Below are 54,480 nucleotides of genomic sequence, written 5' to 3'. Positions count from 1 at the left end.
ATTTTGGACGTTGGCGACTAGTTCATCAGAACGAGACAAAAATCGGCGGAGCAAAGGCGAGGAATTTGAATCGTTGTATCCTAAGGCGAGATCAATTGTCGGAGGCACACCCTCAAGTGCTCTAGCAACGACATTTGGCGTCAGCATATTTTGCGCATAAAGCGGAATAAGCGTTATTCCACCTGTAGACACGACGAGCGACATTGCTGATGGTAGGCCTTCGCCTTCGTACTCTGCCTTGAGTGTGATCCCAACGTTCGACGCGTAATCTTGGATCACGGATTGCAATACGGGAGAAATTCTAGCGGAACTGACGTAAGTTTCGCGGGCAAGGTCCTGCGGCCGGATCTTTTTGCGCGACGTCAAGCGATGGTCCGCCGGCAGCACGGCGATCAATGGCTCCTTTGCTAAAAACTTGAAGGACACACCAACACTCTGCGTCTCGGGGCGAAGGAAAGCGACGTCCAGCTTGCCTCGCATCAGTGCCAGAGCAAGGTCCGGGGAAGACTGACTGGACAATATGATTTCAACCTCCGGCGCTTCCTCACGAATTATGCGCAATGCATGGGGTAGCCACACGACCTCTTGCCCTGCGAGAAAACCGATAATGAACGACTGCTTTTCCGGCCGTTCTGCCCGCCGGGCCCCTTCCGCAGCCGCCTCGACTTGCAATAACGCCAGCCGCGCGTGATCGAGAAAAACTTTGCCGGCGGCGGTGAGCGTCACGCCGCGCGACTGCCGTTCCAACAATTTTACACCGACTTCCGTTTCCAGATCGCGAATTTGCCTGCTGAGTGAGGGCTGGGAAGTGTGAAGCCGCCGCTCTGCTGCGGTCAGCAAGCTTCCCTCCTCCGCAACAGCAACAAAATAGCGCAAATGCCTGAGTTCCATTGGGCCCTCGCTATACCTTTAAGGCATAGCTCGAACGTAGAAGGTATTTGTCTTTGATAAAAGGGGAATTTAACTATCGTCGCAATTTATGGATATAATCGAACCCGCCTCACCGAAGTACTTCTCAACCAACTCTGTCCAATCGGAGAGGAAACGCTAAATGTCGAAAGAGCCTATTGCAGTAGCTCGTCGATGAATGGCTCTAATTGATTGATTATTATCTTCAAATTAATGTTTAACCACGCAGATGGAGCGACGCGATGCCTACAATTACAACCACGGATGGCGTAAACATCTTCTACAAGGACTGGGGCTCAGGCCAGCCGATCGTTTTCAGCCACGGCTGGCCGCTGTCGGCGGACGACTGGGACGCCCAGATGACCTTCTTCCTTCACCACGGCTACCGGGTAATCGCCCACGATCGGCGCGGCCACGGCCGGTCCGAGCAGCCCGGCACCGGCAACGACATGGACCACTGGGTTGCCGACCTCGCGGCCCTGACCGAGCACCTCAACCTGCGGGACGCGATTCACATCGGCCACTCCACAGGTGGCGGTGAGGTGGCTCGCTATGTCGCCCGCCACCCAGAGCGCGTCGCGAAGGCAGTACTGGTCGCTTCCCTGACCCCGAACATGTACCGGAGCGAGGACAACCCATCCGGTCAGCCGTCGGAGTGGTTCGAAGCGATCCGCGCGGGCGTGCTGGGCAACCGGTCGCAGTTCTTCCGGTTCGTCCCTGAAAACCCGTTCTACGGCTACAATCTCGACGGGGCCGAGCCTTCGGAGGCGATCATTGCGAACTGGTGGCGCCAGGGCATGGCCGGTGGTGCCCTGGCTCACTACGCGACCGTCGACTCTTGGCTGGAAGATTATACCGAAGACCTCAAGAAGATCACCGTGCCAGTGCTGGTGATGCATGGTGAGGCCGATCAAGTCGTCCCCTTTACAAGTTCCGTGCCGCGTGCGGTCGACCTGCTCAAAAACGGGTCGCTGAAGACCTATCCGGGCTACCCCCATGGCATGCTGACCACACATGCAGATGTCCTCAACCCCGACCTGCTCTCGTTCATCAGGTCTTGACGACATCGACCGGACCGCGGCCGTCACCCAACGTCGGCCGGACGATCTGTCACCCGGAGTGCCGGGTGGCACCTGTCGCCATCGACATGCCGGCATCGCTGGTCTCATCGACCAATCGCTCGGTTCACTGCATAGGCATATGATCTGTCACTGCCTGAGGTAACGGAACGGTTCTGCGGTTGGTGGACAGTTTCCGGTATTTTGACGGTGTTAGGTTGTGGTGGCGGAGAAACACCCGGTTGAAATTTGACAGATTGCGATAGCCCACCTCGAAGCAGATGTCCGTTATCGGCATAGAGGTATCGGTCAATAGCTGGCCCGCCTTCCAGATACGAAGCTTGTTGACGTGGTCGGTGAAGCTGTGGCCGCTGTTTTTTTTGAAGAATCGCGAGAAGGCGCTGTCGCTCATGCCGACCATGCGAGCCATATCAGGCAACCGGATATCCTCCGACAGGTTGGCGAACAGATATGCGAAGACCTGTTGCAGGGCTTCGAGCGAACCATAGCTCAGGTCCGGCACGTAAGCCTCCGAAGACAGTGTATCGAACTCGTCGGTGTCCCGCAGCAGCGAGAGCAATGACAGGAAGGTCGAAAGCCGCAATGAACCGGACTGGAACTCCATGTCGAGTATCAGCGCCTCAGCCTGTTCCCGCGCTCGGCCCCTGAAGGAGAGCCCCCGCTTTGCGCGGGCGAAAAAGTCACGCAGCCCCGCCAGTTCCGGCAGGAAGGCCGAAGCCTGCTCCAGCTTGGCCGGCAGAAACTGGATGACGATGTCACGTCCTGGAATGCGCTCATCCGGCCCGAGCGGCGTCACCCAGTCGTGCGGCAGGTTACTTCCGATGACGGAAATATGGCCCGGGGTGAACGCGCCGACATGATCGCCTGCAAGTAGGACGCCGCTGGCGTTGGGAATATAGTGGATTTCCACCTCCGGGTGGAAATTCCAGACGTTGCGTTCCCACGGATAGTCGTCGCGGCGCCAGAGGAACGACTCGTCCGCGCCGGTCAAGACATATTCAAATCTCGCGACCGTCGGCGAAATAACTGACATTGCGCACATCCTCCCGTGCCTCCCAGCATGTCCCATACGCCGACAATCAATATTAGATTGTGCAATGCACACAAGAAAGCATGAATAAATTCGGTATTTCGCGCATGAGAGTATCAGTATTGCGCAACGGCCGCGCTTGTGTCTACCCGTTCTTTCTACAACTATTGTGGTCCGTTGGGCGTCTTGGAGGAGAGTTTAGACGCACGACCGGACCGACTTTGCGATCCAAATGGAGGAGAACAATGAACAGTTTCGTCAAAGCCGTGGGCGTCGGCTTCATTTCGCTTGGCCTTTGGAGCTCGACCGCTCTTGCTCAGGATTCCTGGTGGAAGACTGCCGCCCAGCCCTATCAGGGCGCAACCATCCGGGGCATCTCGGAATCGACCCCAGCATCGAAATATGTCGAGCAGGTGCTCGGTCCGAAGTTCACCGAAGAGACCGGCATCAAGGTCGAATTCGAGGCGACATCCTGGGACCAGATGTACGACAAGGCGATCAAGGACATGGAGGCCAATACCGGCATCTATGACTTCGTCTATATCGAGCAGGACATCGTATATACGTATCTGGCCCGGAACTTCCTGGTCGATATCACCAAGTCGCTCGCCGATAATGCGAAGATCGCTTCGCCGGACTTCAAGCCGGAGAATTTCACCACTTTCCTGAACTATTTCAAGGATCCGAAGTCGGGCAATGTCATGGGTGTTCCCATGGAAGCATTCATCAAGCCTTATCTCTACCGCAAGGATCTTTTCGATGATCCGGCGATCCAGAAAGCCTACAAGGATTCCACCGGTGCGGATCTGAAGCCCGCGACGACGCATGAAGAGTATACCCAGATCGCCAAGTTCTTCACCGAATACGGCGCAGACAAGGAGCTCTGGGGAACCACCGTACAGGCCTCGTCGAGCCACCCCGCCGCCTTCTACGAATTCTTCGAGTCGGTCGCGCCGACCTTTGGCGTGTACAACTGGGGCATCGATGGCACGACCTTCGCGGCCACCGAAGCGAATGGCGGCCAGATGAACTCCGCCGCCGCGAAAAAGGCGCTCAACTACTGGATCGGCCTGCTGAAATACGCGCCGCCGGAATCGACGTCGTCCACTTGGGACGAGGTTGCCGGGACATTTGCCGCCGGCCGCGCAGCCCAAGGTCTCGTCTACGGTGAAAACGCTGCCTGGATCGCTACCGACGAAAGCAAGTCGACCGTCGTCGGGAAGGTGGGAGTGGCATTGCCTCCGGTCGAGGCGGGTGTCATGGAGGCAGCCGAATCAGGCAAGGGATATATCGGCTATTACGATGGTGGCGCGTTCGGCATCCCCCATTCGTCCAAGAACAAGGACGCGTCGCTGCTATTCCTGCAGTATATCGGTCAGGCTTCAGTGCAGACCGACTGGGCGCTGGCCGGCTCCCGCATCGTCATGAACTCGACCTACGACGATCCCAAGATCGTCGATCAGGACAAGAAGATGAACGGCTACTACACGCTGATGCGTGAGGATGGAAAGCTGTTCGCCGGAGCGCCGCCGTTCCCGTTCCACGCGCAAGTTCTGCAGGTAGTCGCGCCGTTCATCTACAAAGCGATCGTCGGTGAGATCAAGCCGGACGATGCGTTGGACCAAGCCGCCACCGCAGCCGAAGCTGAACTCGTGAAGCTCGGCTACCGCAAGTAAAAGACCGCACCTCCCAAGCGGTTGGCGGCCGCCTTCAGCAAGGTGGCCGCCCCTTTCCTGACTGCGGTTTTCGGGCCTGCCCGCGACGCTGGTAGTCAGGCGAATTAGTTCAAGGACGATCTGACGGAGCGCAGGATGAGACAATCCAACATCGGATGGCTGTTTCTAACACCAGCCACGCTAATCCTGTTCGTCGTCGGGTTCGTCCCCTTTATCTACATTCTCTATGTCGGCTTCTTCGACTGGAACACCAACGCAGTCGACCCAACCCTGCGCTGGGCCGGCCTTCAGAACTATCGCAGCCTCGTTTTTGACACGACATTCCTGAACTCGCTTGCGCGCACGCTGGTCTTCGCATTCTTCGTCGTTGTGAGCGAACTGTTGTTAGGCTACGTCCTGGCCCGCGCGCTGATGGCGGACCGCCTGTGGGGCCGGCAGTTCTTTCGCACGATCCACACACTGCCGATCGTTGTCGCGCCCATTGCAGTCGGCGCTACCTGGCGGCTGCTTTGCGTTCCCGGCTTCGGCATCGTGCCCTATTACCTGAAACTGTGGTTCGGCATCGACTACAACATCTCGACCAATGCCTATCACGCCTTCGTCACGGCGATCATCATGGACCTGTGGCATTGGACGCCGTTCGTTACGCTGTCGCTCATGGCGGGACTGACCGCCTTGCCGAAAGAACCGCTCGAACAGGCGCAGATCGACGGCGGCAACAAGCTGCAGATTTTCTGGTACGTGATCGTTCCGATGTTGAAGCCGGTGCTGCTGACAACCGTCTTCATCCGGCTGATGGACGCATTGCGCTCGGTCGACGAAATCTGGATGCTGACCAAGGGTGGCCCGGCTGAGGCGACCCGGTTCATCGGCCTTCATATCTGGATCAACGTCTTTCCGAAGACCGATTACGGCTACGGTGCGGCCATGTCGCTGCTGACGCTATACGTCACGATCGTTCTGAGCTGGCTGCTGTTCGTTGCCATGACCGGCCGCAAGGGAGGCGCACAATGAGACGTTCCGGTATAGCGTCCCTCGTCCTTTGGATCTGTCTGACCATTCTGACACTGCTTCCGGTCTGGTGGATGCTGGTCGTTTCCATGCGCCCCCGCGTGAAGCTTTATTCGAAGTCGTTCCTCATCGACGATCTTTACTGGAACAATTTCCTGGCGGTGCTGAACAGCTCGACCTTCCTGCAGTATCTCTGGAATTCGCTGATCGTGGCGACATCGAACGCAGCGCTGGTGTGCGCGCTCGGCCTGCTCGCGGCGTTCGGGCTGTCGCGTTATAAAATCGGCGGCGGTGACAACGTGTTTTTCTGGCTGATCACCAACCGCATGGCGCCGCCAGCCGTGTTTCTGCTGCCGCTCTTCCTGCTGTTTACCAAGTGGTTCGTGTTCGGCGATTTCATGCTGTTCGACACGAAGATTGGCCTAATCCTGCTCTATTGCGTCTTCAACCTGCCCTTCGCCGTCTGGCTCTTGAAAGGCATGCTCGACGGGATCCCGCTGGAGCTTGACGAAGCGGCGCGGGTCGATGGTGCGACAACCGGCCAGGTGCTGTCCAACGTCATCCTGCCGCTGGCGCGGCCGGGGTTGGCCGTCACCTTCATCCTGACCTGGATTTTCGCCTGGAACGAGTACCTATTCGCAGCGACCCTAACGTCGTCGGCTCACGCCAGGACCGTGACGACAGCGCTTGCAGAATATGTCTCGGTGACCGGAACGAACTGGGGCGAGATGGCAGCGATGGCGTTCCTGACCACGCTCCCGGCCCTCATCGTGCTCGGCTTCGTCCAGAAGCACATCGTGACCGGCCTCACGTTCGGCGCATTGAAAGGGTGAGATGATGGCTGGCGTTCAACCCCAGAAAACCCAACGCGACGGATTCCTGCCTATCCGAACCAACGGCTTCGACAGGGGCTTCATCTCGGTCGTGATCCTAATCCTGGTGCATCTTCTCTGGATGCGCTTCCTGGAGGGCGTATTGCCCCTATGGGTGGCGACGGTGCTCTGCCTGGCGCTCGCCGTGTTCATTATCCGAAAGGGCTGAAGACATGAGATCACTCGTCCTCGAACGCAAAGACGAACTGCGCATTCGCGACCTGGACCCGAAGGAGGCGCTCGGTCCAACCGACGTGCGCATCGCCATCAAGACCGTCGGCGTCTGCGGATCGGACGTTCACTATTACACCCACGGCGCGATCGGCCCGTTCGTTGTGCGCGAGCCAATGATCCTCGGCCACGAAGCCGCCGGCATCATCGAAGAGGTCGGCAGCGCGGTGCAGAACCTGAAAGTGGGCGACCGTGTTTGCATGGAGCCCGGCATTCCCGACCCTCAAAGTCGCGCGTCGCGGCTGGGTCTCTACAATCTCGATCCCGCGGTGCGCTTCTGGGCGACGCCGCCGGTGCATGGCGTACTGAGACCGAGCGTGGTCCACCCGGCGGCCTTCACCTTTAAGCTTCCGGACAACGTTTCGTACGCCGCTGGCGCTATGGTCGAGCCGCTGGCTGTAGGCTTTCAAGCAGTTTCCAAAGCGAGGCTGACGCCCGGTGCGATCGCGCTGGTCACGGGCGCCGGGCCGATCGGCATGGTGACCGCGATCGCGGCGCTGTCGGCTGGTTGCGCCAGAGTTATCGTTACCGATGTTGTCGACGAAAAGCTTGCCGTGGCGCGCAAGCTCGGCCCTGCCATCATGACCGTCAACGTACGCTCGCAGGACCTGAAGAGTGTCATAGCCCGCGAAACCGACGGCTGGGGCGTCGATGTCGTCTTCGAATGTTCCGGCGCGGCCGACGTGATCGCCGACACGGCGCACCATGGTTGTCCCGGCGGCGCCATCGTCCTTGTCGGCATGCCCCTGAAGCCGGTCCCGCTCGATGTCGTCATCGCCCAGACCAAGGAGCTGCGCATCGAACACGTGTTCCGCTACGCACATGTCTACCCGCGCATCGTCGCGCTGTTGGGATCGAACCAGATCAATGTCGACGCACTGATCACCGATACCTACGCTTTCGAGGATTCTGTCGAGGCGTTCGATTACGCCGTGCGACCGAAGCCGTCCTCCGTGAAGATCCAGATCGAGCTTGGGAGGTAGCATGTACCTGCGGAAGTTGGATCTCAGTGGCGGATGCAGGACACACCTCGTGGTGAAGCTGCCCGTGGACCCGTCCCGAATGATCGGCGGCCATGCCGCCACAACTGACTAAGGATTGACACATGGCGACGATCGAGCTCGACCAGGTCGACAAGCATTACGGCTCCTATCACGCACTGCGCAACATCTCGTTCGACATAGCCGACGGTGAGTTCGTCGTGCTGGTCGGTCCCTCCGGTTGCGGCAAATCCACGCTGCTGCGGTCGCTTGCCGGCCTTGAGGAGATCACCGGCGGCACGATCAAGCTTGGCGGACATCGCGTCGACAACATCGCCGCCAAGGACCGTGACGTGGCGATGGTGTTCCAGAACTACGCGCTCTATCCGCACATGACCGTTCGGGAAAACATGGCCTTCGCACTGAAACTGCGCGGCGAGAATCTTGCGGATCGCAATACCAAGGTCGACAAGGCTGCCGAGATGTTGCGACTTACGCCCTATCTCGACCGATATCCGAAGGCGCTTTCCGGAGGCCAGCGGCAGCGCGTTGCCATGGGGCGTGCGATGGTTCGCCGCCCAAAGGCGTTCTTTTTCGACGAGCCGCTGTCAAACCTGGACGCCGCGTTGCGCGTAGATATGCGTTCGGAAATCAAAACTCTTCACCAGCGCCTCGGCGCGACTTCCGTGTATGTCACGCATGACCAGATTGAAGCCATGACAATGGCGGACCGCATTGTCGTGCTTCGCGACGGCAAGGTGGAACAGATCGGTGCGCCACTAGAGCTTTACGACAGGCCGGCAAATATCTTCGTCGCCGGCTTCATCGGATCGCCGGCGATGAACATGCTGCCGGCCACAATCGATCTCTCCTTGAACTCAGCGCGGCTCGCTGACGGGTCGACCCTTCCCCTTCCACAAGGCACGCGGGCGAGTAACGACCAGGAGGTTATATACGGCGTACGTCCAGACCAGTGGATACTGTCGAATGGCGATGCGGGCGTACCGGCAACTGTCGAGTTGATCGAGCCCACGGGGGCCGAAATTCTGCTGGCAGTCCAATTGGCGGGCAAGCGGGTCTTGTGCGCCTTTCGCGAGCGCCACGCGCTGAAGCCGGGCGACAGGATACGGCTCGACGTCGATCCTGCCGCGGCTCATGTGTTCGACAGGCAAACCGAGCAAAGACTACCGTTCTGAGCAACAGGCATCGGAAGGATCAACCATGTCGGACTTTACAGGAAAAACGGTCATCATAACCGGTGCTGGCAAGGGTATCGGTCGCGCCTGCGTTGAACTGCTCACCCACCGTGGCGCTCGAATCGTAGCCTTGTCGCGTACGCAGGCCGATCTGGATGATCTTGCGGTAAAGTTCGGCGCGACGGTAATATCAGTCGATCTCGCCGACAATGCAGCAGCACGCGCCGCCATGAAGAAGGCGGGATTGGCAGACGCGCTGATCAATTGCGCGGGAACCAACGTGCTTGAAAGCGTCATCGATATGACGGAGGAGGGCTATGAGCAGGTCCTCGGCATCAACCTGCGGGCCGCGCTGATTTGTGCGCAGGAGTTCGCGCGGGCTCGCATTTCAAACGGCGGCGGCGGTACGATCGTGAATGTGACCTCGATCGCCGGACATCGTGGTTTCGTGGATCACGTGGCTTACGCCGCTTCGAAGGCGGGACTGGAAGGCGCGACACGTGTGATGGCCAAGGAACTCGGCGCCTATGGAATCCGGGTCAATGCAGTGGCGCCTACGGTTACCATGACGGAGCTTGCCGCCAAGGCGTGGTCCGAGCCTTCCAAACGTAACCCGATGATTGTTCGCCACCCGATGGCGCGCTTTGCAGAGGTCGACGATGTCGCGCGCTCGATCGCACTGCTTATTTCAGAGGACGCAGCCATGATCAGTGGCGCAGTCCTGCCAGTCGATGGCGGCTTCCTTGCTGTCTGAAAATCAAAAGGCGAGACAAGACGATGACTAAATCACTCGAAGGAAAGATCGCTGCGGTAACCGGCGCAGCTTCCGGTATTGGCCTGGCGACGACCCGTGCCCTGGTCGATGCCGGCGCCAAGGTCGTGATGGTCGACTACAACAGACAGGCGCTGGAAACCTACGCTGCCGAGTTCGGCGACGCTGTAGTCATGCAGGTCACCGATCTTCTGGACGCCGCAAGTTGTGCGGCCATGGTGCCGGAAATCCTGGCAAAGGTCGATCACCTCGACATCATGCACTGCAATGCAGGATCCTACATCGGCGGGGATCTTATCGATACCGATACCGCGGCAATCGATCGGATGCTGAATCTGAACGTGAACGCCGTCATGAAGAACGTCCGCGATATCGCTCCGCATATGATCGAGCGCGGGACCGGGGACATTTTGGTCACTTGCTCCGTAGCCGGCCATGCGCCGATCCAGTGGGAGCCGGTCTATTCCAGCTCCAAATGGGCGATTACCAGTTTCGTCCAGATCATGCGCCGGCAGTTGAAAAACCACGGGATCAGGGTCAGCCAGGTCTCGCCCGGCCCGGTCGTTTCCGCTCTGCTTGCCGATTGGCCCGCGGAAAACCTTGAGAAGGCAAAAGCCAATGGGAGTCTGATCGAGCCCTCAGAGGTCTCCGATGCCATCATCTTCATGCTGACCCGCCCGCGAAACGTTACAATCCGGGACATGATTGTCTTGCCGACAAATTTCGACATCTAGGTATAGCCGCAGTGTTTTCCTCCGCTGGCGTCGTGTTGCTCTCGACCACCTCAGTGATCTCCACCCGGCTCTTCAGGGCGTGTCTCGTCAACAGCGTGAACAATCCAGCGAATAGGACTCTTGTGACCTAATCAGAACGTCGGTCGCATGGCCGCCGGAATTGGCCGGGACACCTCGAATCTAAAAGCCGGCGGTCTCGCGCACCTCGATCGCCCCCATCCGAGCGAGCGGGTCCCGCACCGCGATCGCCATTACCTCGGCAAGGTTCTTCGCTTCGATGAGCAGGAAGCCACCCAGATGCTCCTTGGTCTCTGCGAAGGGCCCGTCGGTCCAACTTGCCTTGCCGGCCCGAACGCGCAATGTCTTTGCGGTCTTTGGGTCGGCAAGAGCATTGGAGGCGAGATAGTGGCCTGATCGTTGGAGTTCTTCATTGGAAGCCAAGGACTGCCGGTCGATCTCGGCCCATTCCTCCTTGCTGGCGGCATCAGCAAGTGTTTGATCGATGTAGAAGAGACAAAGGTAGCGCATCCGTTTCCTCCATGGTGCTGCCGATACTAGTCGCATTTGGATACCGCGAATCGAGAAAGAGCAAAAAATGCTGCCAGTTACGCTTTCCGGTGAGAGCGGCTTGCTGCTCTGCGAGACCAGTGCCTCATCGTGCCTTTTGTTCGCTTCGCTGTCAGACATCGTGGACGGTTTCTGGTTCCAGCACTCTGATCATCTGGGTGGAGAGGTCATTCTCCGATCTTTCAAGTGGAGACTCTGGGGGCGCCAAGCCGATGTCACGGAGCAGGCGAGAGTTAAACCGCGAGAGTTCGCTCACGCTTCGGCGGTACCTTCGCTGATGTTTCAGCAGCATCCAAACGGCTTGCAAAGTGCGCACGGCACTGAAGCGCGGCGACTGTAGTTCGACTTGCTCGGAATACATAGTGGCAGCCATACTTGTCTCTCCTTTGACGGGCTCACGGCGCTCCGTCTTAATCGAACAGGATCGGCTGAAATCGACACGCTGGATTCAGGACCTTCGTCCGAGCGGGTGACAAGACGGTGCGCGGACATGGACGTGTTTGATGAGACACGATCTTGAGGGAATAGCGCCGGCCGACCCGCAGGACTTTGTGATGGCGATTTTCATCATGAAGGCAGCGGGCGTACCCACGGTGGTTCTGTCGAAACTTCACACCAAACGATGTTCCGGCAAATTTTCGGGTGGCGGAGGGACGGCTAGAACGGGCAAGAACAGCCGCCGCATTCTATGGGCCCTTTCTGTGTCGGCGGTATTACAGGTGGAGAGTCCTCGGAACGCGGCAGGCCCGTGTCATTTTCACGCAGGCCGCCCTGGATCGGGGACCTTGCGGAAGCGGCCCGCTGCACCGATATCCGCCGCGACGCTTCATCAGGCATTATCGGTGCCGAAGCCATCCGGCGATCTTGCCCCGGCAACGGGGCGGTTGCCAAAGGCGGCGCAAAGGTCTAACGGCTGCGCCGGCAAGAAGGCGCCTACAAGAAAAGCCTCGTTAAGAAGAAGAAAGAGACATGATGTCCAACTCGTTTGTGAAAATGCCTGCCGAAAACACGAAGCGATATTTCGTGCTCGGCGAACGGATCGAGCGGCGGCTTCGGCTCCGCGGAACCTGGTTCAACATCTTCGACGTCACCGTGCCATCCGGCAGCCGGACGCCGAAACACGCGCATGCAAGCCCGGAAGTCTTCCGCATTCTCGAGGGCCGTTTGACGATCTGGCGGCTGACCGACAGTGGTCCCGAGGAGATCGAGGCCGGTGCTGGCGACATCGTCACGATCCCGCCTTTCACGGTGCACGGCTATGCCAACCGCGGGACCGTTCCGGCAGTCTTTTCGGCCGTCGTCGATCGCGAGATGGCAGAGTTCATCGAAACGGAAGGCACGAGCGAGCCGCTGAAAGCCCCCTCGCCTGAGACCATCGCCCGGATGACGGCCGCTGCCAATGCTTATGGGATCACCATTCTGGCGGCCTGACGTTTTGCGAGCGTGATGCCTGAACGTTCTTGCGTCTTCGGCATCACGCATGAATGCGAATCCCCCGGAAATTCTCCGCCGGAAGGCATGCTTGCCGCCGTTTTTCGAAACTGTCACATCAAGGCGCTATAAGGAATTCGCCCAGCGCCTCTTGCACCGGACCTGTTTCACCGCCAAAATTGCGCCATGCCTGATAGCGACCCATCCAGTACAAGCTCCGCCCGTTCAAACCGGAAAGCCGCCGCAGAAGATGGCGGCGCCTGTCGTAGACGGTATGACGACGTCTGCCTGACCTCGCATCCAGCCGAGCTCACAGAAAGCTTTGCCGATGGGTGATGCGCATATATAGCGTCTCTGCGAAAGCTCCGCCGCCTCGCCTTATGCGGCATCAAAACCTCAACGAATAGGGTCCCTGTGTTTCTGGAAATTGGAATTGTGGCGCTTCTCACCATCCTGAATGGTGTGCTCGCCATGTCTGAGCTCGCCGTGGTGTCTTCTCGAACGGCCCGCCTGAAGGTCCTCTCCGACAATGGGAGCAAAGGTGCAGCTCAAGCCATCAAACTTGCCGAAAACCCCGGTCGCTTTCTTTCCACGGTTCAGATCGGCATCACGCTCGTCGGTGTTCTCTCCGGCGCTTTTTCCGGGGCCACGCTTGGCGGCCGCCTGACGGCATGGCTGGAGGCGCAGGGAATGTCATCGACGGCCGCTGACGCCATTGGCGTCGGCTCCGTCGTCGTGGCGATCACCTATCTTTCCTTGATCGTCGGCGAACTTGTGCCAAAGCAGATCGCATTGCGAGAACCGGAAGCGGTTGCGGCGAGGGTCGCGCCCGCCATGGCGCTGCTTTCACGAATTGCGCTGCCGCTCGTCTGGCTTCTGAACGCGTCGGGAAATCTGATGCTCAAGCTGCTCGGCCAGACAGGAAAAGCCGGCGACAACGTCTCTGACGAGGAGATCAAGACCGTTCTGGCCGAGGCGCAGTCGGCGGGCGTCATCGAAAGCGAAGAGTCGGCAATGATATCAGGCGTCATGCGGCTGGCGGACCGCACCGCCCGGGCGCTGATGACGCCGCGGCGGGACGTCGAAATTATCGATATCGACGACAGTCTCGATGAAATCCGGGCGCAGTTGCACCGGACGAAGCGGTCTCGACTGCCGGTCCGCAAAGGCAGTTCGGATGAGGTGATCGGCATCCTGCCGGTCAAGGATTTTTACGATTCGATATCGGAACACGGCAGCGCCGATATCAAGGCTCTGACGCAGGACGTCCCGGTCGTATCAGACCTTGCAACCGCGACCAGCGTGATCGAGGCGATCAGGAAATCGCCTGTTCATATGGTGCTGGTGTTTGACGAATACGGCCATTTCGAAGGGATTGTTTCGTCAGGCGACATTCTGGAAGCGATCATGGGCGCGCTGCAGGAGGGACCGGTCGATGAGCAGGCCATCGCGCGTCGAGACGATGGTTCCTATCTCGTCTCCGGCTGGGCGCCGATAGACGAATTCGCCGAGTTCCTGAACCTCAAGCTCGAGGACGATCTCGAATATCAGACCGTGGCTGGCCTGGTGTTGGAGGAGCTGAAACATCTGCCGGAATTGGGGGAGAGCTTCACGAGAGATGGATGGCGCTTCGAGGTCATTGATCTCGATGGCAGGCGCGTGGACAAGATCCTTGTCTCTGAAGTTCGCGACTGAGCTCTACGGGCGCAACATCGAAACGATCCGCATCCGCCACAGGCAAGACGTGGCCCGACATCAGGAGGTATCGCCATGGCATGGTCCGCCAGCCAATATGTGAAGTTCGAGGACGAGCGCACGCGGCCGGCGCGCGATCTTCTGGCGCAGGTACCGCTGCAAAGCCTTCGCCGCGCTGTCGACCTCGGCTGCGGCCCGGGCAATTCGACAGAGCTCATCATCGAGCGTTATGGGGCTGCCGGCGTCTCCGGCCTCGACAGCGACATCAACATGCTGGAGGCGGCCCGCAAGCGGCTGCCGGGCACAGCCTTCGTCGAGGCGGATCTTGGCAGCTGGCAGCCGACGGAGCCCGCCGATCTGCTCTTTGCCAATGCCGTCTTCCAATGGCTGCCCGATCATCTCGACATTTTCGAGCGGCTGATGGACGGGCTTTCCGAAGGCGGCGTTCTTGCCGTGCAGATGCCCGACAATCTCGGCGAACCCTCGCATCTGGCGATGGAAGAGACTGCCCATGCCGGCCCTTGGAAGGCCGCCTTCGAGGCGAAGAGCGTGCGCCGTCAGCCGCTGGCACCGCCGTCCACCTATTATTCCAGGCTGATTGCCAAGGCGGCGCGCGTGGATATCTGGCACACCATCTACAATCACCCGATGGCCGATGCGGGGGCGATCGTCGAATGGGTCAAGGGAACCGGACTGATGCCCTATCTCGCCCATGCCGGCGAGAGACATCGCGAGGCTTTTCTCGCCGATTATCTGGAACGGGTGGAAAAGGCCTATCCGAAGCTGTCGGACGGGCGGGTGCTGCTGCGGTTCCCACGGATTTTCATCGTAGCGGTGAAGAAATGACCGACTGCGAACGACGTGCTTTATTTGACGGCGGCCAGTCCGCCAGCCAACAGCCCATCCAGTTGGGCGATCTCCGCTGCGGTGAGGTTGATCCCTTCGGCTTCCGATTTGATGCGCGCGGCGAAGCGGCGCTGCGACGGAAGCCGCGCGCCTTGCCCGACGATCGTTTCGAAGAGCGCTTCGGCGCGCGCGAACGGATCGCCGGGGCGGCCCTTGGCGAAGGCTTCGGGTGACATCGCAATGATCAGTTCGCCATGGAAGGGCGCCAAGGTCGTCGTGCCGAGGTAGTCTAAGACCTCGGGACTGGTGAGATCGCCGATCATGATGCCGGCGAGCAGCTCTATCATGGTGGCGATGGCGGACCCCTTATGGCCGCCAAAAGGCATCATTGCGCCTTCAAGCGCGGCCGCCGGGTCAGTGGTCGGATTGCCGTCAGCGTCGATCGCCCAACCCTCCGGCAGTTGCTTGCCGGCGCGCCGGTGCAGTTCGATCTCACCGCGCGCCGCCACCGACGTGGCAAAATCGAACACGTAGGGCGGCTGGTCTTTGCGAGGCCAGCCGAAGGCAAGTGGATTGGTGCCGAGCAGAGGCTTGCTGCCTCCGGATGGGGCAACCGTCGCATAGCTCGGACACATCACCAATGCCGCTAGGCCGTGCGCGGTCAGCGCCTCGACCTCGGGCCACAGGGCCGAGAAGTGCGAGCAATCGTTGATGACCATCGCGGCGATGCCAAGCCGCTTGGCGCGTTCCGCCAGGGCGGGTACGCCCAGTTCAAACGCCGCGCTGGCGAAACCGCCCCGCGCATCGACCCTGACGATGGCGCTGCCGTCATCCGGTGCAACGACGGGAGCGGCATCAGGCATCACCTTGCCCGCCTTTACCGTGCGCAGCGCACCCTCGATGCGGTATATTCCGTGCGACTTGCAGGCATCGCGTTCTCCGGCCACGATGACATGCGCCAAAGCCGCCGCCTGCACCTTGTTCAATCCTGCGCGCTCGAAGATGGCAACAACTCGATTTTGCAGGGCTTCGATGCTCATGGTAACGGCTTCAGTCACGCAATTCTCCATCCAAGATCAAGTTCCGCTTTCGCCCGCCCTGCTTTTGGCCGCCAGTGACACGCTGGCAAGTCCTCCACTGCCTTGCAGCCCAGCTGCGCCATCGTTGCCGTCAGTTCGGCTTTCAGTACGTTCATCAAATGATCGCCGCCGCGACGCCCGATGGCGGCGCAAGCAAACAGGAACGGCCGGCCGATCAGGACAAAATCGGCGCCGAGCGCCAGCATCCGGGCGATATCGACGCCGGAGCGCACGCCTCCGTCTGCGAGCAGCAAGGCCTTGGGGCCAAGTCGTGCGCGGATTTCACGGATGACCTCCGCCGCCGACGGCGAGGCGTCGAGTTGGCGTCCCCCATGATTGGAGAGGATCAGACCATCGCCGCCCAAGGACATATATTCCTCCGCTTCGTCGGCGCGAAGCACACCCTTGACCAGGATCTTGCCTGGCCATGCGTCTCGGATTTTCTTGAAGCGCTCGCGCGTGACGTGACCCGTCATCACCCTGCCGACAAATTCGGCCGCTGCGGCAAGGCTCGCGCCCTTCGGGTAGTAGGGCGAGAGATTGGCAAAGTCGGGAGCGCCGTTTTGCAGAATGCCCATCGCCCATGACGGACGCATCGCCACCTGCATGATCGTCGAAAGGTCATAGACCGGCGGGATGCTCAAACCATTGCGGATGTTGCGCTCGCGCCGCGTGGACGCTGGAATGTCGACAGTCACGACAAGAACGTCGTAGCCCGCTCTGCGCGCCCGCTCCACCATGTCCTCTTCCATGGCGGGATCATTGGGTGGATAGAGCTGGAACCAAGTGTGATCACCGCCTGCAGGGCGGATCGTCTCAAGCGAGGTGTTGGCGAAAGTGCTGAGGATATAGGGAAGGTTATGCTGCCTGGCAGCCTGTGCCAGCGGCAGCTCCGACCCGGGCCACAGAAGGCCGGCCAGCCCAAGCGGGGCGACGGCAAATGGCGCGTCGAAACGATGACCGAACAGGCTTGCGCCGATATCGGGCTCGTCAGCGTCGGCCAGGTAGCCCGGCATAAGCACCACCTCTTCCATGGCCGCCAGATTGCGCCGAACGGAAGCTTCGCGCCCGAGTCCGCCGGCGAGATAGTCCCAAGCGAAACGCGGCATGCGTCTTTGGGCGGCTTTTTCCATGTCGGCGACGCAGGGAAACCGTCGTTCTAGCGCTAGGTCCATCTCGGGTGCTTCGATGTTGAGGAGGTAGGGACGGCTGACGCCCTCCGTTCCGTGGGGGACTGGTTGCTTCGATCAGGGTTCGTTTGACGTCATCGCGCCAAGCAGTTTCGGCAGGTCGCCGAAGCGCGCGACGAGGCTGAAGACGATCGCTGCGGTCGCCACGAACAGGATCGTCACCGCCGCCATGGTCGGCGTGTAGCCGTATCGCAGCGAATTGAAGATCTTGATCGGCAGCGTTTCCAACGTGAAACCGACCGTCATGTAGGCAACGATGTATTCGTTGAGCGACAGCACAAAGGCAAAAGCGTAGCCCGACACGATGTACGGCGAAATTAGCGGCAGAACGACGGTTCGGAACACAGTACGGTCGTCGCCTCCCAAGGTCGAGGCGGCCTCCACCAGCGAGCGGTCGATCGCCGAAAAGCCGAGCGAAATGGTCACCAGCGGCAGCGTGACGAAGAAAATGGCGTGGCCGATCACCGCCGTCCAGGGTTGCCCGTAGAATCCGGTCGTGGCCCAGAAAGTCAGCAGTCCGAGCGCCGTGATAACCGGCGGCAAGGTAAAGGGCGCCACGCCAAGCAACTGGAACATATTGGCCCAGGGAGCGTGGCGGCGCCAGAGGAACCAGGCGAGCGGCAAGGCGATCAGCACCGCAAGCGCCGCCGACGACAGCGCCAGCACAAGCGACGCGATCAGCGCGTTGCGCCATTCCATATCGAGAAATATCTGGCCATACCAGCCGAGCGAGAAGCCTTGCGGCGGGAAGGTCAGGCTCTGCTTGGCATTGACCGAAACGCCGGCGACAATGATCAGCGGCAAAGCGAGAAACAGTCCGACGACCCCGAAAAGAACGTTGCGGAGAATGGTCATTTAGTCGCTCCTCCTCGGCGGCCAACGAGCAGGGTGAGCGCTACAAGGGCCAGTGTGACCAACACCAGGAAAACCGCCATCGCAGCCGCGAAGGGCATGTTCGACTGATAGATAGCCTGGTCGGTAATGTGCACGGAAAGCGTCCAGTGCTGCGGGCGGCCGAGCAGTTGCGGCAACAGATAGGACCCGAGCGCGAAGATGAAGACCATGATCAGCGTGGCGAGAATCGTGTCGCGCAACGCAGGCACGACGACGGTGAAGAAGGCCTTGACCGGCGAAGCGCCAAGCGTACGCGCGGCCTCCGAAAGCGTCGGATCAAGCCGCACCAGCGCGGGGTAGAGCACCAGGACCGTGTAGGGAAAGGCCTGATAGACCATGCCTGTGACGACGGCTCCGATGCTTGGCGTCAGGGCGACTGCCTGCTGCATGAGGCCGAGCCATACAAACAGGTTGGTGATGCCGGCCGTGCGCGAAAACAGCGTCGACCAGGCGAAACCGATGATTACCTCAGACAAAGACAGGATCGAAAGGAGTGCGACCAGCCAGGCCACCTGAGTGCTCCGCTTCATGCGGATCAGCAGGTATGTGAAAGGCAGGGCCAGAACGACACAGGTCGCGGCCACCGCGATCGCAAGCAGCAGCGAGAAGCTGAGCACTCCCCCGAAGAAGGCTGAGAGGAAGCGGATATAATTGTCGAAGACGAAATCAGGCGTGTAGAAGCCGCCCTGCTGGCGTTTGAAGAAGCTGACGGAAATCATCGTGCCGAAAGGCACGACGAAGAAGACGATCAGCATGATCGCCGGGAAAGCAAGCGGGGCATAGTCGCCGAGCGTCTGCGGGGGTTCGCGTCTCATTGCTCGAGCACCACGCAATCCTTGTCGGTCAGCGCAATGCCCACCCTCTGGCCCACCGCCACGTCAGGGCGCTCGCGCGGCGTCGAGACCGCAATGAACTGCTGACCGCCGACATTGACAAAGGTTTCGACGACGCCGCCGAGATCGCGCACGAAGGTGACCTCGCCCGTCAATGCGCCGGCCTCGGGCGGCCCCAGGCGCACGTCTTCCGGCCGGATCGAAAGCGTGGCGCGCTCGATACCTGCCGACAGCGACAGGGCTGCGACCGGCTGCCCCAATATGATGACTGCGCCGCCCTCCCGCCTGGCTTCGACCAGATTTGTCTGGCCAATGAAATCCGCGACGAAGCTGTCTGCCGGCCTGCGATAAATCTCCGTCGGCGACGCCGCCTGCCGTATCTGACCGCCGTTCATGACCACGACCGTATCGGCCATGGTCATCGCCTCGCGCTGGTCGTGCGTGACGGCGATCGTGGTGATGCCGAGCCGCTGATGAAGCTGGCGAAGCTCCACCTGCATGGCTTCGCGCAGCTTGGCATCAAGCGCCGACAGCGGCTCGTCGAGCAGAAACAGTTTCGGCGAAATCGCCAGTGCCCTTGCGATTGCGACGCGCTGCCTCTGGCCGCCGGAAAGTTTCGACACGGAGCGGTCAGCGTAGCCCGGCAAATAAATCATCGCCAGCAGCTCTTCGACGCGCTTCGCCTGCTCGTCCTTGGGACGGCCGCGAATGCGCAGTGGATAGGCGATATTCTCGCCTACCGTCAGGTGCGGGAACAGCGCCAGCGACTGGAACACCATGCCAAGCTCGCGCTGGTGCGTCGGCGTCCTGGTGATGTCTTTCCCGTTGAGCGTGATGCGGCCCGAGGTCGGCAGATCGAGACCTGCGATCATGCGCAACAAGGTCGTCTTGCCGCAGCCGGAGGGGCCGAGCAGACAGACGAATGCCCCGTGCGGCACCGTCAGGTCGACATTGTCGACGGCGCGAATGACGCTGAAGTCCTTGACGATATTCTGAAGCGTGAGTCCCGACATATGCCTCTTCCCGACCGAAAGGCAGGCCCCTGAACGGGGCCCGCGAAAGCACGATGAGCGTCAGCTGGCGATCATTTCCGTCCACTTCTCGTTCAGCCAGTCGGCCTTGGACAGGTACATGTCGTAGTGTGGAATGATCGGTTCGATGTCGGAGGAAACCGCCGCAAATTCCTTCTCGTTCAGATCGGTCGTTTCGCGCTTGACCGTTGGCGACGTGCCCACCTTGCGTGACAGCACGGCCTGGATCGTAGGCTGACACATATAGTCGATGAAGATATGCGCCTCTTCCGTCTTCTTCGACGCCTTCGACAGCGCCCACGAACCCGCGTCCTGAATGCCGCCCTCCTTCGGGAAGGTCGAGCGAACGGGCTGGCCGTCCGCGGCGGCGAGGCCGGTCACGTCGTGATAATACTGTCCCATTGGGATTTCACCCGACTTCAGCGCCTGTTCGAACTGCGCCTCGTCGCGATACCACAGTCGTACATTCGGCTTCAGCTCGGCCAGCTTGGCGAAGACCTTGAGGATGCTCTCCTCAGTGTCGAGGGCCTGGGCGCCGCCGAAATAGGTCTTTGCCGTCACGTCGAGCAGGAAGGAGTTGGACACGAGCGCCAGCAGACCGAGCTTGTCGGCATTGGCAGGGTCCCACAGCGCTGTCCAGCTGGTCGGCGCTTCCTTGTAAACATCTGTGTTGGTGACCAGGGTGATGAACCATGAGACCGCGCCGATGCCGGCGACGCGGCCATCCGGGTATTTGTTGATGAAGCGCTCAAGCAGGTTGCTGGAATTCTTGATCTTGGCGAGATCGAGCGGAGCCCAGAGCTCTGTGGCCTGGCCCTTGCGCATCGACACCTGCGACATCATCGAAACGTCAGCCGGCGCCTGGCCCGCCTGGGCTGCCTGCTGCATCTGCACCAGCCAGGCCTCGCCGGTCGGCTCTGCGACGGATTCGACCGCGATGCCGGTCGCCTTGGTGAACTCCGGAAAGATGTTCTTGTCAAACGAGTCCTTGAAGTAGCCGCCATAAACACCGACCTTCAGCGACTTGTCCTGGGCGCGCAGCACATTGGGCATCGCCAACATGGCAACACCAGCACCTATTCCGACGCCGAGCACGGTGCGGCGGTTCATTGTCAATTTCGTCATCGTCTTTCTCCTAACCGATGCGGCACGCCGCTTCCCTCTTTCAATGTATTCGAGGCCTTTGCGGCCTTCTTGTCGTTCCTGGCCTTGAGCTGCGGCCAGGCCCGTCAGGCGGTACGGCGGATTGCCGGGCTGAACGCCATCAGGCTCAATATTTCGAACAGCATCTGCGCGCCGGCATGGGCTGTGTTGGTGGTAGCGTCATACTGGGGCGCAACCTCGACGACATCGCCGCCGACCAGGTTCACGCCTTTGAAGCCGCGGATGAGCTCCAGGACCTCGCGGGTGCTGAAGCCGCCAATCTCCGGCGTGCCGGTGCCCGGCGCGAAGGAAGGATCGAGGCTGTCGATGTCGAAGGAAAGATAGGTCGGCCCGTCACCGATGATGGCCTTCGCCTTCTCGATGATTGCAGGGATGCCCATTGCCGAGATCTCCTCGGCATGGATCACCGTCATGCCCGAGGCATAAGAAAACTCCCAGAGATATTCAGCCGAGCCGCGAATGCCGATCTGAATCACGCGCGTCGGGTCGAGCACGCCGTCGAGCACGGCGTTGCGGAACGGTCCGCCGTGGTGGAACTTGGTCAGGTCGTAAGCACCGCCGGTGTCGCAATGGGCGTCGATATGGATCATACCGACTGGCCGCTCCTTGCCGACAGCCCTCAGAATCGGATGGGTGATCGAGTGGTCGCCGCCTACCGAGAGCGGCAGCACCCCTGCGGCAACGATCTGCGCGACGCGTTTTTCGATATCCTCATGTGACAATTCCAGCCGGTAGCGGCTCTGAAACGCTACGTCGCCAATGTCTGCCACGCGCAGTTCCTGAACCGGCGCGCAGCCGAGCACATGGTTGTAAGGACCGATGCGCTCAATGGCTCGCAACGCGCGCGGTCCAAAGCGCGAGCCCGGGCGGTTCGTCACGCCAAGATCCATGGGCACGCCGAGGATCGCCACCTGCAGATCACCGAAATCCGGATTCTCGTTGTCGACCTGCATCAGCGGGGCGGAGAGGAATGTCGGGATTCCCGAATAGGGCGCGAGCCGGGTGCCGCTCTTGTTAAAAATCTTCTCCGCTACCTTGCGGAACTCCGGATGGTGCAATTCACCGCCGTGGCTGTCGCCATATCTGGTTCGGAGTTCGGAAAGCTTGGTTTCATTCCAGGACATGACGGCCTTCTTGAGGATGACGATGCTGCGATCAGGATGGCAAATCGGTCCTCGGCTGCAGCTCTGCCGCAGAGGCCGATGGCTTCTTCAGTGATTGAACGGCAAGCTCGCTGGAAAATCAATTGATATTAATCTACAGTTTCATGCGATTTTTTCTCACAGGTCGTTGTCTCATGTCCAGCCGTCTGCCGCCCCTCAACCCGCTGCGCGCGTTTGAGGCCACTGCTCGCCATGGATCGGTTTCCGCCGCAGGCCGCGAGTTGAATGTCACCCACGGCGCGATCAGCCATCAGATACGCACCTTGGAGGAATCGCTCGGCGTGCGCCTGTTTGAGCGCGGCGGCAAATGGTTGAAGCTGACCAGCCAGGGCGCGTTGCTGATGCCGGTCGTCTCCAACGCATTTTCGGAGATCGCAGCAGCGAAAGCCGCGATGACCCGGCCGGCGACCGGCGGCACGCTGCGGATAACCTGTGTTGCGGCGGTGCTGTCGCTCTGGCTGATGCCACGGCTGCAGGAGTTCACCGATCAATACCCCGATATCCAACTCGACCTGCGCGCCTCGAATGACCCGAAAAATCTGAGTTCCCCGAATGTCGACCTGTGCATTCTCTACGGCGGCGGCAACTGGCCCAATTGTTGGTCGCGCCTCTGGAGCCGGATGGAGCTCTTCCCCGTCGCCAGCCCGGCCCTCATGAACAGGCGGCCGTTGCGTTCCCTGCGCGATCTGCGCGACCACATGCTCCTGCATGCCGATCGCGGCAATGAGTGGAACACCTGGCTCACCGCAGCCGGCGTTGCGATGCCGGCGCGCCAGCACATGATGAGCGACGCGCGCCTGTCGATCGAGGCCGCCATGTACGGCCATGGCATTGCGCTCGGCGACAACATCACCACCGCGCACATGATTGCACGGGGCGAGCTGGTCGCGCCATTCGATCTTACGGTTCCGGCCAATGACGCGGTCTATGTGGCCTGCCGATCCGAGGCTCAGGCGACGCCAATCGTCCGCGTCTTCATCGACTGGTTTTATGCTTCGCTAGTCCGCAACTGAGCATGGGTTGAGGCTGCTTGGCTGAGCGCCAACCTTGACATCGCCACGCCCGCTGCAACTCACCGGCTCTCGGCACTCCCGCCGCCCCAGTGTGTCAAATGGGCGTTACATCTCGCCACTTATGTTGCCGCGAAACCGGCAGGCAGTATAGTCGGCGGCAAAATCGGAGACGACACACAATGCACGCTGCCCCTACCCCGCCGGTCACCCTTGTCATCTTCGGCGCCACGGGCGACCTGACGCGCCGCCTCCTGGTGCCGGCGATCATCAACCTGACGCGCCAGGGCCTCGTTGGTGAGGACCTCAGCATTCTCGGCATCGGCATCGAAGCGGGCGACGACGAATTCCTGCGCGGGCGGCTCGATGCCTTCCTCAATCATCTGAACGGCGACGAGCAGACGGTCAAGGACCAAGCCTGGGAGAGCCTGCGCCGACGGATTTCCTACATGCCCGGAGATTTTACCAAGGACGATATTTTCCTCGAGATCGGCAAGCGGCTCGGGCCGAACGCCAATGCCGCCTTCTATCTCGCGGTGCCGCCATCCTTCTTCGGCATGATCGTCGAGAAGCTCGCCGCCCATGGGCTGACCGATGAAAGCGAGGGCGTCTTCCGCCGCATCGCCATCGAAAAGCCGTTCGGGACCGATCTCGCCTCGGCGCGGGCGCTCAATGCGCAGATTCTTGCCCAGGTCGCGGAAAGCCAAGTCTACCGGCTCGATCACTTCCTCGGCAAGGAGACGGTGCAGAACCTGATGACGGCGCGTTTCGCCAACATGATCATCGAGTCTCTTTGGAACAGTCGCTATATCGACCACGTGCAGATCACCGCCGCCGAGATCGTCGATGTCGGCGGCCGCGGCAAATTCTACGATGCTACAGGCGCGCTGCGCGACATGGTGCCGAACCATCTCTTCCAGCTGCTGGCGATGATCGCCATGGAGCCTCCGAACAGCTTCGATGCCGAAGCGATCCGCAATGAGAAGAGCAAGGTGCTGAAGGCCCTGCGCATCTATACGCCCGAGGAGGCAAAGACGCATGGCGTGCGCGGCGCCTATACGGCAGGCCAGCTGAACGGCGTTGACCTTCCGGCCTATCGCGATACCAAGGACGTTTCACCCGACAGCCGGACCGAGACCTATGTGGCGCTGAAGCTCTATGCCGATACCTGGCGCTGGGCGGGCGTGCCCTTCTATTTGAGAACCGGCAAGGCGCTCACGGCGCGCGACACCGAGATCGTCATCACCTTCCAGCCGGTGCCTTTCGCGCAGTTTCGCGAGACCGAGGTCAATCGCCGCCTGCCGCCGAACCGTCTGGTGATCCAGGTGCAGCCGGACGAAGGCATGAGTATGGAGATCTCGATCAAGTCACCGGGGCTTTCGGTCGATACGGTGCCGGTATCGCTCGACTTCCGTTATGCCGACAAATTCGACATCGGCAAGACGACGGGTTATGAATCGCTGCTCTACGACCTCTTCATCGGCGACCAGACGCTGTTCCAGCGCGCCGACGGCATCGAGGCCGGCTGGGCGGCGGTGCAGCCCTTCCTGGACATCTGGGCTGGGGATACGAGCACGCCCGAAGCTTACGCGCCGGGCAGCATGGGTCCCACCTGTGCCGACGAGCTCATCGAGCGCGACGGACGCAAATGGCACGAACTCGGGGTCATCCTGCACCGCGACAGCCAGAACGGCAAATAGGGTCTGCGTGGATCATTGACCTTCACGGCATGCCGGGCTGACGGAGGCGCCGCTGTTGCCGCCCTGCGTGGCAAGCGCGCCGCGGGCCTTGCGCGGCGGGCAGCGCGCCCAGTCGACGCGGCCGCTCGGAACGGCGTTGTCGACGCTGCCTGTTTCGATCGAGTCGAGCGGGATGACCAGCCCGGCTTGCGGCTCCGCGCCCGGCGCCGTGCCGAGCGGCGGCGTGCCATCGAAGCGGCCGCTAGCATCCATGCCCATGTTCGATTGGGCAAGAACCGGACCGGAAAGGCTGAGGAGAGCGATCGTCGTTGCTGCAATGAACCTGCGCATGATGCTGTTCCTTCTGATGTCAACGATGCGGCAGAAACAGCAATTCTACTCCCTTGTTCCCTCTGGAGCGAGTACGGGCGATCAAAGTTTGGCGAGCAGATTCGAAACGTCACTAAGGCTCAATCACGCCATCGCGAGAGAACCGTCTCGAGGCCCGTCGGATAGAGATCGAGTCCGGCGTCACGCAGCATGTCGCGGCCGAACCAGCGCGCCGTCGCCGCCGTTTCGTCCAGTTCGCAATAGCGGATCTCGTCGCGCTCGTAGAGGCCTTGATCGGCCAGTTCGACATCGGCGGCGAAGATGATTTCGTGGCCGATCGAACCATGGTGTTCGAAGATATTTTCGAGAACATGCCAGGGGCCGACGATGCGGATTTCCGTGCCGAGCTCCTCCCGGATTTCGCGGTGCAGGGCCTGTTCGCGCGTCTCGCCGAATTCGATCGAGCCGCCGAGCGGCCGGACACCTTTGATGCGGCCACTGTCATCTTCCACTTCCGCGGCGAGCAAGCGGTTCTCTCGCCAGGCAAGGCCGATCACCTTCACCCTGATCTGCTGCGGCGGGCGCCAGACGGTCATGCAGTTCGTCCATCTTGAGAGCTTCAGGGAGCGACAAAAGTAAAGCCCCGCAGCGGCGCCGCGGGACTCTTGCCGTTCTGTCGTCGTTCAGACGAACTGGCTGAGGCCGGGGACGGACGCGACGACTTCGTCGACGACCTCTTCGCCGGCATATTGCTTGGCGATCGCAATGGTCTCCTTGGCGAGCGAGGTGATCTCGCCCATGCCGAGGCCCTCGCCCATAAGCTGCTGGCCGAGCCCCATGATGCCGCCGCCGCCGAGCGAGCTCATCAGCCCGCCGAGCAGACCGCCGCCGCCGGCACCCGCGCCATTGAACTGGGCGACGAGATCGGCGCCGCCGGGGATGGCCTCGATCATCCGGGCGACCGGGCCGTCAGCGGCCTCGCGCTGCAGGAAGCCGAGCATCATGCCGAGCGCCTTCTCCGCCTGCTCCGGGGAAATGCCCACCCGATCGGCGATTTCAGTCACAATTCCATTCATCGTCAGCCTCCTCATATTTTTTGACGTTAACGTCAACGTTAATCGAGATTCAAATGCAACTCAAGCCAGCGGTTTCGCTTTCGATGCAAACAGTTGTCCGCATTCACCTGCCTGCTTATAACAGGGAAACAATGGTTCGATGAAGGCGGCGGAAGCCGGACCTTCTCAACAAACGGCGGCAGGGCCGAAGGGAGATTGCGATGATCGAGGACGGGAAGATTTTCATCGGCGCGAGCCGCAATCCCGACGACAGCATCAACAAGCCGGAATATCTCGACCTGAAGTTCGGAAACCGCCATGGTCTCGTCACCGGCGCCACCGGCACCGGCAAGACAGTGACGCTGCAGGTGCTGGCCGAAGGTTTTTCGCGGGCCGGCGTTCCGGTCTTTGCGGCCGATATCAAGGGCGATCTTTCCGGCATCGCCGCCAAAGGCGAGCCCAAGGATTTTCTCACCAAGCGCGCCGAGCAGATCGGTTTCACCGATTACGAATTCGACCAGTTTCCGGTGATCTTCTGGGATCTGTTCGGGCAGAAGGGCCACCGGGTGCGCACCACCGTCGCCGAGATGGGGCCGCTGCTGCTCGCCCGGCTGATGGACGCTTCCGAGCCGCAGGAAGGCGTTATCAACATCGCCTTCAAGATCGCCGATGAGGCCGGCCTGCCGCTGCTCGATCTGAAGGATTTCACCTCGCTTTTGAACTATATGGGCGAGAATGCCACCGAGCTTTCCAGCCAGTTCGGCCTGATCTCCAAGGCCTCGGTCGGCTCGATCCAGCGGGCGCTGCTCGTGCTCGAACAGCAAGGCGCCGAGCATTTCTTCGGCGAGCCGGCGCTGAAGATTTCCGACATCATGCGCACCCACACCAATGGCTACGGCCAGATCTCCGTGCTTGCCGCCGACAAGCTGATGATGAACCCGCGGCTCTATGCCACCTTCCTGCTGTGGCTGCTGTCCGAGCTGTTCGAGGAACTGCCGGAAGTCGGCGACCCCGACAAGCCGAAGCTCGTCTTCTTCTTCGACGAGGCTCATCTGCTCTTCAACGACGCGCCGAAGGTTCTGATCGAACGCGTCGAGCAGGTGGTGCGGCTGATCCGCTCCAAGGGCGTCGGCGTCTATTTCGTCACGCAGAACCCGCTCGACGTGCCGGAAACGGTGCTCGCCCAGCTCGGCAATCGCGCCCAGCATGCGCTGCGCGCCTATTCGCCGCGCGAACAGAAGGCGGTGAAGACGGCCGCCGATACGTTCCGCCCGAACCCGGCCTTCGACTGCGCCACCGTCATCACCAATCTCGGTACCGGCGAGGCGCTGGTCTCGACGCTGGAGGCCAAGGGCGCGCCGTCGATCGTCGAGCGCACGCTGATCCGCCCGCCGTCGGGCCGCGTCGGCGCGCTGACCGATGGCGAGCGCCAGCAGGTGATGGACAGGAGTCCCGTCCTCGGCGTCTATGACGAAGACGTCGATCGCGAATCCGCCTTCGAAATGCTGGCGGCGCGGGCAAAAAAGGCGGCGGAAGCAGAGGCCGCCAAGCGGGCGCAGGAAGAAGCGGCCGAACAGCCGGGCACGACCTCCGGCTGGAACCTGCCGGGCTTCGGCAGCGATGACGACAACCGCCAGGGCCGCGGCCAATCGCGCGGTCGATCCGGCTACCAGCGGGAAACGGTGGTGGAAGCGGCGATGAAGAGCGTCGCCCGCACGGTTGCCACCCAGGTCGGCCGGGCACTGGTGCGCGGGATTTTGGGGAGCTTGAAGCGGTAGGCATTTGCCGCGGTAGCGCGCTTGAGCCCCTCATCCGCCTGCCGGCACCTTCTCCCCGCTCGCGGGGCGAAGGGACCAGGCCGCGACCTCTCGGTCCCTCACGAAGCTCTCGCGTGGCACGTCCCCTCGCCCCGTTTACGGGGAGAGGGCTAGGGTGAGGGGCAGCTATCAGGTCTGCTTGAAAGAATGCAGAATCGCCACTTTGCCTTGAACCCAACGCCTTCCTCCCCTAAATTCCCCTCATCGACCATTTCAACAGGATGTGTGCCGCAATGGATTTCAACCCGATCGCAATGCCAGTTCGCCTTGCCAACGGGGAAATCCATAACCATGCCTGCATCCATTACTCTCTCGCAAATTTCCTGGGCGACGCCTGACGGGCGGCCGCTTTTTTCCGATCTCGATCTCAGTTTCGGCAGGGACCGCAGCGGTCTTGTCGGACGCAACGGCGTCGGCAAGACGACGCTGCTGAAGCTCATCTCCGGTCAGATCCGGCCGCATTCGGGATCGATATCGATCAACGGCAGCCTCGGCGTGCTGCGCCAGAGCGTTCAGGTTGCGGCTGACGAAACCATTGCCGATCTCTTCGGCGTGGCCGGGGCGCTCGCACTTCTGCGTCGTTCCCAAGCCGGCGCAGCAACGGCCGACGAGGTTGCCTCAGCGGACTGGGCGCTGGAGGCACGCATCGCAACCGCGCTCAACCGAACCGGGCTCGACGCGGAGCCGGAGACGCCGCTTGCCGCACTCTCCGGCGGGCAACGCACACGCGCGGCGCTTGCCGCGCTCATCTTCAGCGAGCCGGATTTCCTGCTGCTCGACGAACCCACCAATAATCTCGATCGCGACGGCCGCGCGGCGGTGATCGCGTTGATTTCAGGCTGGCGGGCCGGCGCCGTAGTCGTCAGCCATGACCGGGAACTGCTCGAAAGCGTCGACCAGATCGTCGAACTGACCTCGCTCGGCGCGACGCGCTACGGCGGCAACTGGAGCCATTACCGCGAGCGCAAGGCCCTCGAGCTTGCCGCCGCAGAGCATGATCTTGCCGATGCCGAAAAGCGCGTGACGGAAGTTGCCAGGAAGGCGCAGGCGAATGTGGAGCGTCAGGCACGCAGGGACAGCGCCGGGCGGAAGATGGCCGCCAAGGGCGGCATCCCGCGCATCATGCTCGGCGGCATGAAGGAGCGAAGCGAAACCACCGGCGGCGACAATGCGCGTCTTGCCGAAAGACGGCGCACCCGGGCGCTCGAAGACGCAAAGGCGGCGCGCGAGAAGATCGAGATCCTGCAGCCATTGTCGGTGAGCCTGCCGGCGACGGGGCTGCCGGCCAGCAAGATCGTGCTGAAGATCGACGGCGTGACGGCAGGCTATCAGCCGGATGAACCCGTCATCGAGAATCTGTCATTCGACGTGACGGGACCGGAACGTATTGCCATCACCGGACCGAACGGTTCGGGCAAGACAACGCTGCTCGCGCTCATCACAGGCGAGCTCAAGCCCCGGGCAGGCACCGTCTCAATAATGACCGGTTTCGCCATGCTCGATCAGAAGGTGAGCCTTCTCGATCCGTCAGCCTCGATCCGCGACAATTTCCGCCGGATCAACCCGCAAGCCGATGAAAACACCTGCCGGGCGGCGCTGGCCCGCTTCATGTTCAGGGCCGATGCGGCGCTGCAGACGGTCTCGGCGCTCAGCGGCGGCCAATTGCTGCGCGCTGGACTTGCCTGCACACTCGGCGCCGCACCACCGCCGCTGCTGATCCTCGACGAGCCGACCAACCATCTCGACATCGACTCGATATCAGCGGTCGAGGCGGGTCTCATCGCCTATGACGGGGCGCTGATCGTCGTCAGTCACGACGAGACATTTCTCCAGAACATCGGCATAATCCGGCGGCTGGAATTGCCGGGCGATGCGGTTGGGTGATTGCGAGGTAACAGCAGCGCCCGCCGCCGGCACCGCTCCATTCCCCACCCGCTTATGAAAGCGCGGCATCCTCCAACGTCCCTCATGCTGAGGTGCGAAGCCCCAGAGGGCGCAGCCTCGAAGCACCCGCAACGCTGCTTCTTACATCCCTCTGACGCCGGCGCACCCGCCTCGTCCTTCGAGGCCCCTACGGGGCGCCCAAGGATGAGGCTCTCTTGGGCTCCGCGGCTCACTTGCCTCATCTTGCGCGCAATGGTATTTCCATCCTGCAACCCTTTCGAGAAAGGAGGATCACGCTATGCAGTATTATTTCCGGCATCATCGCCAGCGTGGTCCCGTCGACGCCCTGCAAATGCGTTTGCAGGGCTGACCAGAGACGCTTTTACATCTCTTCCTGGTCTGCCCTTCGTGGCCGATGCGCCGCCGTCAGATGACTGCGCGCATTCCCTTCATTCCGGGCGCGAAAGACGCAATCCGTGATGGCCTGATGCCACCGATTGCGTCTGCTCCCGGTCAGGACCAGAGAACGAACATGACCCTCATCAATATGCGCAATCTTGGCGTGACGCTGAGCAAGCCGCTGTTTTCCAACCTCAATCTCGTCGTCAATTCAGGCGACCGCATTGGCCTCGTCGCCGCCAACGGGCGCGGGAAATCCACCCTGCTTGCCTGCATCACCGGCGCGCTGGAGCCGAGCGCGGGCGAGATCACCAAGGCTCGCGGGCTGACGATCGGCCACGTCGCGCAGAATGTGCCGGCTGCACTTTTCGATACGCCGTTCTATGATGCGGTGCTGCAGGCGCTGCCGGCCGATCAGGCCGAAAGCGAGAGCTGGCGCGTCGGCGTCGTGCTGGAATCGCTCGAGGTGCCGGAGGCCATGCGCAGCCGGCCGCTGAAGCATTTGAGCGGCGGCTGGCAGCGGCTGGCGATGATTGCCCGCAACTGGGTCAGCGAGCCCGACGTGCTGCTGCTCGACGAGCCGACCAACCATCTCGACCTCGAAAAGATCGCGCAGCTGGAAAGCTGGCTGAATGCGCTGCCGCGCGAGGTGCCGGTCATCCTCTCCAGCCACGACCGCGCCTTTCTCGATGCGACGACCAACCGGACGCTGTTCCTGCGGCCGGAGCAGTCGCCGGTCTTTGCGCTCCCCTATAGCAGGGCACGCGCCGCCCTCGACGAGATCGACGCCTCGGAGGCACGCCGGTACGAGCGCGACATGAAGGCGGCGGAGCAGTTGCGCAAGCAGGCCGCCAAGCTCACCAATATCGGCATCAATTCCGGCAGCGACCTGCTCGTCGTGAAGTCGAAGCAGCTGAAGCAGCGGGCGGAGAAGCTGGAGGATGGGGCAAGACCGGCGCATCTTGAACGTTCGGCCGGCGCCATCCGGCTTGCCAACCGCGGCACTCACGCCAAGGTGCTTGTGACACTGGAAGACGCGGCGGTGACGACGCCGGACGGGACGCTGCTGTTCAAGACCGGTCGTCAGTTCATCTGCCAAGGCGACCGCATCGTGTTGCTCGGGCTCAACGGCGCCGGCAAGTCACGGCTGGTGTCGATGCTGAAGCAGGCGATCGAGAGACCGGGGACCGGGCCGGATGGGATCAAGGCGACGCCATCACTGGTTCTCGGCTATGGCGACCAGGCGCTTGCCGATCTTGCCGACAAGGATACGCCGATCGGCATGATCATCCGCCGCTTCGATGTCGGCGACCAGCGGGCGCGGGCGTTGCTCGCCGGGGCCGGCATGACGATCGATATGCAGGCGAAACCGATCGGGCAGCTTTCCGGCGGCCAGAAGGCACGGCTCGGCATGCTGGTGCTCAGGCTGACGGAGCCGAACTTCTATCTGCTCGACGAGCCTACCAACCATCTGGACATTGAAGGCCAGGAGGCGCTGGAAAACGAGTTGATAGCGCAGGAGGCGAGTTGCCTGCTGGTATCGCACGACCGCAGTTTCGTGCGGGCAGTGGGAAACCGCTTCTGGCTGATCGAGAAGAAGCGGCTGGTGGAGGTGGAGAGCCCGGAGGGGTTTTTTGCTTCTGTCGTGAGGTGATTGTGGGATGCCTCGCAAGAGGCTGCCCCTCACCCTAACCCTCTCCCCGTTCAAACGGGGAGAGGGGACGTGCCCTGCGAGAGGCCGGTGAGGGAACGAGAGGTCGCGGCACATCCCTTCTCCCCGCAAGCGGGGAGAAGGTGCCGGCAGGCGGATGAGGGGCCCATTGCAGATCGCAACTGCGAAAACCTACCGCTTCGGCGCCACCAGGCAGAAGAAGGCGCCCTGGGGATCGGTGGCCTGGATGATCCAGCTGCCGCCGGGGACTTCCATCGGGCCGTTGACGACCTTGCCGCCGCCCGATGTGACGCGTTCGATCGCCGCGTCGATGGCGGGGACGATGAAATAGTAGCTCCAGCAGGGCATGGGCACGCTGTCGGGCTTGGTCATCATGCCGCCGATCTGCCGGCCGTCATGGGAGAAGAGGTAATAGACGCCCATCGGCCCCATATCCATCTCGCTGTCCTTCGTCCAACCGAATCGCTTGGAATAGAAGTCCAGCGCCTCTTTGCCGTTGCCGGCATAGAGTTCGTGCCAGCCGATGTTGCCGGGCGCGTCGGGGGCGAGTTCCGGCCAGGTCTGTTCCATCGGCGCCGGCGTCATGATGCAAATGACGGCGCCGTGCGGGTCGGCGACGACGGCAAAGCGGCCGACGGTCGGGATGTCTTGCGGCGGCCGGCGCACCGTCCCGCCATTGGCGGCGAAATCCTTTGCCATCTGGTCGACGTCGTCGACGCCGACATAGCCCGTCCAGTTCGGCGGGATGCCTTGGCCTTCGAGCTCGGCCGGAAACTCCATCAGGCCGGCGACCCCGATGCCGTTCGCCTCGAAGATCGTATAGGTCGGCATGCCCTCCACCTGCATGTCCGAGGTGGTCCAGCCGACGACGGAGCTGTAGAATTTTGCGGCGGCTGAGGTGTCTGATGTCATCAGCTCACACCAAATGAACTTTCCATGCGTCTTGGACATCATGCTCTCCCTCTTCTGACGCCGCCTTTTCGCTTGGGGCGTCGTGATTGTCAGATTTTGCGGATGTAATGCGCTTCCATGAACTGCTTCCACGAGCCGTCCTCCTGCTTGGCGCTGGAGGTGAAAGTGCGGTGATTGTCGTCGATGAAGGTGATCTGCTCGCGGTAATCGGCAAGGCCATCGCCGCTGAAGTCGGGTCCAGTGGTATAGAGGTCGAGAACATTGCCGGAGGCGTCGACCTCGCCCTCATAGACCCACATATAGTCCATCATGCTGCCGATCCAGCTGCCGACATATTTGCCCTTCTCGGCGTTGTAGCCGAGCGTCAGGATCGTGGTGGCCGGCTTACCGTCGGGCATATGGCCGGTCCCTTCGGCGACGAACCAGATGCCGTGAAGGGAGCGGACGGTCTCCGTCCAGTCGTGGCCGTCGGACATCTCGGGTGCGGTGACGCTCCAGTCGCCGACAAGTCTTTCCAAAAAGGAATGCTCTTTCAGTACTTCGGCGGCCTTCATCATGCTCTCCTCCCTTCGAATGACGATATCCCAGATGTTTGATGGCTCAGTGACAGCAGGACGATGTCTTCGGAGCATCCTCATATTCATCATGGCGGCGTACGAAATTCATCGTGCTCTCCTCGTTGCGGCCCTTCGGCGCGCGGTCGAGGATCATCAGGGTGCCGATCAGTTCCTCCGGGCCACGGGCGTAGCTCGAATAGGTATGAAAGACCTCGCCCTTGTCGTTGCGGTAGAAGGCGCTGAGGCCCGGCAGTTCGTCATGCGCCTCAGCCGGCTCGATAGAAGTGAAATTGTAGAAGACCTTGTCTTTGGCAAGGTCCTCCGGACTGAAAGAGACGTGATAATCGAAATTGAAATCGCTGCCGAAGGACGAGACCCAGGGAAATTTCCAGCCCATGCGCCTTTTGTAGGCGGCGATCTTGTCGAGCGGAGCACGCGAAACGGCCACCCAGGTGACGTCGTGATGGTTGAGATGCGGCAGCGCGCCATCAACGTGATCCGACAGGAAGGAGCAGCCGGGGCAGCCGGCCTGCCAGTCGGGACCGAGCATGAAATGATAGATCAGAAGCTGGCTGCGGCCATCGAAGAGATCGGCGAGCGATTTCTTTCCCTCGGGCGTTTCGAAGACATAGTCCTTGTCGACCTTCACCCAAGGCAGCGCCATGCGCTCGGCGTTGATGCTGTCGCGCAGCTTCGTCGCCTCTTTTTCCTTCAAGAGCAGGGCACGCCGGGCCTCCAGCCATTCCTCACGGGAAACAACTTCGTTCTGCATGAAATGCGCCCTCCTCCGGCGCTGCCGGCGAGCCGGCTCATCCCCTTCTCCTTGACTAATTACATTGATATCAATATAAAATGAGCATGTCAAATTCGATCGAGATTCCCTTTTCGACGACGCTGATGGTGCGCGACACCTGCCTCTGTCTGCATGTGCAGCGCGCGGCACGCGCGCTTGCCCGGCTGTTCGACGATGCGCTGCGGCCGGCCGGCCTCACCAACGGGCAGTTTTCCCTGATGATGTCGCTGAACCGGCCGGAACCGCCGCCGATGGGGCCGGTCGCCGCCCTGCTCGCCATGGACCAGACGACGCTGACGGCGGCGCTGAAGCCCTTACAGCGCAGGGGCTGGGTGGCAGTGGTGGAGAACCCCAAGGATAGGCGCGGCCGGCTGCTCAGCCTTACCGCAGAAGGCAAGGCGGTACTGGCAAGAGCACTGCCGATCTGGGAAAGCACGCATGCGGCCCTCGACGATGAATTGCCGGGCGGCGGCGTTCTACGGCTGCGGCAGGATCTGCAGGCGCTGTCGGGGGTGACGGTGGAAGCGCCGAAGCCGGCTGAGGCATCGGGCCGGCCGCGTCAAAGTGGACGGGCGACGGGCGATTAGGGCGACCTGCCCCTCATCCGCCTGCCGGCACCTTCTCCCCATTTTGACGCGGAGAAGGGATATGCCGCAACCTCTCCGTCCCAAGCCGACCTTTCGCAGGGCACGTCCCCTCCCCCCTTCAGAACGGGGAGAGGGTTAGGGTGAGGGGCAATTCCAAGGCGCTGAATCGCCGTGATCAGGCGACGGTGACCGGAACTTCGGTCGAGGTGCGCATGGCGTGGCTGTAGGGGCAGACGATGTGGGCCGCGGCAGCAAGTTTTTCGGCGGTTTCGCGGTCGAGGCCGGGGATATCGACCGTCAGCGCTACTTCGATGCCGAAGCCGGTGCCGTCTTCGCGCGGGCCGATGCCGACCTTGGCGGAGACGGTCGTCTCTTCCGGAATCTTGACCTTCTGCTGGCCTGCAACAAATTTCAAGGCACCGAGGAAGCAGGCGGAGTAGCCGGCAGCGAAGAGCTGTTCGGGATTGGTGCCGGTCGCGCCATCACCGCCGAGTTCCTTGGGAACGGTCAGTGTCACGTCCAGAACGCCGTTTTCGGAAACGGCACGGCCGGCGCGGCCGCCGGTGGCAGAGGCTTTGGTCGTATAGAGAATAGGCATGACGATCTCCTTTGGTTGGCCCTTCGATCGGGTTGGAGTTTTACTATCGCACAATTAAATTGCACGCAAGTTAATTTTGCAAATTGCATTTCGCAAATGGAAAGAGGACAATCGCGGCCTCGGGGATGACGGATATGAATGCGCAAACGGTAAAGACGATGGAGATACCTGAGGAAGAGAAGCGGCTGGAAAAGCAGCTGTGCTTCGCCGTCTACGCGACGGCGCATGCTTTTACCCGCGCCTATAAACCGATCCTCGACAGGGTCGGCCTCACCTATCCGCAATACCTGGTAATGCTGGTGCTGTGGGAACGCAGCGCCCTACCGGTGAAGACGATCGGCGAGCAGTTGGACCTCGATTCCGGCACGCTGTCGCCGCTGTTGAAACGGCTGGAGCAGAGCGGGCTGATCAAGCGCATCCGCGATCTGCGCGACGAGCGACAGGTGATCGTGTCGCTGACGCCGAAAGGCGAAGCGATGAAGTCGGAGGTCGATACGATCATGACGGCGATCGGAAAAGCCGCCGGCTGCACGATCGAGGAAATGGCCGAGATGCGCGACATGCTGCATCGGCTGCGGGCCAATCTCGGCCGGGCCGGCGACGGCTGAAAGCCCCTGCCCCAAGCCGGTATGACGTCTGCGGCGGGATCAGGACCGCCGAGTGGCGGCCTTCGCCGTCGTGCGGCGCTTTTTTGCAGGCGCAGGTGCGGCATCCGCGTCCTCGGCCGCCTGCTGCAGACGAAGCGCCCTCAGCTTCTCCGTCTTCTTGTCACGCGCCGATGCCTCGGCGGCAATGATGGCGCGGGCCGTGTGATCGGTCGCTTCGGCCTTGTCGCGAGACGAAAGCTTGGCGGGGTTGAAGAATTCTCCCTTGGTGGCGGTCATGTGCCCCCTTTCTCGGGTAGTGTCGGCGTTTGATCCTTGCATTTCGGATGCCAACATCATTTTACGGCCGGGACGTACTTCCACAAGGCCGAGATGTGTCGACCGGCCCGTGACATTAGGGCCGGCATGCCACGGCCGGATCAGCGAGCGCGGACAGCCTTCTTCGGCGCCGGCAACAGGCCCTCGCGCTGCAGCTTCTTGCGGGCAAGTTTGCGCTGGCGGCGAACGGCCTCCCCCTTTTCGCGGGCACGCTTCTCCGACGGCTTCTCATAAGCGCTGCGCGCTTTCATTTCCCGAAAAAGCCCCTCGCGCTGCATCTTTTTCTTAAGCACGCGCAACGCCTGATCGACATTGTTATCCCTAACGAGTACCTGCAAACGAATATCCTTCCTGTCGGCGGCGAGGCCGCTGTCATATGATAAAAAACGGCGGGCTACTTGCCCATGCGGATTCCCGAAAATTTCAGCCACGGCTCGGCATCATCGGCTTTGGCGGCCGCCTCAAGTGACGCCGCCCGTGGCGATTCCCCGATGTCGATATCGTCATCGGTGATGCGGCGCTCGAAATTCTCGCCGGTGAACTGAACGCGATATTGCACGTGCCCGTGATCGTTGGGCAGGATGCTGGCGATCCGGCACCGCTTGTCTGCCTTTGCCGTGCGGGTCAGGCCGGACTTCAGCACGATCATGTCGCCGACCTTGTAGCTTGGTCTGCTCATTCTGCGTCCCTCGACTCTTCGGCTGCTCAACTTCAAAACAAAAGGCCGGGCTTGAACCCGACCTCTTCCAGTCATTCCAGCCACCAAGCTGCCTTTGATGGTCAGCGCGCTGCCAGTACATCCGTGGTCAACGCGCCGCAATCTGTGGTCAGCCAAGGCGAATGACAATCATGCGGCCTGAAGGTTGTCGGCCGCGCTCTTGCCGGAACGCTTGTCGCGGACCAGATCGTAGCGGACCTTCTGGCCTTCGGTGAGTTCGCGCATGCCAGCGCGCTCGACTGCCGAAATATGGACGAAAACGTCCGTGGAGCCGTCATCAGGCTGAATGAAACCGAAACCTTTGGTGCCATTGAACCATTTGACTACGCCTGAATTCATAACGATTTCCTTTTCAACCGTTTGAGTGCACCCGTGGCAGAATATCCGCGGGAAATATCGATGCTGAGAGGAGATCTGACGAAGCGCGCGTTGGCGCATGGACAAAGGTCACGAGCATATTCGATAGGCACCATGTAGGCCTTTTACCGAATTAAGCAATGCTAAATCGAAAATAAAACTTTTCCGAGCGGTGAGCAGAGGCGGCCGACTGGCGACCGCCCCGGCGGCGTCACTGCCAGACGACGATCGGCGCCTTTGTCGGAACGCGGTCGTAGAGATCGATGATATCCTGGTTCAAGAGCCTGACGCAGCCCGAGGAGACGGCCTTGCCGATCGAGCGCCAGTCGGGGTTGCCGTGCAGGCGATAGAGCGTGTCCTCGCCGTTCGAGAAGATATAGAGGGCGCGGGCGCCGAGCGGGTTCTTCAGGCCCGGTTCCATGCCGCCGTTCTCGATCGAATATTTGACCAGTTCCGGCTGGCGGGCAACCATCTCGTTCGGCGGCTTCCAACGCGGCCATTTCTGACGCCACTGGATGACGCCCGATCCCTGCCAGGCGAAGCCCTCACGACCGATGCCGACGCCGTAGCGCATCGCCATGCCGTCGGCCTGGACGAGATAGAGGAAACGCGACGGCGTATCGACGACGATGGTGCCAGGCGGCTGGCCGGTGGGATCGAGGACACGCTGGCGATAGTAGCGCGGATCGATCTCCTCATAGGGAACGGCGGGAATGAGGAAGCCGCCGTCCTCGACGGGTCCGTACATGACGGCAAGCTCCGGACCGCTCGGCACGCTCGACGCTCCCGGTGACTGGAACAGGCGCATGGGCGAGCGGTAGATGATCGACGTGTCGCCGGATGTCACGGTGTTGGCGGAGGAGGCGCAGCCGGTGAGCGCGGAGGCTGCCGTCAGAGCCGAAAGGGAAAGAAAGCTGCGGCGGGAAAGATGTCTATCGGAACTCATGACGCGGGACTGATTTCCTTTTGATGCGGGAATGCTGGAATAACGACATCAAGAAATCTATCGGCTTGCGCCAAATAAACCATAGCTTCACGCAGACGTGTTCCGGCCGGAGCCGACGATATGAAGAGCGCTGTTGCAGCGCTACATCACAACGATCTCGGCCTTGGCAGGAAGCCGGTCGTAGAGATCGACGACATCCTGGTTCAGCATGCGCACGCAGCCCGACGATGTCGCCTTGCCGATCGACTGCCAGTCGGGCGTGCCGTGGATGCGATAGAGTGTATCCTGGCCGTCCTTGAAGATATACATGGCGCGCGCGCCGAGCGGGTTCTGAAGCCCGGGATTCATGCCGCCGTTTTCCGCCGAAAAGGCGCGGACTTCCGGCTGGCGCGAGACCATTTCGACCGGCGGCGTCCAGCGCGGCCATTTCTGCTTCCACTGAATGACGCCGCGGCCCGACCAGGCGTAGCCGTCGCGGCCGAGGCCGACGCCGTAGCGCATCGCCTTGCCGTTAGCCTCGACCAAATAGAGGAAACGCGCCTTGGTATCGACGACGATGGTGCCGGGGCGCTCGGTCGTCTGATAGTCGACCTCCTGACGCAGGAATTGCGGCTGGATCCGGCTGACCGGGATCGCCGGCAGAGTGAAGTCCTCGGCGCGCTGCTCGCCATACATCGCCATATGCACGGGATTGGTGAGCGGCAGGCCGTAGGTCTGGTGGAACTGGGTCTTGTAAAGCTCGCGCGTCTGCGGCACCGGCTGATCGGGAATCGGCCGCACCCGGCGCGGATCGACGCCCGGCGGCTGATAGAAGACCGGCGAGGTTTCCTGGACGAAGCGGGCGGGCGAATCGGCAGCGACATCGGGGATCAGGATGTTGCAGCCGCTGAGCGGCGCGACAGCAATCATAAGCCCGGCAATCGGGAAAACCCGGTGCAGAAAATTCATGGGACCACCCTAGTCAACGATCGGCGAGACAGCGATATTCTGGCGCGACGATTGCATTCGCGGCTGGTGCGAGGCTGGCGTTCGTCGCAATGCACGACTATGGCTGTTCCGCCGGCGGCAGAGCTTACGCCGCCACCCCGTGGAAGAAGCGGATGCTCTGTTCGATCTCGGCCGGCAACGCCGAGGTGTGGTTGCCGGCGACGGTGTCGGTCTCGATATGGACGCCGGCGGCGCGGGCGCGGCGGGCGAGCAGATCGGCGCGGTCGTTGAAATGCGACTCTTCCGTACCGTGGACGACCCGGATGGGGCATTTGAAGCTGTGGGCGTAACAGAGCGCCGAGCGCACCTCGAATTCATGCGCATTGCTGTCGTCGAAGCGGATGTCCTGCGGATAGCGGCTGAAGAAACGGAAGGCGTTGGGATTGCCCGAAATCGGCGCGGCGGCGCGGAATTTTTGGCTGCTCATCGCCGTCAGCATGGTCAGCGTGCCGCCGATGCTATGGCCGGCGATGAACAGCCTCCCGGAATCGACGCCCGGCAGATGCGCCAGGCGCTCGGTTGCGGCAAGCACATCGTCGACCTCATCGTAGAAGCCGGAGAAATTGCCCCTCTGGCCGTTTTCGCCGCGCAGCGACGGCATCATCACGACATAGCCGGCATCCATGTAGGGCTTCATCAGCTGCCAGTGACCGATGCCCATGGCATTGCCGCCATGCAGAAAGAGCACGGCCGGCTTGGCAGTGCGCTCGCGTTTGTACCGGGAAACCCATGCCACCAGTTCGAGCTCGCCGCCATAGCCGGAGCGGTAGAAAATCTTCTCGGCGTCGGCAGGCGCGGTCAGCGGTTCGTATTTATCCGGCGCCGGCCCCTTCTGCAGGAGTTTCGTGCGGAAGCGGCGGCGGACCGCGGCATAGTCGTGCTTGGCAAGGCGCGGCTCGTCGGGGACATCGAAGGCGGTCGCCATGCGCGGCAGGGCGAGCGCGCCGGCAAGCCCCGCCAGCACGGCGCGGCGTTGGCGGAAAAAGGAATTTTGTTCATGCGAGCTCATGACGCGGCACCCAAATCATTTCCCCGGCACGCCAGATTTGCATCGGAAAACCGATGCCGCCAATACACATGATGTTGAAAATATTGCCCTGCGTCATTGTTGCACAGGTTGCAACGCAAAGCCTATCGCAACAATCTGCACCGGAAGTCCGATCGTAAGCGAAATAGGGAATCAATGCCGAAGCCGCAGATGGAACTCCAGGCCATCATTTCGAAGAGTCCGCTGCTCTCGACAGTGCTCGAACGCTGGGACGAAATCGACTTGCCCGATGGGCGCCTTGTCGCCGGAGCGATCGCCCAGACGGTGTGGAACCACGCCTTCGACTTCGTCCACGATCACGGCATCGATGACATCGATCTTGTCTATTTCGATGACAATGACCTGTCCGAAAGCGCGGAAGCAGACCACTCGGCCCGTATCCGGAGCTTATTCTCCGATCTGCCTGTCTGGATCGATGTGAAGAACCAGGCGAGAGTTCATCTTTGGTATGGGCAAAAATTCGGGCATGTGATTATGCCCTACACATCCACGGATAATGCGATCACCACCTTTCCGACAACGGCTGCCGCCGTCGGCATTCGGCCGGTGGACAAGAGGCTGGATCTATACGCGCCCTACGGCTTGTCCGATCTATTAGCGCCGCTCGTCCGCGCCAACAAGAAACAGATTGGCCGGGAGATCTATGAAAGGAAGATCGCGCGCTGGCGTAAACTGTGGCCGGATCTTCAAATCATCCCCTGGGACGAGTAGGTGGGCCGGCCGATGACTTTCCCAAGCCGCTGCAAGCGTTGGGGACATGCCTCGGGTCACTCCGGCTTCGCATCGATCATGGCGATCAGCGTGCGCAGCCGGTCGGCCTCGTAAGGAGGTTTGTCGGGGCGAAGGCGGGCTATGCGCGGGAAGCGCATGGCGACCCCCGATTTGTGCCGCGTCGAGCGGTTGATGCCCTCGAAGGCCACCTCGACGACGAAGCCGAAATCCCGGTCGGCGCGGACGGCCCGTACCGGGCCGAAACGTTCGGTGGTGTTGTTGCGCACGAACTTGTCGAGCAGTTCGAGTTCGGCATCGGTGAAACCGAAATAGGCCTTTCCGACCGGCACCAGCTGTTCGCCGTCCGCGTCATCGGCCCAGACGCCGAAGGTGAAATCGGAATAATAGCTGGAGCGCTTGCCGTGGCCGCGCTGGGCATACATCAACACCGCATCGACATTGTAGGGGTTGCGCTTCCACTTGAACCAGGGGCCTTTCATGCGGCCGGCCTGGTAGATGCTGTCGCGCCGCTTGATCATCACGCCCTCGATCACCGGATCAGGCGGGGCCGCACGCAGAGCATCGAGCTCCTCCCATGAGGAGAAAGGCACGAGCGGCGAGAGGTCGAATCGGTCGTGGGGGGCGCGGTCGATGATATCGGAAAGGCGCTCGCGGCGATCGACATAGGTTCGGCCGCGAATATCCTCGTCCTCGTCGAAGAGCAGGTCGTAGGCGCGGATGAAGGCAGGATAATCGTCGAGCATCTTCGCCGTCACCGTCTTGCGGTTCAGGCGCTGCTGCAGGTCGGAGAAGGTGCGGGTCGGGCTGTTGGAGCGGGCGGTGCCGCCGACAAGCAGCTCACCGTCGACGACGCCGGAAAAATTGATCGCCTCAAGAATATCGGGAAAAGCGCCCGAAATGTCGTCGCCGGAGCGGGAATAGATCTTCCGCCTGTCGCCGGAGCGCGACAGCTGGACGCGGATGCCGTCCCATTTCCACTCGGCGGCGTAGTCGGCCGGGTCGAGACCTGCCAGGTCTCCCTCCTCCACGGCATTGGCGAGCATGACGGAATGGAAGATCGCCGGTGTCGCCAGCGCCGGTTTGTCGCCGCCGCCCGCCAGCCATTGGAACAGCGTCTCGTAAGGCGGCTGCAGGCCGTGCCAGAGAGTCTCGATCTCGGTGACGTCCTTGCCGCCGAGATCGGCCAGCGCCTGTTTGGCAAGACGGGCGGAAACGCCGATGCGCAACGCGCCGGTCGTCAGCTTGATGAAGGCGAAACGGCCGGAGGAATCCAGCCGGTCGAGCAGATCGCGGACATAGGCGCGCACTTCGGTGCGGCCGAGCGCGTTCATGCGCTTGACGACCTCACCCAGGCGCGGCTGAGCCAGGGCCGAGCGGTCTATGTCCCGCTCATTGTCCCAGACGAGCGAAATGGTTTCGGCGAGATCGCCGACATAGTCGTAGGAATAATGGAACAGCACCTCGTCCATGCGCTCCAGCACCAGGTCGCGCAGCATAGCAGGCTTGACGTCGCGCACTTCGAGCGTGCCGGCGATGGCGGCAAGGCCGTAGCCGCGGTCCGGGTCGGGCGTATCGCGGAAATAATCGGTGAGCAGCTTGAGCTTGCCGTTGCGGCTGGGGGTCAGGACCAGGCGGTCGAGGAGGTCGGCGAAGGCTTTCATGCGGGCCTCCGCATTCCGGGAGAAAATTCCTCCCCAACTTTGCGAGGAGAAGACCCCTTCCCAACCCCTCCCCACAGGTGGGAGGGGCTAACGCGCGGCACTGCCCCGCCTTCTTTCAACCACAGCGTTTGCGGCGATGATTTTGTGGCTGGACGGAGCGGCAGGTTAAGCCCCTCCTCCTTGTGGGGAGGGGTTGGGGAGGGGTTTTGACGCGTTCTCCGGCTCATCTCAATCCGCCTCATCCTCATAGCCCACGAGATGCAACGGTTTCGCCTTGATACCCTGCAGGTGGCACCAGCGCACCAGCGCCTCCTCGCGGCCATGGGTTACCCAGACTTCAGCCGGATTCAGTTCGCGGATCGTTTCGGTCAGTTCCGGCCAGTCGCAATGATCGGAGATGACGAGCGGCAGTTCGACGCCGAGCTGTTTGGCGCGTTGGCGCACCATCATCCAGCCGGAGGCGAAAGCCGGCAGCGGCTCGTTGAAGCGTCGCGCCCAGCGGTCGGCGAAGGCCGAGGACGGGCCGATGACGACGGCGCCCCGGAAGGTGGATTTGTCGCGGCTTTCGATCGTGGCGGGCTGCAGCTCGCCGAGATCTATTCCTTGGCCGACATAGTAATCACAGAGCTTTTCCATGGCGCCGTGGATATAGATGGGCTCGGCATAACCGGCATCGCGCAGCAGCCGGATGACGCGCTGGGCCTTGCCGAGCGCGTAGGCGCCGACGAGATGGGTGCGCTCCGGAAATTGCCGGAGCGAGGCCAGCAGCTTGCCGGTCTCGTCGATCGGATCTGGATGATGGAAAACCGGCAGGCCGAAGGTCGCCTCGGTGATGAAGACATCGCAGGCGACCGGCACATAGGGCGCGCAGGTCGGGTCTGGGCGGCGCTTGTAATCGCCGGAGACGACGATGCGGGTGCCGTTCCTCTCGATGGCGATCTGAGCCGAGCCGAGCACATGGCCGGCGGGGTGAAAACTCACTTTGACGCCATTGATCCCCAGCTCTTCGCCGAAATCGGCTATCTGCTCGCTGGCGCAGAAGCCCTCGCCATAACGCAGGCGCATGATGTCGAGCGTCTGACGGGTGGCTAGCACGTTCACATGCCCCGGCCGGGCGTGGTCGGAATGGCCATGGGTGACGAGCGCCCGTTCGACAGGCCGCACCGGATCGACGTAAAAGCCGCCTTCCGGGCAATAGAGCCCTTCCGGGGCGGGATAAAGCAGCGCATCAGCTCTCATGATGCAAGAGATAGCGGGAAACGGGCGCGGGGCCAGAGGAAGCGATTGTCATCACCTGATCCCGTCGAGAAAGGATAAAATCGCGGCGTTGAACTCCGCCGGCCGCTGCAGTGGCGCGAAATGGCTGACGCCGGGCAGGTAGATCATCTGAGCGTCCGGGATGCTGCCGGCAAGATATTCGGCATGCTCGGGCTTGATGAATTCATCGTGTTCGCCGAGCACGATCGCGACCGGAACGCCGATGCGGCCGAGGTCGGCCGCCCCATAATTCGGCTCGGTCCGCATCATCAGGCTGACCGCCTCGACGAAGGAATTGAAATCGTCCGGCGTGGCGGACAATGCCGCATAATCCTTGGCGTGGCGAGCGAAACATCGGTCGATGACCGGGGTCGGAACGAATTCCAGCGTGCCGCTCGGATCCATGTTGCAGGCGAAGAAGAAGACGCCCTCGACACGCGACGGCGCCGTCATGGCGAGGATCAGCGCGATGCAGGCGCCATCGCTCCAGCCGACGAACGCCGCCGTTTCCAGCCGCAGTTCGTCCATCACCGCCAACACGTCGGCAGCCATCAGCTCATAGCTGTAGGGACTGACATCGCGGGTGCTTCGTCCATGGCCGCGGCTATCGATCAGCACGACACGGCGGCCACTGGCAAGGAGCGCCGGGACCTGGTAGCCCCAGTTGCCGCTATGGCCGAGGCCGCCATGCAGCAGAATGACGGCAGGGCCTGTGCCGTAGCTCGCATACCAGATGCGGGCGCCTGCGCGCCCGACATGGCCTTCGACAGCAGCCAATGGCAGCGGGGCCGCCCCCTGCGCTTCGAAATGAATGAGCTCGTCGTCCTGTCGTTCCATAGCGGTCCCAATCCTTTCCGGCGAATAATCCCGCGCATAGAAAAGCCGGAAAACAGCCCAAGAACAACCAGAATCGCTTTCTAGCTGTTGCCTTCGTCGATGCAATCATGAGGAGCAAAGAGATGGGCAGGAAGCTTTTCTATTGCGCGGCGGCGATCGCGCTCGCGGCCGCCGGCATTTATCTCAACAATGCCAGCCGCATTGCCGAGCATCGGCCGGGAAAGCCGGTGCTGCTCGCTCATCGCGGCATCGCCCAACGGTTCGACGAGACCGACCTGAAGAACGACACCTGCACGGCGAGCCGCATGCTGCCGCCGAAACACGACTATCTGGAGAACACTATTGCCTCGATGCAGGCGGGCTTCGCCGCCGGCGCAGATGTCGTCGAGATGGACGTGCATCCGACAACGGACGGCGAATTCGCCGTCTTTCACGACTGGACGCTCGACTGCCGCACCGACGGGCACGGCGTGACCCGCAAGCATTCGATGGCTGAAATGAGAAGGCTCGACATCGGATACGGCTATACCGCCGACGGCGGCAAGACCTTTCCCTTTCGCGGCCAGGGCATCGGCATGATGCCGACGCTGGCGCAAGTACTTTCGACCTTTCCAGATCGGCGCTTTCTCATCAACATCAAGAGCCGCGATCCGTCCGAGGGGGAAAAGCTCGCCGCCGTGCTGAACGCGCTTCCGGCGGCACAGCGGGCCGGCATCATCGTCTATGGCGGCGACGAGCCGATCGACGTTCTCGGCCGGCTCGCACCGGATATCAAAACCGCCTCGCGCAAAAGCCTGAAGGGCTGCCTGTTCGGCTATATCGGCTATGGCTGGACCGGCCTCCTGCCCGAGGCCTGCAAGCATCGGATGATGCTGGTGCCGATCAATATCGCGCCTTGGCTGTGGGGCTGGCCGGACCGCTTTCTCAACCGGATGCAGGATGCCGGAACGGAGGTTTTCGTGCTCGGCCCCTATCGCGGCGGCGATTTTTCCACCGGCATCGACGATGCCGCGCAGTTGGCGCGGCTGCCGCGGGATTATGCGGCAGGCCTGTGGACGAATGAGATCGAGACGATCGGCAAGCTCATGAAATGAGGCGGAGTCTCCGCGCGCCTCAGAACTCCTCCCAATCGCCGCCGGCGACTGCCGTATTGCCGTGGAAGGCCGCGCTCACCTTCGCGGCCATTGCACGCGGTGCCGATGGAATGGGTCTGGAAGCCGCGGTTGCCACGGCGGGGCGTGATTGGCGCAAGCCCCCGCTTCCGATGTTAAACTGCCCCAGCAGCTGGAAGAGCGCGTCGGCCTCCTTGGCGAGGCTGTGGGCGGCGGCCGTCGATTCCTCGACCATGGCCGCATTTTGCTGCGTACCCTGATCCATGGTGTTAACCGCGGTGTTGATTTCCTTCAATCCCGTCGCCTGCTCCTTGGAGCTTTCGACGATTGCCAGAACATTGCCGTTGACCTGCTGAACCTGAGCGACGATTTCTTCCAGAGCCTTGCCGGTCTCCCCGACCAGGCTCACTCCGCTCTTCACGTGCTCGTTGGAGGCGCTGATCAGCTCCTTGATCTCCTTCGCCGCTTTGGCCGATCTCTGAGCCAGCTCGCGAACTTCCTGTGCGACTACGGCAAAACCCTTGCCGGCATCGCCCGCGCGTGCCGCCTCGACGCCGGCGTTCAGCGCCAACAGATTGGTCTGAAACGCGATTTCGTCGATCACGCCGATGATATTGCCGATCTCGGCCGACGATGTTTCGATCTTGCCCATGGCTTCGACGGCGTTGCGGACAACCGCGCCGGAGCGCTCGGCATTCTCGCGGGTCCTCCGCACCAGCTGGCCGGCCTCCTGAGCGCGGTTGCTGGAATCGGAGACGGTTGTGGTGATCTCCTCAAGGGCGGCTGCGGTTTCCTCGACAGAGGCCGCCTGCTGTTCCGTGCGCTTCGACAAATCGTCCGAGGCGGAACGAACCTGCTGAGCTCCGGCCGCGATGCCGGTTGCGTTTTCGGCCACGGCCTGCATCGCTGCGCGCAGCTTGCCGACGGCGGCGTTGAAGTCGGTCCGGATTTTTTCCAGCGTCGGAATGAATGGAGTTGCGACTTCCTGGGTCAGATCACCGCCGGAAAGCGCCATCAGGGACGCCGCCAGCTGATCGACGTTGTTGACGCGGGCGGTCACGTCCGTCGCGAACTTGACGACCTTGAACACCTTGCCGTTCATATCGAAGATCGGGTTGTAGGAGGCCTGGATATAGACCTTTCTGCCGCCCTTGCCGATGCGCAGAAACTCATCCGCCACGAATTCGCCACCTGACAGGCGCGTCCAGAACCGCCGGTAATCGTCACTGTTAACGTAAGCGCTGTCGCAAAACATCGAATGGTGGCGCCCTTGGATCTCGGCAAGCTGATAACCGAGCGCCGACAGGAAATTCTCGTTCGCCGTCAGAATCTCGCCCTTCGGTGTGAATTCGATAACCGCCTGAGCGCGCGACAGGGCGCTTATTTTGCCGGCATCCTCGGCGCTCTGCAGCTTTTGCTTGGTGATATCGGTCGCGAACTTCACCACCTTGTAGGGTTTCCCGCCGCTGAAAACCGGATTGTAGGAGGCTTCGATCCAGATTTCCTTGCCGCCCTTGCCGATGCGTTTGTACTGGCGTTGATCGAACTCGCCTCGGTTGAGCCTCGCCCAGAACTCGCGATAATCGCCCGACGAGGCTTCTGCCGGCTCGACGAACATCCGGTGATGCTGGCCAACAATCTCAGACAATTCGTAACCGAGGGCGGCACAGAAATTGGCATTGGCCGTGAGAATCTTGCCGGTAAGGTCGAATTCGATGATGGCCTGCGACCTGCTCATCGCTGAAAGCACGGCCTTGGCATCCGAACCGAAGCCGAATCCTATCTTCTTCATGCTGTTCCCCCTCGCTCAAATCGAGCGCATGACTGCCGCCACCCACCGCGGGCTTGCGCTGGACGGGCACCCCGGAAATAAAATCCGATAAATTCTTTAAGCTTCCTTTAACCGAGCTGTCGCGGAGCAGAATGCCTGACCAGCGAACCGTTCTGAAAAATAATAAATTATAATCAGTGGCTTGGGTCGACGCTCGGGTTCCGCAACCGATCTTCCGGGAAGGATTTCGAGCGTGATGCCAGTGTTTTCTAGCCTCCGCCCGCCGAGAATAGTTCGAAGATCGGTTTACTCTTTGTTAATCAACAGCCGCCCGCCTGTTCCCGGCAGCCAAAAGCCTTTTCGTTTTTCCTGTGCCGGTGCATATTTCACCGTCCTTCGAGCGTGCAGAATCGACTTCGATACGAGCGGATCAGAGGACACATCAGCGCCAAGCGCCGGATGCGAAGGGCGATCGGAGAAGACATGCCGCTCGAGGCCGAGTTCAATCGAATTGAGGAAGTCGCTGCAGGCTTCAAGACGCATTACGAAGTGTTCAAATACATGAAGCGTCTTACCCAGGATCTGGGAATGACGGCTTTCCTCATCATGACGCTCCCTACGGTCGACGTCGTCGAAATAGGCGCAACGAAGATCATCACCAACTGGCCGGCGGAAATGGTCGATTACTACGACGCCCATAACCTGATGGTCGACAGTCCGGTCATCCGGCGGATGCTGAGATCGACCAGCCCATTCAACTATGATGTCGAGGCGATCAATACCGATCGCGGAGAAGGCAAAAAGTCCACGGTCATCGAGTTGTTCAGGCGGTACGGCATGGAAAGGGGCGCCTATTTCCCCGTTCATGACGCCGCGGCTGGACGCGGTGCCCTGTCGATTTCGGGACCCCGCAATTTCAGCATGGTCAAAATGGCGAAGATCCTGTTTATCGCGACGCTCATCTATGATCGGCTGTCACAGCTGACATTGAACGAGAAACACAAGCCGGTTGCGTTTACACAGAGCGAGCTGGACTGCCTGAGGCTGACGGCCGGAGGCAGGAAGAGCAGCGAAATTGCGAAGCTTCTCGACCTGTCGGAAAACGCGGTCAACAACCAGATCGGCAGCGTGATCAGGAAGCTGGGATGCACGACGAGAACGCAGGCGGTGGTCAGCGCTTTGCGTCTCAATATCATTCGAGTCTAAACCAACGATCGGCTGGCGACCGGCTTAGGAAAAGTTCAGAGAAGCTGCGCCTGCAGCAACAGCGGCACCACCTCCGGCAGGACGGGCTTGGAGAAGCGGTAGCCCTGCGCCTCCTCGCAGTGAGCCTGCCGCAGGAAATCCATCTGGGCATCGGTCTCGACGCCTTCGGCGAGAACCGACAGCTTCAGCGTCTGCGCCAGCGAGATCACGGCCGAGGCGATGGCGACCGCCGTCTTGTCGCCCGGCAGGGCCTCTACCAGCGAACGGTCCATCTTCAGCCTGTCGAAGGGAAAGGTCTTCAGTGCCGCAAGGCTGGAATAGCCGGCGCCGAAATCGTCGATCGACAGGCGCACGCCGAGCGCCCTCAACTGCTCCATCATGGCGAGCGCACGCTCGGCATCGTGCATCACCACGCTTTCGGTGACCTCGAGCTCCAGCCAGCGGGATTGCAGGCGGTTGCGCTCCAGCGCCTCGGCGACATGGCTGGCAAAATCCGGATCGGCGAACTGCTTGGCCGAAACATTGACGGCGATCGTCAGCGGCGCCAGGCCCATATCCTGCCAGCTGCGCGCCTGACGGCAGGCCTCGTTCAGGACCCAGAGGCCGAGGGGAACGATGAGGCCGGTCTCTTCGGCGAGCGGAATGAAATCGAAGGGCGGCACCCTGCCCTTTGCCGGATGGTGCCAGCGGACCAGCGCCTCGATGCCGGTGATACGGCCGCTGGCGACATCGACCTGCGGCTGATATTCCAGGAACAGCTGATCCCCGGTGATCGCCTGGTGGAGCTCCTCCTGCTCGCCGCGCGGCATGCCGACCCCGCTGCTGTCGCCATCATGATGCTGCAGCGTGTTGCGGCCGAATTGCTTGGCGCGATACATGGCGCGATCGGCATTGGCGAGAAGCTCTTCCGAGGTGGAGCCGTCCACGGGAAAGGCGGCGACGCCGATACTCGAGGTGATGATGATCTCACCGCTCTCGCCTTGCATCGGCCGAGTAATCGCCTTCTGCAGATCGCGAAGGCGGCGGGTGATGCCGGCATCGTGGCTCGACTGGTGGACGAGCACCACGAGGAATTCGTCTCCGCCGAGCCGCACCACCATATCCGAGGGACGGATGCTGTTGGCCATGCGGGTGGCGATCTCCTTCAACACCTCGTCGCCGGCGGCGTGGCCGCGGCCGTCATTGACCTCCTTGAAATTATCAAGATCGATATAGGCGACGGTGACCTTGCGATTGTTGCGCCGGGCTTGGTCGAGGATGCCGGCCAGCCTTTCCTTCAGAAAGGCGCGGTTCGGCAGGCCGGTGAGATCGTCATGATGCGCCATGAAATGGATGCGATCGTCGACGCGCTTGCGTTCGATGGCGATGCCGGCGATGTGGGTGGCGAGCGCCAGCAGCCTCATTTCATGCTCCGTCGGACGGCGTACCTCCCGGGAATAGAGGGCGAAGGTGCCGAGCACATTATTCTGCGAGGTCGCGATCGGCGTCGACCAGCAGGAACGAAAGCCGAAAGGCGCAACCAGCGCGCGGAAATCCTCCCACAGCGGATCGCTCAGCACGTCCTCGACGATGACGGGCTGGCCGCGCCAGGCGGCGGTGCCGCAGGAGCCGACCTTGGGGCCGATGGTGACACCGTCAATGAGCCGGCTATAGCCGCCGGGAAGATTGGGAGCCGCACCGTGATAAAGCCGGGTGCCCTCGCCGTCGAGCAGGAGAACCGAGCCGTCGATTCCCGTCAGCTGGGCTTCGATCATCAGCACCAGCGCTTCGAGGATCATCGGCAGCGGTTCATTGCGGGCGATCATCTCGAGCAGTTTCGCCTGGCCGCGATGGAGATCCTCCTGCAGCTTGCGTTCGGTGATATCGCGGGAAACGCCGATCAGCCCGACGACCTCGCCGCGATCGTTGCGCAGCGGTATTTTCGAGGTCAGCCGGCATACCGGCTTGGCGGCGCCAGGAAGGACGACCGTCTCCTCCATGTCGATGCGGGCTACGCCGCTCGCCATGATCTGCTGCTCGATATCGAAATGGCGGCGCGCCGCCTCGAAATCGAACAGGTCGAAATCACGCTTGCCGGCGATCTCTTCGGCGCTGAGGCCGAGGCTGGCCGCCGTGACGGCGTTGGCGAAGACGAAGCGGCTGTCACGATCCTTGACGTAGAGGAAGTCCGGAAGTTCGTGGATAATCGCCTTCAGGCGCAGGTTCTCAACGCCTTCCGAGAAGTGATGGGCGGTCGACGCCATCATCGCTTCGGTCGCGGCAACGAAGCGCCGTGTTTCGGCCGTCAGGGAATCGAGCGATTCCCATCGCCCGGCACTCGCTTCGTGCATAACGCCATTCTCCCGCAGCGGCTGAAGGCCCGCAACATCCATTTATTTTCCCTTCAAAGTAGTCTCCATTCCCTTCGGGTTGCTTAAATGAAAGAGTGAATAACACACCAATATAAGCGGCGAGATCCTGCCGTCGGTCCCTGTCCCAGCAAGAATTTCGGATTGATGTGACGGGCCTGTGCCAAAAGAAGACAGGCGGGCTGGCACGTTTTCTGCTACGGGCGCGTCATGACAGGAGAGCCCGGAATGCCTTTTCGCCGCGACATGCTTCTCTTTCTCGGCGCCTCCGCGCTTGCGGGCGGGACATCGCGCACGCTTGCCTCGCCGCTGACGGCTGCCAGCCAGCCGGATCTCCGCGGTACGATCGACGCGGTGGAATATCGCGCCGTTCCCGAAATTGGGGACCGCAAAATCCGCAACCTTGAGCAGATGATCAGACAGGCGGCGGCCGAGAACGTGCCGGTCTTCCTGCCGCCCGGCACCTATAAGATCTCCAACCTCAGCCTGCCCGACAATACCCGCATCTCAGGCGTGCCCGGCGCCTCGCGGATCGTCTATACCGGCGACGGCCATCTATTTGCAGCCGAAAACATCAGGCGCATCGAGCTTTCCAATCTCGTCATCGACGGCGGCAACCGCTGGCTCGGCGACTACGCCGGCGGGCTTCTGCAATTTACCGGCGTCGACGAGGTGCTGATCGACAATTGCGAGATCGGCGGCAGCCGCAAACACGGCCTGCAGCTGGAGCGCTGTGGCGGGCGGATCGAACGCAGCCGCATTTCGGGCGCCGCCCAGTCCGGCCTCTACGCTGTCGATTCCGCCAATCTTTCGATCGTGGCAAATACGGTCTCGGATTGCGGCAATGGTGGCATTCTCGTGCATCGTTGGAGACAGGCGGAGGACGGCACGGTCGTCTCCGGCAACCGGATTTCCAACATCCGCGCCAATGACGGCGGCACCGGTCAGAACGGCAACGGCATCAATGTCTTTCGCGCCGATGGGGTGATGGTGGTGAACAACCAGATTTCCGACTGCGCCTTTACCGCCATCCGCGCCAATTCGGCCTCGAACATCCAGATCAGCAGCAATCAGTGCCGGCGCTCGGGCGAGACGGCGATCTATGTCGAATTCGCCTTCGAAGGCGCGGTCGTATCCGCCAATATGATCGACGGGGCGGCAAACGGGATTTCGATCGCCAATTTCGACGAAGGCGGCCGGCTCGCAAGCGTCACCGGCAATGTCGTGCGCAACCTGACGCTGAAAGGCCCCTACGCGCACGAGGTCGGCTTCGGCATCGGTATTGCGGCGGAGGCCGATACGCTGGTGTCGGGCAATGTGATCGAGGGCGCGCCGCGCTGGGGCCTGCAGATCGGATGGGGGCCCTATCTCAGAAATGTCGTCGTCAACGGCAATGTGGTGCGCAAGGCGCCTGTCGGGTGCGCGGTCTCGGTCGCCGAGGGCGCCGGCACGGCCGTCATCACCGACAACATCTTCCAGGAGGTTGGCGAAGGGGCTGTCCTCGGCTTTGAGTGGGACAGACAAATCTCCGCCGAAATGGCGGGCGGCAGCGCGCCCTATGCGCAGCTGACCGTCGAGCGAAACCGCGTGTCCTGACACGCGGCTTCGCTTTTGCTCAGTGCGTCTGATAGGTGCCGGTGACGGTCGCTTCCGCCAATGCGTGTTTCTTCGCCTCCGCCCACATTGCGCTGATACCGGCGGCATCCGGAGTAGAAAGCTTCGGCACGTCGAGGGCCGCCAGGCGGAAGATGTAGTGATGCGGGCGATCGCCTGCTGGCGGCTGCGGACCGTCGTAACGGGCATTGCCGAAATCGTTCTTGTAGAAGCGCGGCGCCTGCTCCGGCGCCGTATCGACGCTTTCGGCAAGTGCGCACCACCCAGCCGGGATATTGGCAATGCCGCAATGGCGGAACGTGCCATGCGGAGCATCCGGATCCTCAACCACAAGAGCAAAGCTCCTGGTCTCCTCGGGGGCGCCGCTCCAGGTAAGGGGCGGAAAGAGATTCTCGCCGGCGCGCGCATATTTCTTCGGGATCGGCTGATCCTGGGCAAAAGCCTTGCTGATCAATGTCAAAGTCATGACATTCTCCTTTCTGATCGGGCTCCTTTCTCATCGAGAGCTCCGTTAGGGTCAGGATTCCTTCATCGTCAGGGACGACCGCTTCCCTTTTTATGCTCGCTCTCCTGATTGCGGCCGCGCACGATGGCCCGATCGTCGTTGCGCGGCTCCGGGTCAGCCTTCAGATCATTGCCTTTGCGATCGGCTTCCTTCGCCTGTTCATTGCGTTGCAGATCTGCCTTGGCGTCGAAATCCTTGCCGGCATTTGCGGTTTTCTCGCGTTTCTCGATGACACGAAGCTGTTGTTCATGCGTCTTCTTGCCCGTCATGAGTTCCTCCTTTGCCTGGCCCGCGCTGCGCACGCGGCTCATTGCTTTTCGGCGCCTCGGCGGCGCCAATCTCAGGGTCCAACCCGCCGGCTCTCTCATTGTTCCCAATTGTGCTCGATCCGGTCGGGAAGGCCCCGGCCGCATCAAAAGCTTTCATCGTCCCATCAGCGGCGAGGACTTTTACGAGGGTGATCCGGCGTTTACGGTTTCTGCCACACAGCGAGGGGATATCGTCATGCTGACAATCTATGGGGTCTATCGATCGCGCGCTTCGCGCGTCTACTGGATGGCGGATGAACTCGGGCTCGAATTCCGCTCCGTGCCGGTGCTGCAGGCCAGGCGGCTTGCCGACCCGCTCGCCGAAGAGGCGCCGCTCAACACGCATTCGCCTGAATTCGCAACTCTCAACCCGATGGCGCAGATCCCCAGCATTCGCGACGGCGACCTCGTCATGCACGAGTCGCTCGCAATCAACCTTTACCTCGCGCGCAAGCATGGCGGGCCGCTTTCCGG

General features: G+C 61.5%; 56 protein-coding genes (2 of these 56 cut by a window edge). 24 read left to right on the top strand and 32 right to left on the bottom strand.

Annotated features, from left to right (window positions below; genetic code table 11):
- On the bottom strand, positions 1-891 hold the 5' portion of the coding sequence (locus ACQ7C1_RS14480; RefSeq protein ID WP_430958750.1) for a LysR family transcriptional regulator. The gene continues 33 nt to the left of window position 1, outside the view; the window shows 891 of its 924 coding nt (coding positions 1-891); the start codon lies at positions 889-891; its stop codon lies off the left edge, out of view.
- 260 nt (positions 892-1,151) lie between these two features.
- Between ACQ7C1_RS14480 and ACQ7C1_RS14475 the strand changes: the two genes are divergently transcribed.
- Positions 1,152-1,970, top strand: coding sequence for an alpha/beta fold hydrolase (locus tag ACQ7C1_RS14475; protein ID WP_430958749.1), 819 nt, complete (start codon positions 1,152-1,154; stop codon positions 1,968-1,970).
- 124 nt (positions 1,971-2,094) lie between these two features.
- Here the strand turns inward: ACQ7C1_RS14475 and ACQ7C1_RS14470 are convergent, their stop codons facing one another.
- Positions 2,095-3,021, bottom strand: a complete 927-nt coding sequence (locus ACQ7C1_RS14470) for an AraC family transcriptional regulator (protein ID WP_430958748.1) — start codon at positions 3,019-3,021, stop codon at positions 2,095-2,097.
- Between the two features lie 242 nt (positions 3,022-3,263).
- On the opposite strand from ACQ7C1_RS14470, the gene ACQ7C1_RS14465 reads away from it, so the two are divergent.
- The 8 genes from ACQ7C1_RS14465 to ACQ7C1_RS14430 all read left to right on the top strand — a co-directional run bounded on the left by ACQ7C1_RS14465 (position 3,264) and on the right by ACQ7C1_RS14430 (position 10,490).
- Positions 3,264-4,694 carry an extracellular solute-binding protein gene (locus ACQ7C1_RS14465; protein ID WP_097599882.1) on the top strand — a complete coding sequence of 477 codons (1,431 nt, stop codon included), beginning with the start codon at positions 3,264-3,266 and terminating at the stop codon, positions 4,692-4,694.
- A 135-nt stretch (positions 4,695-4,829) separates the two neighbouring features.
- Positions 4,830-5,708, top strand: coding sequence for a carbohydrate ABC transporter permease (locus ACQ7C1_RS14460; RefSeq protein ID WP_085777432.1), 879 nt, complete (start codon positions 4,830-4,832; stop codon positions 5,706-5,708).
- Positions 5,705-6,538: a carbohydrate ABC transporter permease gene (locus tag ACQ7C1_RS14455; protein ID WP_430958747.1), complete on the top strand. Its 834-nt coding sequence runs from the start codon at positions 5,705-5,707 to the stop codon at positions 6,536-6,538. The genes ACQ7C1_RS14460 and ACQ7C1_RS14455 overlap by 4 nt, the downstream gene beginning before the upstream one ends.
- Before the next feature lie 4 nt (positions 6,539-6,542).
- The gene (locus ACQ7C1_RS14450; RefSeq protein WP_207241065.1) at positions 6,543-6,746 is read left to right on the top strand and encodes a DUF2160 family membrane protein; all 204 of its coding nucleotides are present in this window, start codon (positions 6,543-6,545) and stop codon (positions 6,744-6,746) included.
- Positions 6,747-6,750: 4 nt separating this feature from the next.
- Positions 6,751-7,791, top strand: a complete 1,041-nt coding sequence (locus ACQ7C1_RS14445) for an NAD(P)-dependent alcohol dehydrogenase (protein ID WP_097599883.1) — start codon at positions 6,751-6,753, stop codon at positions 7,789-7,791.
- A gap of 122 nt (positions 7,792-7,913) precedes the next feature.
- Positions 7,914-8,984, top strand: a complete 1,071-nt coding sequence (locus ACQ7C1_RS14440; RefSeq protein WP_430958746.1) for an ABC transporter ATP-binding protein — start codon at positions 7,914-7,916, stop codon at positions 8,982-8,984.
- A 25-nt stretch (positions 8,985-9,009) separates the two neighbouring features.
- Positions 9,010-9,738 (top strand): SDR family oxidoreductase, encoded by a 729-nt coding sequence (locus ACQ7C1_RS14435; protein WP_183706354.1) that lies wholly within the window; start codon positions 9,010-9,012, stop codon positions 9,736-9,738.
- A 23-nt stretch (positions 9,739-9,761) separates the two neighbouring features.
- On the top strand, positions 9,762-10,490 hold the full coding sequence (locus tag ACQ7C1_RS14430) for an SDR family oxidoreductase (protein WP_097599886.1): 729 nt from the start codon (positions 9,762-9,764) through the stop codon (positions 10,488-10,490).
- Between the two features lie 180 nt (positions 10,491-10,670).
- Here the strand turns inward: ACQ7C1_RS14430 and ACQ7C1_RS14425 are convergent, their stop codons facing one another.
- Both ACQ7C1_RS14425 and ACQ7C1_RS14420 read right to left on the bottom strand, forming a co-directional pair.
- Entirely contained in the window at positions 10,671-11,018 is a 348-nt protein-coding gene (locus ACQ7C1_RS14425) for a YciI family protein (RefSeq protein ID WP_183706317.1), read from the bottom strand.
- A 151-nt stretch (positions 11,019-11,169) separates the two neighbouring features.
- Positions 11,170-11,349, bottom strand: coding sequence for a DUF1127 domain-containing protein (locus ACQ7C1_RS14420; RefSeq protein ID WP_183706352.1), 180 nt, complete (start codon positions 11,347-11,349; stop codon positions 11,170-11,172).
- Positions 11,350-12,026: 677 nt separating this feature from the next.
- Here ACQ7C1_RS14420 and ACQ7C1_RS14415 point away from each other — a divergent pair.
- The 3 genes from ACQ7C1_RS14415 to tam all read left to right on the top strand — a co-directional run bounded on the left by ACQ7C1_RS14415 (position 12,027) and on the right by tam (position 15,029).
- Positions 12,027-12,488 carry a cupin domain-containing protein gene (locus tag ACQ7C1_RS14415; RefSeq protein WP_097599889.1) on the top strand — a complete coding sequence of 154 codons (462 nt, stop codon included), beginning with the start codon at positions 12,027-12,029 and terminating at the stop codon, positions 12,486-12,488.
- A gap of 414 nt (positions 12,489-12,902) precedes the next feature.
- Entirely contained in the window at positions 12,903-14,183 is a 1,281-nt protein-coding gene (locus tag ACQ7C1_RS14410; RefSeq protein ID WP_430958745.1) for a hemolysin family protein, read from the top strand.
- A 75-nt stretch (positions 14,184-14,258) separates the two neighbouring features.
- Positions 14,259-15,029, top strand: coding sequence for a trans-aconitate 2-methyltransferase (tam, locus tag ACQ7C1_RS14405; RefSeq protein ID WP_430958744.1), 771 nt, complete (start codon positions 14,259-14,261; stop codon positions 15,027-15,029).
- Between the two features lie 20 nt (positions 15,030-15,049).
- Here tam and ACQ7C1_RS14400 read toward each other — a convergent pair whose 3' ends face one another.
- From ACQ7C1_RS14400 to speB, 7 genes are all read right to left on the bottom strand, one after another.
- A complete protein-coding gene (locus tag ACQ7C1_RS14400) occupies positions 15,050-16,069 on the bottom strand; it encodes an Ldh family oxidoreductase (RefSeq protein ID WP_430958814.1) in 1,020 nt (339 codons plus the stop codon).
- 14 nt (positions 16,070-16,083) lie between these two features.
- A complete protein-coding gene (locus ACQ7C1_RS14395; protein ID WP_430958743.1) occupies positions 16,084-17,283 on the bottom strand; it encodes an alpha-hydroxy acid oxidase in 1,200 nt (399 codons plus the stop codon).
- A 72-nt stretch (positions 17,284-17,355) separates the two neighbouring features.
- Entirely contained in the window at positions 17,356-18,153 is a 798-nt protein-coding gene (locus ACQ7C1_RS14390; protein WP_430958742.1) for an ABC transporter permease, read from the bottom strand.
- Positions 18,150-19,007: an ABC transporter permease gene (locus ACQ7C1_RS14385; RefSeq protein WP_097599895.1), complete on the bottom strand. Its 858-nt coding sequence runs from the start codon at positions 19,005-19,007 to the stop codon at positions 18,150-18,152. Before ACQ7C1_RS14385 ends, ACQ7C1_RS14390 begins: the two co-directional genes overlap by 4 nt.
- The gene (locus tag ACQ7C1_RS14380; protein WP_430958741.1) at positions 19,004-20,038 is read right to left on the bottom strand and encodes an ABC transporter ATP-binding protein; all 1,035 of its coding nucleotides are present in this window, start codon (positions 20,036-20,038) and stop codon (positions 19,004-19,006) included. Before ACQ7C1_RS14380 ends, ACQ7C1_RS14385 begins: the two co-directional genes overlap by 4 nt.
- A gap of 60 nt (positions 20,039-20,098) precedes the next feature.
- Positions 20,099-21,181, bottom strand: coding sequence for an ABC transporter substrate-binding protein (locus ACQ7C1_RS14375; RefSeq protein ID WP_183706300.1), 1,083 nt, complete (start codon positions 21,179-21,181; stop codon positions 20,099-20,101).
- A gap of 104 nt (positions 21,182-21,285) precedes the next feature.
- A complete protein-coding gene (gene speB, locus ACQ7C1_RS14370) occupies positions 21,286-22,344 on the bottom strand; it encodes an agmatinase (RefSeq protein ID WP_097599898.1) in 1,059 nt (352 codons plus the stop codon).
- Positions 22,345-22,517: 173 nt separating this feature from the next.
- On the opposite strand from speB, the gene ACQ7C1_RS14365 reads away from it, so the two are divergent.
- Together ACQ7C1_RS14365 and zwf are read left to right on the top strand one after the other, a co-directional pair.
- The gene (locus tag ACQ7C1_RS14365) at positions 22,518-23,396 is read left to right on the top strand and encodes a LysR substrate-binding domain-containing protein (RefSeq protein ID WP_430958740.1); all 879 of its coding nucleotides are present in this window, start codon (positions 22,518-22,520) and stop codon (positions 23,394-23,396) included.
- Between the two features lie 179 nt (positions 23,397-23,575).
- Positions 23,576-25,093 (top strand): glucose-6-phosphate dehydrogenase, encoded by a 1,518-nt coding sequence (zwf, locus tag ACQ7C1_RS14360; protein ID WP_430958739.1) that lies wholly within the window; start codon positions 23,576-23,578, stop codon positions 25,091-25,093.
- Between the two features lie 12 nt (positions 25,094-25,105).
- On the opposite strand, the gene ACQ7C1_RS14355 is transcribed toward zwf, so the two are convergent.
- The 3 genes from ACQ7C1_RS14355 to ACQ7C1_RS14345 form a co-directional block, all read right to left on the bottom strand.
- Positions 25,106-25,423 carry a hypothetical protein gene (locus tag ACQ7C1_RS14355; protein ID WP_430958738.1) on the bottom strand — a complete coding sequence of 106 codons (318 nt, stop codon included), beginning with the start codon at positions 25,421-25,423 and terminating at the stop codon, positions 25,106-25,108.
- 119 nt (positions 25,424-25,542) lie between these two features.
- On the bottom strand, positions 25,543-25,998 hold the full coding sequence (locus ACQ7C1_RS14350) for an NUDIX hydrolase (protein WP_430958737.1): 456 nt from the start codon (positions 25,996-25,998) through the stop codon (positions 25,543-25,545).
- Between the two features lie 87 nt (positions 25,999-26,085).
- Positions 26,086-26,478 (bottom strand): hypothetical protein, encoded by a 393-nt coding sequence (locus ACQ7C1_RS14345; protein WP_085780007.1) that lies wholly within the window; start codon positions 26,476-26,478, stop codon positions 26,086-26,088.
- 200 nt (positions 26,479-26,678) lie between these two features.
- On the opposite strand from ACQ7C1_RS14345, the gene ACQ7C1_RS14340 reads away from it, so the two are divergent.
- The 3 genes from ACQ7C1_RS14340 (at position 26,679) to ACQ7C1_RS14330 (ending at position 32,211) form a co-directional block, all read left to right on the top strand.
- The gene (locus ACQ7C1_RS14340; RefSeq protein ID WP_430958736.1) at positions 26,679-28,235 is read left to right on the top strand and encodes a helicase HerA-like C-terminal domain-containing protein; all 1,557 of its coding nucleotides are present in this window, start codon (positions 26,679-26,681) and stop codon (positions 28,233-28,235) included.
- Positions 28,236-28,565: 330 nt separating this feature from the next.
- Positions 28,566-30,158: an ABC-F family ATP-binding cassette domain-containing protein gene (locus tag ACQ7C1_RS14335; RefSeq protein WP_430958735.1), complete on the top strand. Its 1,593-nt coding sequence runs from the start codon at positions 28,566-28,568 to the stop codon at positions 30,156-30,158.
- Positions 30,159-30,690: 532 nt separating this feature from the next.
- The gene (locus tag ACQ7C1_RS14330; RefSeq protein ID WP_430958734.1) at positions 30,691-32,211 is read left to right on the top strand and encodes an ABC-F family ATP-binding cassette domain-containing protein; all 1,521 of its coding nucleotides are present in this window, start codon (positions 30,691-30,693) and stop codon (positions 32,209-32,211) included.
- 189 nt (positions 32,212-32,400) lie between these two features.
- Here the strand turns inward: ACQ7C1_RS14330 and ACQ7C1_RS14325 are convergent, their stop codons facing one another.
- The 3 genes from ACQ7C1_RS14325 to ACQ7C1_RS14315 are packed head-to-tail and all read right to left on the bottom strand — an operon-like array spanning position 32,401 to position 34,470.
- Entirely contained in the window at positions 32,401-33,180 is a 780-nt protein-coding gene (locus ACQ7C1_RS14325) for a VOC family protein (protein WP_430958813.1), read from the bottom strand.
- A 50-nt stretch (positions 33,181-33,230) separates the two neighbouring features.
- Positions 33,231-33,698, bottom strand: a complete 468-nt coding sequence (locus ACQ7C1_RS14320; protein ID WP_097599905.1) for a DUF1579 domain-containing protein — start codon at positions 33,696-33,698, stop codon at positions 33,231-33,233.
- Positions 33,699-33,741: 43 nt separating this feature from the next.
- On the bottom strand, positions 33,742-34,470 hold the full coding sequence (locus ACQ7C1_RS14315; protein ID WP_183703393.1) for a DUF899 domain-containing protein: 729 nt from the start codon (positions 34,468-34,470) through the stop codon (positions 33,742-33,744).
- 86 nt (positions 34,471-34,556) lie between these two features.
- Between ACQ7C1_RS14315 and ACQ7C1_RS14310 the strand changes: the two genes are divergently transcribed.
- Entirely contained in the window at positions 34,557-35,078 is a 522-nt protein-coding gene (locus ACQ7C1_RS14310; RefSeq protein WP_430958812.1) for a MarR family winged helix-turn-helix transcriptional regulator, read from the top strand.
- Positions 35,079-35,253: 175 nt separating this feature from the next.
- Here the strand turns inward: ACQ7C1_RS14310 and ACQ7C1_RS14305 are convergent, their stop codons facing one another.
- Complete coding sequence (locus ACQ7C1_RS14305; RefSeq protein WP_064837534.1) at positions 35,254-35,676, bottom strand: organic hydroperoxide resistance protein; 423 nt, start codon at positions 35,674-35,676, stop codon at positions 35,254-35,256.
- A 125-nt stretch (positions 35,677-35,801) separates the two neighbouring features.
- Between ACQ7C1_RS14305 and ACQ7C1_RS14300 the strand changes: the two genes are divergently transcribed.
- Positions 35,802-36,284 carry a MarR family winged helix-turn-helix transcriptional regulator gene (locus tag ACQ7C1_RS14300; RefSeq protein ID WP_285193012.1) on the top strand — a complete coding sequence of 161 codons (483 nt, stop codon included), beginning with the start codon at positions 35,802-35,804 and terminating at the stop codon, positions 36,282-36,284.
- A gap of 39 nt (positions 36,285-36,323) precedes the next feature.
- Here the strand turns inward: ACQ7C1_RS14300 and ACQ7C1_RS14295 are convergent, their stop codons facing one another.
- The 7 genes from ACQ7C1_RS14295 to ACQ7C1_RS14265 form a co-directional block, all read right to left on the bottom strand.
- Positions 36,324-36,560 carry a hypothetical protein gene (locus ACQ7C1_RS14295; RefSeq protein WP_085777401.1) on the bottom strand — a complete coding sequence of 79 codons (237 nt, stop codon included), beginning with the start codon at positions 36,558-36,560 and terminating at the stop codon, positions 36,324-36,326.
- A gap of 140 nt (positions 36,561-36,700) precedes the next feature.
- The gene (gene rpsU / locus ACQ7C1_RS14290) at positions 36,701-36,937 is read right to left on the bottom strand and encodes a 30S ribosomal protein S21 (RefSeq protein WP_011424510.1); all 237 of its coding nucleotides are present in this window, start codon (positions 36,935-36,937) and stop codon (positions 36,701-36,703) included.
- A 56-nt stretch (positions 36,938-36,993) separates the two neighbouring features.
- Complete coding sequence (locus tag ACQ7C1_RS14285; protein ID WP_085777400.1) at positions 36,994-37,278, bottom strand: cold-shock protein; 285 nt, start codon at positions 37,276-37,278, stop codon at positions 36,994-36,996.
- 168 nt (positions 37,279-37,446) lie between these two features.
- Positions 37,447-37,656 carry a cold-shock protein gene (locus ACQ7C1_RS14280; protein ID WP_085777399.1) on the bottom strand — a complete coding sequence of 70 codons (210 nt, stop codon included), beginning with the start codon at positions 37,654-37,656 and terminating at the stop codon, positions 37,447-37,449.
- 229 nt (positions 37,657-37,885) lie between these two features.
- Positions 37,886-38,620 (bottom strand): L,D-transpeptidase family protein, encoded by a 735-nt coding sequence (locus ACQ7C1_RS14275; RefSeq protein ID WP_430958733.1) that lies wholly within the window; start codon positions 38,618-38,620, stop codon positions 37,886-37,888.
- A 141-nt stretch (positions 38,621-38,761) separates the two neighbouring features.
- On the bottom strand, positions 38,762-39,568 hold the full coding sequence (locus tag ACQ7C1_RS14270) for a L,D-transpeptidase (RefSeq protein WP_221114734.1): 807 nt from the start codon (positions 39,566-39,568) through the stop codon (positions 38,762-38,764).
- A gap of 124 nt (positions 39,569-39,692) precedes the next feature.
- Entirely contained in the window at positions 39,693-40,616 is a 924-nt protein-coding gene (locus ACQ7C1_RS14265; protein ID WP_430958732.1) for an alpha/beta hydrolase family protein, read from the bottom strand.
- A 174-nt stretch (positions 40,617-40,790) separates the two neighbouring features.
- Here ACQ7C1_RS14265 and ACQ7C1_RS14260 point away from each other — a divergent pair, with 174 nt between their 5' ends.
- Positions 40,791-41,366, top strand: coding sequence for a nucleotidyltransferase family protein (locus tag ACQ7C1_RS14260; RefSeq protein ID WP_430958731.1), 576 nt, complete (start codon positions 40,791-40,793; stop codon positions 41,364-41,366).
- Positions 41,367-41,422: 56 nt separating this feature from the next.
- Here the strand turns inward: ACQ7C1_RS14260 and ACQ7C1_RS14255 are convergent, their stop codons facing one another.
- The 3 genes from ACQ7C1_RS14255 to ACQ7C1_RS14245 form a co-directional block, all read right to left on the bottom strand.
- Positions 41,423-43,048: a cisplatin damage response ATP-dependent DNA ligase gene (locus ACQ7C1_RS14255; RefSeq protein ID WP_430958730.1), complete on the bottom strand. Its 1,626-nt coding sequence runs from the start codon at positions 43,046-43,048 to the stop codon at positions 41,423-41,425.
- Between the two features lie 228 nt (positions 43,049-43,276).
- Positions 43,277-44,287 carry a ligase-associated DNA damage response exonuclease gene (locus tag ACQ7C1_RS14250; RefSeq protein ID WP_430958729.1) on the bottom strand — a complete coding sequence of 337 codons (1,011 nt, stop codon included), beginning with the start codon at positions 44,285-44,287 and terminating at the stop codon, positions 43,277-43,279.
- Between the two features lie 51 nt (positions 44,288-44,338).
- Positions 44,339-45,142 (bottom strand): alpha/beta fold hydrolase, encoded by an 804-nt coding sequence (locus ACQ7C1_RS14245; RefSeq protein ID WP_430958728.1) that lies wholly within the window; start codon positions 45,140-45,142, stop codon positions 44,339-44,341.
- 122 nt (positions 45,143-45,264) lie between these two features.
- Here ACQ7C1_RS14245 and ACQ7C1_RS14240 point away from each other — a divergent pair, with 122 nt between their 5' ends.
- Positions 45,265-46,236, top strand: coding sequence for a glycerophosphodiester phosphodiesterase family protein (locus ACQ7C1_RS14240; protein WP_430958727.1), 972 nt, complete (start codon positions 45,265-45,267; stop codon positions 46,234-46,236).
- A gap of 19 nt (positions 46,237-46,255) precedes the next feature.
- Here the strand turns inward: ACQ7C1_RS14240 and ACQ7C1_RS14235 are convergent, their stop codons facing one another.
- On the bottom strand, positions 46,256-48,046 hold the full coding sequence (locus ACQ7C1_RS14235) for a methyl-accepting chemotaxis protein (RefSeq protein WP_430958726.1): 1,791 nt from the start codon (positions 48,044-48,046) through the stop codon (positions 46,256-46,258).
- 462 nt (positions 48,047-48,508) lie between these two features.
- Here ACQ7C1_RS14235 and ACQ7C1_RS14230 point away from each other — a divergent pair, with 462 nt between their 5' ends.
- On the top strand, positions 48,509-49,231 hold the full coding sequence (locus ACQ7C1_RS14230; protein WP_430958725.1) for an autoinducer binding domain-containing protein: 723 nt from the start codon (positions 48,509-48,511) through the stop codon (positions 49,229-49,231).
- A gap of 35 nt (positions 49,232-49,266) precedes the next feature.
- On the opposite strand, the gene ACQ7C1_RS14225 is transcribed toward ACQ7C1_RS14230, so the two are convergent.
- Entirely contained in the window at positions 49,267-51,561 is a 2,295-nt protein-coding gene (locus ACQ7C1_RS14225; protein WP_430958811.1) for a sensor domain-containing protein, read from the bottom strand.
- Between the two features lie 246 nt (positions 51,562-51,807).
- Here ACQ7C1_RS14225 and ACQ7C1_RS14220 point away from each other — a divergent pair, with 246 nt between their 5' ends.
- Positions 51,808-53,175, top strand: coding sequence for a TIGR03808 family TAT-translocated repetitive protein (locus tag ACQ7C1_RS14220; protein ID WP_430958724.1), 1,368 nt, complete (start codon positions 51,808-51,810; stop codon positions 53,173-53,175).
- Positions 53,176-53,194: 19 nt separating this feature from the next.
- Here ACQ7C1_RS14220 and ACQ7C1_RS14215 read toward each other — a convergent pair whose 3' ends face one another.
- Positions 53,195-53,659, bottom strand: a complete 465-nt coding sequence (locus tag ACQ7C1_RS14215; RefSeq protein ID WP_430958723.1) for a YbhB/YbcL family Raf kinase inhibitor-like protein — start codon at positions 53,657-53,659, stop codon at positions 53,195-53,197.
- Between the two features lie 68 nt (positions 53,660-53,727).
- Positions 53,728-53,967 carry a hypothetical protein gene (locus tag ACQ7C1_RS14210; protein ID WP_430958722.1) on the bottom strand — a complete coding sequence of 80 codons (240 nt, stop codon included), beginning with the start codon at positions 53,965-53,967 and terminating at the stop codon, positions 53,728-53,730.
- A gap of 235 nt (positions 53,968-54,202) precedes the next feature.
- On the opposite strand from ACQ7C1_RS14210, the gene ACQ7C1_RS14205 reads away from it, so the two are divergent.
- A protein-coding gene (locus ACQ7C1_RS14205) for a glutathione S-transferase family protein (RefSeq protein WP_430958721.1) crosses the window boundary here: on the top strand, positions 54,203-54,480 show its 5' end (the start). Its footprint extends 388 nt past the window's final position; the window shows 278 of its 666 coding nt (coding positions 1-278); the start codon lies at positions 54,203-54,205; the stop codon falls past the right edge of the window.

The sequence above is a fragment of the Rhizobium sp. Nf11,1 genome (assembly GCF_050587665.1).
In the GTDB taxonomy this organism is placed as follows: domain Bacteria; phylum Pseudomonadota; class Alphaproteobacteria; order Rhizobiales; family Rhizobiaceae; genus Rhizobium.
The sequence above is the reverse complement of the archived record's forward strand: the minus strand, read 5'-3'. Positions and strand labels throughout refer to the sequence as shown.

Coding starts and splice junctions, on each gene's coding strand:
- ACQ7C1_RS14390 (WP_430958742.1), bottom strand. CDS start 18,153: ATGACCATTCTCCGCAACGTTCTTTTCGGGGTCGTCGGACTGTTTCTC.
- ACQ7C1_RS14345 (WP_085780007.1), bottom strand. CDS start 26,478: ATGAATGGAATTGTGACTGAAATCGCCGATCGGGTGGGCATTTCCCCG.
- ACQ7C1_RS14260 (WP_430958731.1), top strand. CDS start 40,791: ATGCCGAAGCCGCAGATGGAACTCCAGGCCATCATTTCGAAGAGTCCG.
- ACQ7C1_RS14465 (WP_097599882.1), top strand. CDS start 3,264: ATGAACAGTTTCGTCAAAGCCGTGGGCGTCGGCTTCATTTCGCTTGGC.
- ACQ7C1_RS14420 (WP_183706352.1), bottom strand. CDS start 11,349: ATGCTGCTGAAACATCAGCGAAGGTACCGCCGAAGCGTGAGCGAACTC.
- ACQ7C1_RS14375 (WP_183706300.1), bottom strand. CDS start 21,181: ATGACGAAATTGACAATGAACCGCCGCACCGTGCTCGGCGTCGGAATA.
- ACQ7C1_RS14285 (WP_085777400.1), bottom strand. CDS start 37,278: ATGAGCAGACCAAGCTACAAGGTCGGCGACATGATCGTGCTGAAGTCC.
- ACQ7C1_RS14380 (WP_430958741.1), bottom strand. CDS start 20,038: ATGTCGGGACTCACGCTTCAGAATATCGTCAAGGACTTCAGCGTCATT.
- ACQ7C1_RS14225 (WP_430958811.1), bottom strand. CDS start 51,561: ATGCACGAAGCGAGTGCCGGGCGATGGGAATCGCTCGATTCCCTGACG.
- ACQ7C1_RS14305 (WP_064837534.1), bottom strand. CDS start 35,676: ATGCCTATTCTCTATACGACCAAAGCCTCTGCCACCGGCGGCCGCGCC.
- tam (WP_430958744.1), top strand. CDS start 14,259: ATGGCATGGTCCGCCAGCCAATATGTGAAGTTCGAGGACGAGCGCACG.
- speB (WP_097599898.1), bottom strand. CDS start 22,344: ATGTCCTGGAATGAAACCAAGCTTTCCGAACTCCGAACCAGATATGGC.
- ACQ7C1_RS14325 (WP_430958813.1), bottom strand. CDS start 33,180: ATGTCCAAGACGCATGGAAAGTTCATTTGGTGTGAGCTGATGACATCA.
- ACQ7C1_RS14440 (WP_430958746.1), top strand. CDS start 7,914: ATGGCGACGATCGAGCTCGACCAGGTCGACAAGCATTACGGCTCCTAT.
- ACQ7C1_RS14340 (WP_430958736.1), top strand. CDS start 26,679: ATGATCGAGGACGGGAAGATTTTCATCGGCGCGAGCCGCAATCCCGAC.
- ACQ7C1_RS14415 (WP_097599889.1), top strand. CDS start 12,027: ATGATGTCCAACTCGTTTGTGAAAATGCCTGCCGAAAACACGAAGCGA.
- ACQ7C1_RS14365 (WP_430958740.1), top strand. CDS start 22,518: ATGTCCAGCCGTCTGCCGCCCCTCAACCCGCTGCGCGCGTTTGAGGCC.
- ACQ7C1_RS14270 (WP_221114734.1), bottom strand. CDS start 39,568: ATGAATTTTCTGCACCGGGTTTTCCCGATTGCCGGGCTTATGATTGCT.
- ACQ7C1_RS14455 (WP_430958747.1), top strand. CDS start 5,705: ATGAGACGTTCCGGTATAGCGTCCCTCGTCCTTTGGATCTGTCTGACC.
- ACQ7C1_RS14425 (WP_183706317.1), bottom strand. CDS start 11,018: ATGCGCTACCTTTGTCTCTTCTACATCGATCAAACACTTGCTGATGCC.
- ACQ7C1_RS14435 (WP_183706354.1), top strand. CDS start 9,010: ATGTCGGACTTTACAGGAAAAACGGTCATCATAACCGGTGCTGGCAAG.
- ACQ7C1_RS14215 (WP_430958723.1), bottom strand. CDS start 53,659: ATGACTTTGACATTGATCAGCAAGGCTTTTGCCCAGGATCAGCCGATC.
- ACQ7C1_RS14230 (WP_430958725.1), top strand. CDS start 48,509: ATGCCGCTCGAGGCCGAGTTCAATCGAATTGAGGAAGTCGCTGCAGGC.
- ACQ7C1_RS14385 (WP_097599895.1), bottom strand. CDS start 19,007: ATGAGACGCGAACCCCCGCAGACGCTCGGCGACTATGCCCCGCTTGCT.
- ACQ7C1_RS14430 (WP_097599886.1), top strand. CDS start 9,762: ATGACTAAATCACTCGAAGGAAAGATCGCTGCGGTAACCGGCGCAGCT.
- ACQ7C1_RS14445 (WP_097599883.1), top strand. CDS start 6,751: ATGAGATCACTCGTCCTCGAACGCAAAGACGAACTGCGCATTCGCGAC.
- ACQ7C1_RS14210 (WP_430958722.1), bottom strand. CDS start 53,967: ATGACGGGCAAGAAGACGCATGAACAACAGCTTCGTGTCATCGAGAAA.
- ACQ7C1_RS14330 (WP_430958734.1), top strand. CDS start 30,691: ATGACCCTCATCAATATGCGCAATCTTGGCGTGACGCTGAGCAAGCCG.
- ACQ7C1_RS14300 (WP_285193012.1), top strand. CDS start 35,802: ATGACGGATATGAATGCGCAAACGGTAAAGACGATGGAGATACCTGAG.
- ACQ7C1_RS14235 (WP_430958726.1), bottom strand. CDS start 48,046: ATGAAGAAGATAGGATTCGGCTTCGGTTCGGATGCCAAGGCCGTGCTT.
- ACQ7C1_RS14245 (WP_430958728.1), bottom strand. CDS start 45,142: ATGGAACGACAGGACGACGAGCTCATTCATTTCGAAGCGCAGGGGGCG.
- ACQ7C1_RS14220 (WP_430958724.1), top strand. CDS start 51,808: ATGCCTTTTCGCCGCGACATGCTTCTCTTTCTCGGCGCCTCCGCGCTT.
- ACQ7C1_RS14315 (WP_183703393.1), bottom strand. CDS start 34,470: ATGCAGAACGAAGTTGTTTCCCGTGAGGAATGGCTGGAGGCCCGGCGT.
- ACQ7C1_RS14275 (WP_430958733.1), bottom strand. CDS start 38,620: ATGAGTTCCGATAGACATCTTTCCCGCCGCAGCTTTCTTTCCCTTTCG.
- ACQ7C1_RS14335 (WP_430958735.1), top strand. CDS start 28,566: ATGCCTGCATCCATTACTCTCTCGCAAATTTCCTGGGCGACGCCTGAC.
- ACQ7C1_RS14240 (WP_430958727.1), top strand. CDS start 45,265: ATGGGCAGGAAGCTTTTCTATTGCGCGGCGGCGATCGCGCTCGCGGCC.
- ACQ7C1_RS14265 (WP_430958732.1), bottom strand. CDS start 40,616: ATGAGCTCGCATGAACAAAATTCCTTTTTCCGCCAACGCCGCGCCGTG.
- ACQ7C1_RS14395 (WP_430958743.1), bottom strand. CDS start 17,283: ATGGACCTAGCGCTAGAACGACGGTTTCCCTGCGTCGCCGACATGGAA.
- ACQ7C1_RS14250 (WP_430958729.1), bottom strand. CDS start 44,287: ATGAGAGCTGATGCGCTGCTTTATCCCGCCCCGGAAGGGCTCTATTGC.
- ACQ7C1_RS14350 (WP_430958737.1), bottom strand. CDS start 25,998: ATGACCGTCTGGCGCCCGCCGCAGCAGATCAGGGTGAAGGTGATCGGC.
- ACQ7C1_RS14460 (WP_085777432.1), top strand. CDS start 4,830: ATGAGACAATCCAACATCGGATGGCTGTTTCTAACACCAGCCACGCTA.
- ACQ7C1_RS14280 (WP_085777399.1), bottom strand. CDS start 37,656: ATGAATTCAGGCGTAGTCAAATGGTTCAATGGCACCAAAGGTTTCGGT.
- ACQ7C1_RS14470 (WP_430958748.1), bottom strand. CDS start 3,021: ATGTCAGTTATTTCGCCGACGGTCGCGAGATTTGAATATGTCTTGACC.
- ACQ7C1_RS14400 (WP_430958814.1), bottom strand. CDS start 16,069: ATGAGCATCGAAGCCCTGCAAAATCGAGTTGTTGCCATCTTCGAGCGC.
- ACQ7C1_RS14450 (WP_207241065.1), top strand. CDS start 6,543: ATGGCTGGCGTTCAACCCCAGAAAACCCAACGCGACGGATTCCTGCCT.
- ACQ7C1_RS14255 (WP_430958730.1), bottom strand. CDS start 43,048: ATGAAAGCCTTCGCCGACCTCCTCGACCGCCTGGTCCTGACCCCCAGC.
- ACQ7C1_RS14475 (WP_430958749.1), top strand. CDS start 1,152: ATGCCTACAATTACAACCACGGATGGCGTAAACATCTTCTACAAGGAC.
- ACQ7C1_RS14310 (WP_430958812.1), top strand. CDS start 34,557: ATGTCAAATTCGATCGAGATTCCCTTTTCGACGACGCTGATGGTGCGC.
- zwf (WP_430958739.1), top strand. CDS start 23,576: ATGCACGCTGCCCCTACCCCGCCGGTCACCCTTGTCATCTTCGGCGCC.
- ACQ7C1_RS14295 (WP_085777401.1), bottom strand. CDS start 36,560: ATGACCGCCACCAAGGGAGAATTCTTCAACCCCGCCAAGCTTTCGTCT.
- ACQ7C1_RS14320 (WP_097599905.1), bottom strand. CDS start 33,698: ATGATGAAGGCCGCCGAAGTACTGAAAGAGCATTCCTTTTTGGAAAGA.
- ACQ7C1_RS14355 (WP_430958738.1), bottom strand. CDS start 25,423: ATGCGCAGGTTCATTGCAGCAACGACGATCGCTCTCCTCAGCCTTTCC.